Genomic DNA, 57,671 nt, shown 5'->3' with positions numbered 1-57,671 from the left:
CGGCTGGAGGTCCGGCAGGCGGATCTCGGCGAGGCCGGTGCGCGGGCCGGAGCCCATCCAGCGCAGGTCGTTCGCGATCTTGTTGAGGCCGACCGCGATGGTCCGCAACTGTCCGGACAGCTCGACCAGCGCGTCGCGTGCGCCCTGCGCCTCGAAGTGGTCGCGGGCCTCGGTGAACGGCAGGCCGGTGTCCGTCGCGAGCGTCTGGATCACCCGGGCGGAGAACCCGCGCGGGGTGTTGATGCCGGTGCCCACGGCCGTCCCGCCGAGCGGGAGTTCCGCCACCCGGGGAAGGGCCGACTCCAGGCGCTCGACGCCGTACCGGACCTGCGCCGCGTACCCGCCGAATTCCTGGCCCAGGGTGACCGGGGTGGCGTCCATCAGGTGCGTGCGACCGGACTTCACGACGTCGGCGAACTCGGCGGCCTTGCGGCCCAGCGCGCCCGACAGGTGAACCAGCGCGGGGATCAGGTCGCGCGTCACGGCCGCCGTCGCCGCGACGTGGATCGAGGACGGGAACGTGTCGTTGGACGACTGCGACGCGTTCACATGGTCGTTCGGGTGCACGTCGCGGCCGAGGCGTTCGGTGGCGAGAGTGGCCAGCACCTCGTTCATGTTCATGTTGGACGACGTGCCCGACCCGGTCTGGAACACGTCGACCGGGAACTGGTCGTCCCACCGGCCCGCCGCGACCTCGGCGGCGGCCTCCTCGATCGCCGCCGCGACGTCCTCGTCGAGGACCCCCATCTCCGCGTTCACCTTGGCGGCGGCCGACTTGATGCGGGCGAGCGCCGCGATGTGCGCGTGTTCGAGTGTGCCGCCCGAAATCGGGAAGTTCTCGACCGCGCGCTGTGTCTGGGCCCGCCACTTGGCGTGCGCGGGCACGCGTACCTCGCCCATGGAGTCGTGCTCGACCCGGAAGCCCTCGCCCTGACCGGCGTTGTCGGTGCCGTCCGCGCCGACCCCACCGCCCGCACCGTTCCGGTCGCCCTGGCCGTCCCGACCGCCTTGAGCGCCGTGACCGCCGTGACCGTCCTGGCCGTTGCTCATCGTCGTGCCTCCCGTGTGCGGCCCCCGCCGACCCGTTCTCTCCTCGCGGCAACCTCCGGAGGACCGGGGCTGTTCCCGCGCCCCGCTGCCCACCCCACTCCGGCCGTCCCCTCAAGCCAGCAGGAGGACGTGCAGCGTGCGCGGCCCGTGCACGCCCTCGATGCGGTCCAGTTCGATGTCGCTCGTCGCCGACGGCCCGCTGATCCACGTCTGCGGCCGACGCGGGTCGAGCCGCGCGATCGCCTCGGGCACCGTCCCGACGATCTGGTCCGCGCGTACCACGCACAGGTGGTAGTCCGGCAGCAGCGACAGGACGCGCCGGCCCTGGTCGTGTCCGCCGTCCAGCACGATCGTGCCGGTCTCGGCGATCGCCAGCGCGCAGCCGGTGGCCACGCCCGCCTCCGCGGCGAGCTGATCGACCGTCAGCGGCGGCTTGTCGTAGACCAGTTCGGCCCCGGTCGCGGCGAGCCAGCCCAGCCGTTTGCCCGGCGGGACGACGAGACGGTTCACCCCTGCCTCGCGCAGCAGCGAGACCGCGGTGTCGACCAGCGAGTGCGCGTCCGCACGTGCCACCCGCGCCCGGTAGTCCCCGGCGCGTTCGGCGAACAGCCCGACGAGGTCGGTGCCTTCGTCGCGCGTGCGGCGGTACGTGCGGTCCACGGTCACGCGCGGCGGTCGCGCGTCCCCCGACAGCGACCCGCGGATCCGCGCCAGGATCTCCGCCTTGGCCTCGGACGGCAGGCCCGGATACGTGTGCGGCAGCCCCGGGTGTGCCAGGTCGGTCCGCGGCAGTCCCGGCGGGTCGGTGAGGTCCACGTGCTGGAACCCGGTGTGCGACGGGTACGCCGCGGAGTCGGTCCGCGCGGGATCGGTGGGCGCCGTCATTGCTCCTCCAGCTCCGCCGACGACTCCCCCGACAGTTTCCTCGGCAATCTCCTCGGCAATTTCCTCGGCAATTTCCTCGGCAATTTCCTCGGCAATTCCTCCGGCAGTGCCTCGGGCGGCCCCGCCCCGGCCGGGTCCCCCTCGGACAGCCCGCCGTCCGTGCGCTTGAACCACGCGCGGAACGACTCCGGCGGCGCGGCCGGGGCGTCGCGGGTCTGCGTCCACCCGGCGAGCGGTCCGGCCAGCAGCCGGGGCACCTTGCCGATGTGGCCCTTGCGGCCGATGAAGTGCCTGCTGAAGGCGGCCGCGTGCTGGGCCAGTCCGAGCCGCCAGGGTTCCGCGAGCGTCCATTCGGCCGCCTTCATCGCGGCCTTCTCGCCGAACTCCGCCGGGCCGCGCCCGAGGTCGGTGAGCTGCGCTCGCTGCCGGGTCAGGATCGCCGGGATGTCGATGCGTACCGGGCAGGCGTCGAAGCACGCGCCGCACAGCGTCGAGGCGTACGGCAGCGACGCGGTCTGCGCGTCGACCTCGTGCTGGTTGATCCCGCGCAACTGCGGCGTCAGGATCGCGCCGATCGGGCCCGGGTAGACGGAGCCGTACGCGTGCCCGCCCACCCGCTCGTACACGGGGCACACGTTGAGGCACGCCGAGCAGCGGATGCAGCGCAGCGCCTGCCGCCCTTCGGGGTCGGCCAGCACGTCCGTGCGCCCGTTGTCGAGGAGGATCAGGTGGAACGCCCGCGGCCCGTCGTCGTCGGTGACGCCGGTCCACATCGACGTGTACGGGTTCATCCGCTCGCCGGTCGAGGAGCGCGGCAGCAGTTGGAGGAAGACCTCCATGTCCCGCCATGTCGGCAGCAGCTTCTCGATGCCCATGACGGTCACCAGCACGTCGGGCAGCGTCAGGCACATGCGGCCGTTGCCCTCCGACTCGACCACGCACACCGTTCCGGTCTCGGCGATCGCGAAGTTGGCTCCGCTGACCGCGACCTTGGCGCGCAGGAATTTCTCGCGCAGGTGCCGCCGCGAGGCCTCGGCGAGGTCGGCGGGCCGGTCGGACAGGTTCTCGGGTGCCGGGCGGCCCGCGTTCCCCATCTCGGCGCGGAAGATGTCGCGGATCTCGCGGCGGTTGCGGTGGATGGCCGGGACCAGGATGTGCGACGGCAGGTCGTGCCCCAACTGCACGATCAGCTCCGCGAGATCGGTCTCCCAGGCGTGGATCCCGGCGGCCGCGAGGGCGTTGTTGAGGCCGATCTCCTGGGTGGCCATCGACTTGACCTTGACGACCTCGTCGGCGGCGTGGCCGCGGGCGATGTCGACGACGATCGCGTTCGCCTCGGCGGCGTCGCGCGCCCAGTGCACGGTGCCGCCCGCGGTGGTGACGGCCTGCTCCAACTGCTCCAGGTAGCGCGGCAGATGGGCCAGCACGTCGTCCTTGATCGCGGCACCGGCGCGGCGCAGTTTCTCCCAGTCGGGGACCTCGTCGACGACGGCGGCGCGGCGGGCCCGGATGGTGTGCGTGGCGTTGCGCATGTTCGCGCGCAACTGCGGGTTGCCGAGGGCGATGTGCGCGGCCTCGGGGAAGGGCGGCATGCCGAGGAAGGTCGGCTCGGGGCGTACGGTCGTCATCGCGCGGCACCTTCCGGGCGTGCACCTTCGGGACGGGCACCTTCCGGATGTGCGCCGGCCGGGGCGGGGCGGGCGTCCGGGTGCACGGGGTCGAGGGACGGCAGCGGCGGGTACGCCAGGTCGCCCGACGGGAACGCCTCCAGGTCCGGGTGCGGGCCGGTCGACGCGAGGATGTCCGCGAGGTGCATCACCTTGACCCCCGTGTGCTGACGGGACATCACCCCGCCGATGTGCATGAGGCACGAGTTGTCGCCCGCGCACAGCACCTGCGCCCCGGACTCCATCACCGCGGTCACCTTGTCGCGTCCCATGGCCGTGGACGTCTCGGCGTTCTTCAGCGCGAACGTGCCGCCGAAGCCGCAGCATTCGTCGGCGCGCGGCAGTTCGGCCAGGCGCAGCCCGCGGACCTTGCGCAGCAGCCTCAGCGGCCGGTCGCCGACGCCGATCATGCGGGTCGAGTGGCAGGTCGGGTGGTAGGTGACGCTGTGCGGGAAGTATGCGCCGACGTCCTCGACACCGAGCACGTCGACCAGGAACTCGGTGAACTCGTACACGCGCGGGGCGACCTCGGCGACCCGGGTGCGGAACTCCGCGGCGTCCTTGCCGCGGGCGCCGTCCGCCAGCACGGGGTGGTAGTCGCGCACCATCGCGGCGCACGACCCGGAGGGCGTGACGACCGCGTCGTACGGGGCGAAGGCCTCGGCGAACGAGCGGGCGAGGGCGCGGGCGTCGCGCCGGTAGCCGGAGTTGAAGTGCATCTGGCCGCAACACGTTTGGGCGTACGGGAACTCCACCTCGTGGCCGAGCCGGCGCAGCAGCCGCACGACGGACTTCCCGGTCTCGGGAAAGGCCGTGTCGTTGACGCAGGTGATGAAAAGGGCAATACGCACGAGTCACCTCCTCGATTGACAATAAGGGCGGTCGCGGCGCCTCGCCCGGCCGTCGACGCCCGGTCTCGTCGACACCGGATGCCCGTTCGGCGCCTTTCCACGCCGTAGGGTCTGGCCATGACGTGGAGGACGGCGCTCACCCGCCGCATGCCCGCCACCCGGCGGGCCCGGGTTCTGACCGCCGTGGGACTGGTGCTCGTCGTCCTGGCGCTGGGCACGATCGTGACGACGTCGGGCGACGGCGGAGCCGCGCCGGTGCGTAGCTCGCAGCAGCGGATCGAGGTGGCCGCGGCGCCCGGGGCGGCCGACCGCATCGGCCTGGACACGACCGTGTACTTCCCCGACGCGGACGGGCCCGCCCCGGCCGTCCTGCTGGGGCACGGCTTCGGCGGCAGCAAGTCGACGGTGCGGGCCGAGGCCGAGGGGCTGACGCGGCGCGGCTACGTCGTGATGACGTGGTCCGCCCGGGGCTTCGGCACGTCCGGCGGGCAGATCGCGCTGAACCAGCCGGACTACGAGGTGGCCGACGCGCGGGCGCTGGTCGACTGGCTCGCGGGCCGCCCCGAGGTCCTGCTCGACCGACCGGGTGATCCACGGGTCGGGGCGGCGGGTGTGTCGTACGGGGGAGCGCTGGCGCTGCTGCTCGCCGCGTACGACTCCCGGGTGGACGCGGTCGCACCGCAGTGGACGTGGAACGACCTGGGCGAGTCGCTGCTGCCGAACGCCGCGGGGACGGGTCCGGCGACCGGCGTCTTCAAGAAGATGTGGGCCGGTGTCTTCTTCTCCGCGGGCGCGTCCGCGACGGGCGGGCTCGGGGGCGACCCGGCGGGGCCGCCCGTGCCCGGCGGCCCGGCCGATCCGGCGGTGGCCGCGGCGTCCGTGTGCGGGCGCTTCACCGCCGAGGTGTGCGCGGTGTACGAGGAGATCGCCCGGACCGGGCGTCCCAGCCCGCAGGCCGTCGAGCTGCTGCGTCGGGCCGGTCCTGCGAGCGTGGCCGAACGCCTGCGGGTGCCGACCCTGTTGATCCAGGGCCAGAACGACTCGCTGTTCCCGCTCGCGGAGGCCGACAGGACCGCGCGGGCGGTGTCGGCCAACGGGTTCCCGGTGGAGGTCGTGTGGACCGCGGGCGGCCACGACGGCGGCCCGCAGCAGACCGCGCTGGTGCGGGACAAGACGGTGGCGTGGTTCGACCAGTGGCTGGCGTCCGACGAGGGCGCGCGGGCCACCGAGGCGCGGCGGCAGGGCGGGGGAGGGCCGGTCCCGGCCGGACCGTTCTCGGTGACGCGGCTGGGCGGCGTCGACACCTCGACGCGTGAGCAGGTCATCCGGGTGGCGGAGGGGCCGCGCTACCCCGGGATCGACGGCAGCACCTCGCGGTCGCTGCCGCTGCTCGGCCCGGAGCAGACCGTCGTCAACCCGCCCGGCGGGTCGCCGCCTTCGATGTCGACGCTGCCCGGCCTCGGATTGCTGGGCGCGCTGGGCCGGGCGGGTGACGCGTCCGTGCTCGGGCAGCTCTCCCTGGACATGCCGGGGCAGAGCGCGTTCTTCCTGACCGAGCCGCTGGACCGAACGCTGCGGATCACCGGTGGGTCGACGGTGCGGGTGCGGGTCTCGGGTGCCGCCGACATGGTGCTGTTCGCCAAGCTGTACGACGTGGATCCGGGCGGCGGCGCGGTATTGCCGTACCAACTCGCGGCGCCGGTGCGAGTGGTCGGGGCCGCGGAGGGGCGCGAGGTGGAGATCCGGCTGCCGGAGGTCGACCGCGAGATCGACGCGGGGCACCGGCTGCGGCTGGTGCTCACCACCACCGACCTCGGGTACGCGACCCCCGCCGAGCCCGCCGCCTACCGGGTCGCCGTCGCCGGGCCGCTGAACGTCCCCTCGGTGCCCGGCATCAGGCTTCCGCCGCCCGGCTACCCGTGGTGGACGTGGGGCCTGCCGGCGATCGCCGCGCTGGCCGCGATCGTGCTGGTGGTGACCGGGAAGCGCCGCCTCAAGGCCCGCGCGCCGATCGCCGAACTGGCCGAAGTGCCGTTGCGGATACAGGGTCTGACGAAGCGTTACAAGGGCGGCAAGCTCGCCGTCGACGGCCTGTCGTGCACCGTCGAGCGCGGCCAGGTGCTGGGGCTGCTCGGGCCCAACGGGGCCGGGAAGACCACGGCGCTGCGCATGCTGATGGGGCTGATCCACCCCGACGACGGCGAGATCCGCATCTTCGGGCACATCGTGACGCCGGGCGCGCCGGTGCTGTCCCGGCTCGGGTCGTTCGTCGAGGGGCCGGGCTTCCTGCCGCACCTGTCCGGACGCGACAACCTGTCGCTGTACTGGAAGGCGACCGGACGCCCCACGGAGGACGCGCACTTCGCGGAGGCCCTGGAGATCGCGGGACTGGGCGAGGCGCTGGACCGCAAGGTGCGCACGTACTCGCAGGGCATGCGGCAGCGCCTGGCGATCGCGCAGGCGATGCTCGGCCTGCCGGACCTGCTGGTGCTCGACGAGCCGACCAACGGGCTCGACCCGCCGCAGATCCGCGCGATGCGGGACGTGCTGATCAGGTACGCGTCGCACGGTCGCACGGTCGTGGTGTCCAGCCACCTGCTGGCCGAGGTCGAGCAGACCTGCACGCACGTGGTGGTGATGCACCGCGGCCGCCTCGTCGCGGCGGGGCCGGTGGCGGACATCACCGGGGACGGGAACACGCTCGCGATCGGCACGCCCGTGCCGGACCGCGCGGTCGAGGTGCTGGCGGGCACGGCCGGGGTGGCGTCCGCGGTGCCGGAGGGCGAAGGGGTGCTGGTGCACCTCGCGGGCGCCGAGCCGTCGGCGGTCGTCGCCGAACTGGTGGGCGCCGGGGTCGCGGTGGACCGGGTGACCGCCAAGCGCCGCCTGGAGGACGCGTTCCTCACGCTGATCGGAGAGCAGCAGTGACCGCCGAGACGACGCCCGTCCCGTCCGCCCCCTCGGGTTCCGAGGGGGCCGCGCCGTCCCGGGCGCACGGCTACCGGCCGCGGCACACGCTGCCGTTCCGGGTCGAGGCGCTGCGGCAGTTGCGGCGGCGGCGCACGCTCGTGATGCTCGGCCTGCTCGCGCTGCTGCCGTGGATCCTGGTCGTCGCCTTCAAGGTCGGCGGCGATCCGGAGCGGGACGCGGTGCCGACGCTGGTCGACGTCGCGACGCGCAGCGCGCTCAACCTGACCGCGTTCGCGCTGTTCGTGTCGACGGGCTTCCTGCTGGTCGTGGCGGTCGCGCTGTTCTGCGGGGACACCGTGGCCAGCGAGGCGAGTTGGTCGTCACTGCGCTACCTGCTGGCTGCGCCGGTGCCGCGGGCGCGGCTGCTGCGGGTGAAGCTCGCGGTGTCGCTGGCGTACAGCGGGCTGGCGCTGTTGCTGCTGCCGGCGATGTCGCTGCTGGCCGGTGTGGTGGCGTTCGGGTGGGGGCCGCTGGAGATCCCGATCGGCGGGTCGCTGTCGGGCGGCGACGCGATGCGGCGCATGGCGGTGGTCGTGGCGTACGGCATGGTCTCGCAACTCGTGGTGGCCGCTGTCGCGTTCTGGCTGTCGACGGTCACCGACGCGCCGCTGGGCGCGGTGGGCGGCGCGGTCGGCCTCGTGGTCGTGTCGAACATCGTGGACGCCGTCACGGCGCTCGGTGCGTGGCGCGAAGTCCTGCCTACGCACTGGCAGTTCGCGTGGGTGGATGCGCTCCAGGCGGACCTGGAGTGGGAGGGCATGATCAAGGGATCGGCGGTGTCGGTGGCGTACGCCCTGGTCTTCATCGCGCTGGCCTTCCGCCACTTCGAGCGCAAGGACGTTGTCTCCTAGGGCACTTGGCGGGTCCTGGTGGGCTCGTGGTCGGGATTCGCCGGGTTCGCACCTGTTCAGATCTTGCCTGCCAACAGGCAGGTTTCCTCCGCGCGTGTTCCTGTTGCCTCTGGTACATCCCGCAAGGTGTGATGAAGGCAAGGGAACATGTATTTGTTCGGGCAATCCAGGCGTAGATCCCTCGGCCGCGCGGCCGTCGGCGCCGTCACCGCGATGCTCGTCGCGGTCGGCGACAGCGAGATCTCCGGGAGGGCGTCGGGACGTACGAGGAGCCGGCCGACGGGCCGACGAACTGCAACAACAACCTGCGGTTCGACTCCGCGTCCGGTCAACTCGCCAGCCGCGTCCCCGGCTTGCGCGTCACCGCCCCCGCCGACGGCAGCGGCCCCGCGACCCAGACACCGGGGAACGGCTCCCCGGCCCGGAACTGGATCCCGGGCACGTCGGCCGTGCTCCCGTACAGCCCGATCCCTACGACGCCTACTGACCGAGACGAGTGGAACACCCGTGGCCGGGCGGTCCACTTCGGACTGCCCGGCCACGGATTGGCTTCTCCCGCCCCACGCCGCCGTGAGGACCGGCCGACGGGGATGGTGGTGATGGCGAGGCGGTGACGTCGGCGTTGCGATCCTCGGCCGCGGGAGCGACCGCCACGTGCGAACGTTACGACTGGCGCACCGGGATGTCCCGGATGAGGGTCTGGGCCGGTTCCAGCTGGTTGAAGAAGTCGTTGCCCTTGTCGTCCACGACGATGAACGCGGGGAAGTCCTCGACCTCGATCTTCCACACGGCTTCCATGCCCAACTCCGGGTACTCGATGACCTCGACGGACTTGATGCAGTCCTGGGCGAGGCGGGCGGCCGGGCCGCCGATCGAGCCGAGGTAGAAGCCGCCGTGCTTGTCGCATGCGTCGGTGACCTGCTGCGAGCGGTTGCCCTTGGCCAGCATGACGAACGAGCCGCCCGCGGCCTGGAACTGCTCGACGTACGAGTCCATGCGGCCCGCGGTCGTCGGACCGAAGGAGCCGGACGCGTAGCCCTCCGGGGTCTTCGCGGGGCCCGCGTAGTAGACGGCGTGGTCGCGCAGGTACTGCGGCATCGGCTCGCCGGCGTCCAGGCGCTCCTTGATCTTCGCGTGCGCGATGTCGCGCGCCACGACCACCGGGCCGGACAGCGAAAGGCGGGTCTTGACCGGGTACTTCGACAGCTCCGCGCGGATCTCGCTCATCGGCCGGTTGAGGTCGACGCGGACGACGTCGTCGGAGAGGTCGTCGTGCGTGGTCTCCGGCAGGTACTTGGCCGGGTCGGTCTCCAACTGCTCCAGGAACACGCCCTCGGCGGTGATCTTGGCGAGCGCCTGGCGGTCGGCGCTGCACGAGACGGCGATCGCGACCGGCAGCGAGGCGCCGTGCCGCGGCAGTCGGACGACGCGCACGTCGTGGCAGAAGTACTTGCCGCCGAACTGCGCGCCGATGCCCATGTCCTGGGTCAGCTTCAGGATCTCGGCCTCCAGTTCGACGTCCCGGAACCCGTTGCCGAGCGGGGAGCCGGTGGTCGGCAGGGTGTCGAGGTAGCGCGCCGACGCGTACTTCGCGGTCTTCAGCGCGAACTCGGCGCTGGTGCCGCCGATGACCACGGCGAGGTGGTAGGGCGGGCAGGCGGCGGTGCCGAGCGAGCGGATCTTGGCGTCCAGGAACTTCAGCATCGCGGCCGGGTTCAGGATGGCCTTGGTCTCCTGGTACAGGTACGACTTGTTGGCGCTGCCGCCGCCCTTGGCCATGAACAGGAACTTGTACGCCTCGCCCGCGGTCGCGTACAGCTCCACCTGCGCCGGAAGGTTGTTGCCGGTGTTCTTCTCGTCCCACATCGTCAGCGGGGCCATCTGCGAGTAGCGCAGGTTGAGGTCGGTGTACGCGTTGCGGATGCCGAGCGACAGGTGCTCCTCGTCCCGCCCGTCCGTCAGCACGTGCTGGCCGCGCTTGCCCATCACGATCGCGGTGCCGGTGTCCTGGCACATCGGCAGGACGCCGCCCGCGGCGATGTTGGCGTTCTTGAGCAGGTCGAGGGCCACGAAGCGGTCGTTGGGGGACGCCTCGGGGTCGTCGAGGATCCGCGCGACCTGCGCGAGGTGCCCCGGCCGCAGCAGGTGGGCGATGTCCCGCATGGCCTCGCGCGCCAGCAGCGTCATCGCCTCCGGCTCGACCTGGAGGAATCGGCGCCCGCCGGCCTCGAACGTCGAGACGCCGTCGCTGGTCACCAGCCGGTAGGGCGTCGTGTCCTCGCCCAACGGGAGCAGGTCCGTGTACTCGTTACTGTCGGCGGGGGGCATGGCCATCCTCGGTCGGCGGTGTCGGGGCGCCCTCCAGCGTAGAACGCCACGGGTGCGAGGACGGATGTGAGGTCGCGCTCACTGCGGTCGGGCCCGGCCGGCCTACGCGCGGCTGGGGGGAAGCACGGTTATGCGGATCGTGGCACTCGCGTAGCGGCCCTGGTCGTCCCGCACCGTGTAGTGGAAGACGTCGGTGCCGGTGAGGAGTGGGGTCCAGGTCTGGTACGTGCATGCTCCGGTTCGGCGGTCGCACGAGATGCGGCCGTACAGGCCCCATGCGACGGACGAACCGACGATGCGCAGCCCTTCGCCCCGGTCGTTGGCCAGGAGGTTGAGCGAGACGCTGCCGCCTGCGGGGGCTGTTGCGCTGTCGTCCACGGCCATGGCGGCGACTGGGGGTGTCGGCGACGTCGGTGCGGTCGTCGGGCTCGGGGGTGGTGTCGTGGCCGGTTCGGACGGTGTCGCCGCGGTGGTCGGTGGGGTGTTCGGTGGGGCGGCGGGTGTGGGTGTGGGTGAACCGGTCGCCGCGGGCGCGGGCGGGGTCGCGGAGGCGACGGTGTCGGCGGGCGGCGGCATGGCGGGCGAGCCGCCGGGGACGGTCGGGGTCGACTCGGGGCGGATCGGCGCGCGGGTGTTCGGCGGGGTGCGCGGGGGAGTGGACGGCACCGCCGTGGGACTTGGCGGCTGCGTCGGCGTCGCAGGCTGTCCGGGGCCGGGCGGTCGTACCGGCGGTACGACCGGTTCGGTGATCGGGTCCGCCTGCTTCTCGGCCGCCGCGGTGGGCTTGGCGTCGCCGGGCAGCACCACAGCGAGGGCTAACGCCGCGGCTGTGGCCGCGGCGACCGTTCCGGCCAGGACCGCCTTCCGCACCGCGGACTGCGCCACCTTGCCGAGCGCGTTGGGCAGGCCCGTCCCGGCCGGAGCGGCGCCGGGAGCGGGGCCGGCGGGCGCCGGGCCGAGTCCGGAGTCGGCCGAGGTGCCGGTGGAAGGCCCGGCCGAGGACCCCGCCGGGGCGGTCGAGGCCGGTCCCGCGCCGGTCGGTCCGGCGCCCGTACCGACAGATCCCGTACCGACAGATGCAGTGCCGACAGACCCGGTGCCGGCCGCCGCGGCGCCGCCCGCGAGGGCCTCCGCCGTCAGCGCCGCCGTCGCCGTCCCGCCGAGGATCGCCGGCAGCAGCAGGACCCTCAGGTGCGCGTTGGTGGCGGCCAGTTCGGCGCACAGCCGGGCGCACGTCGGGCAGTCGGCGAGGTGGTCGTCGACCGCGCGGCGGTCGCGGATGCGCAGCGTGCCCCGCACATATCCGCCGAGTTGTTCGCCGCGGCTGCGGCACCGCTCCGGCAGGCGCCCTATGTGCGCGGTCAGGAACGCCTCGCGCAGCCCCTCGCGCGCCCGTACGGCGAGCTGCGACACCGCGTTGGGCGTCATGCCGAGCAGCCTGGCTATGTGCCGCGGCTTCTCGCCCTCGACCTCGGTGTGCCACAGCACGGCCTGCCAGCGGTCCGGCAGCGAGCCGAACGCCTGCTTGACCATGAGCAGGTCGGGGAGCGCGTCGGCGGCCTGCGGGGCCGTCCCGCCGAGGGCGTCGAGCGTCGCCCCGTCGGTCGGCACCACCGTGCGCCGGGTCTGGGCGCGCTCGGCGTGGCTGTGGCGCATCGTCGTGCACAGATACGCCCGGAACGACTCGCGGGGTCCGCCGCCGCGCCGCAACTGTGCCAGCACCTCGACGAACGCGTCCGAGACCAGGTCCTCCGCGGCGTCCGCGTCCGGTTCGAGCCGCCGCGCGTGCCGCAGGGCCGCCCCGTGGTGGCGGTTGTGCAGGACCGCGAACGCGGCGTCCGCCTCGGGCCCGGCGCCGCGCGCGCGTTCCGCCAGTTCGGCGTCGGACGCCGGGTTCTCGGCCGCCGTGCGGTTCGTGTCCCGGTCCATGGCGTGACAGCTTGCCATGGACGCGAACGGCCGTACTACGGTACGGCGGTTCCCGCCTTCAGCATCGGCGCGGCCTCCGCCGCGCGCCCCGCGTCCGGGGCGATCTCCCTTGCCGCGGACGGCTGTTCGCGCGTCATCCGCATGCCGAGCACGACACCCGCGCCGACCAGCGCGCTTCCCGCCAACTGCGCCGAGCGCACCTCGCCGGTGCCGAGCACCAGGGCCGACGCCGCCGCCGAGACCGGCACCAGGCCGGAGAACAGTCCGGCCCGTTCCGCACCGAGCGTGCCGAGCGCGGTGTACCAGAGGAGGAACGCCGCGACGGTGGCGATCAGCCCGATGAAGACCAGGGCCGCGGCCTCGGAGAGGGTCGGCACGCGCAGCATTCCGGTGCCGTCCGTCACCCAGCCGATCGCGAAGGACTGCGGCACCGCGAGCGCCGTCGAGTACGCCGCCACCCGCAGCGCGCCCAGCCGCGGCAGCAGCGGGACGGCCAGCAGCGAGAAGGCGATCTCGCACACCAGCACGCCGAGCGCCAGGAGCAGCCCGGTGGCCGAGGCGTTGCCGAAGCCCTCGACGGCGACCGCGCCCGCGACCACCAGGACCGAGCCGGCGACGATGCGCCCGCCCGGGCGGCGCCGGGCCATGAGCGGGGCGATCACCGCCAGGGCGATCGGGGAGCAGCCGAGGATGCTGCCGACCGTCGCGGGGTCGGCGTGCTCCAGCGCGCCGATGAGCAATTGGTTGAACAGGGTCTGGCCGAGCAGGGCGAGCAGGAAGAGGAGGAGCCACGCGCGCGCCCCGACGCGTACGCGTGGCGGCTTGCGGAGCCGCAGGACGGCGTACATCGCGACGGCGGCCAGGGCGTACCGCAGGCCCTGCCCGCCCCCGACGGGGTAGGCGACCAGGGCGGCCGAGACTCCGGCCGCCGTGCCGACGAGGATCTGGGAGAGCGCTGCGTACGTTGCGCCGACGGACGGCGCCTGAGCCGATGGCCTCATGGACCGATACGTTAGGAACCAGGTGGATCGGAATACAGAACCACCCATGCGCCCTGCGAGAGGACCACTTGGCACGCCTGGGTGAAAACAGCCGGGGACCACCTGCGACGATCAGGAAGCACGAGACGGCCCGAGCCCGGAGGGGACACGTTCATGGGAGACCTGCTGGTCGGGATCGACCGCGCCCGCGGCGCCGTCGGCGCGCAGATCACCGCGGGCCTGCGCGACGCGGTCCGCACCGGGCGCCTGGCCCCCGGCGACCGCCTGCCGTCGAGCCGGGCGCTGGCCGCCGACCTCGGAGTGTCGCGCGGCATGGTCGTCGAGGCGTACGAACAGCTCGTCGCCGAGGGTTATCTGACGAGCCGTCACGGATCCGGGACGCGCGTCGCCGACATCCCGGAGAGCCGCGCCCCGGGCGGCCCCGACGAACCGCGCGACGCCAACGACATCTCCGCGCTGCCGTACGACCTCAAGCCCGGCACCTCGGACATGTCCGCCTTCCCGCGCGCCGCCTGGCTCGCCGCGACCCGGCACGCGCTCGCCACCGTGCCGCACCGGAGGCTGTCGTACGGCGACCCCGGCGGCGTCCCCGAGCTGCGCACCGCGCTCGCCGCGTACCTCGGCCGCGTGCGCGCCGCCAACGCGTCGCCGGACCGCATCGTCGTCGTGGGCGGGGTCGCGCAGGGCATCGCGCTCATGGTCCAGGCCCTCGCCGCGCGCGGGCACACCCTGCTCGCCGTCGAGGACCCGTCCAGCGCCACCCAGCGCGGTTTGCTGCGCAGCAACGGACTGCCCATCGTCGGCGTGCCGGTGGACGCCGAGGGCATCGACGTGGCGGTGCTGGCCCGCACCGACGCCCGGGCGGTGCTCGTCACGCCGGCCCACCAGTACCCGACCGGCGTGGTGCTCTCCCCGGAGCGCCGCGCGCAGCTCACCAACTGGGCGCGCGACGTCGACGGCCTCATCATCGAGGACGACTACGACGCGGAGTTCCGTTACGACCGCGACCCGGTCGGCTGCCTCCAGGGCCTCGACCCCGACCGCGTGGTGCACCTCGGATCGACCAGCAAGGCCCTCGCTCCGGGCATGCGCCTCGGCTGGGCGGTGGTCCCGCACACGTGGCTGGAACAGATGCGCGAGCTCAAGCAGTACGCCGACCTCGGCTCCGCGGTGATCAACCAGTTCGCCTTCGTGCGCCTGCTGGAGAGCGGCGGCTACGACCGGCACCTGCGCGCGATGCGGCTGCGCTACCGCGGACGCCGCGACGCGGTGGCCGACGCGTTCGCCGAGTTCCTGCCGAAGGCGCAGGTCAACGGCATTCGGGCGGGCCTGCACCTGTACGTCGAACTGCCGCCCGGCTGCCGGGAGGACGCGGTGGTCGCCGCCGCGGCGGCCCGCGGCGTGCGCGTGGAGCCGGTCGCCCCGATGCGCGAACCCGGCCCCGAGGCGCCGCCCGCGCTGGTCCTCGGCTACGCGTCGCTCGGCGAAGATCGTCTGCGCGAGGCGGTGTCACGGCTCGCGGACGTCTGCGCGGAGGCGTCGGGCGGCTGACCGAGGGCCCGCCCGGGGCCCACCGGGGGCCCACCGGGGGCGTGCCAGGGGCGGTTTCCGCGGCTATGGTCGTGCCGTGGATCAGCCTCCGGAGAACGCCGCGCCCGCCGTACCCCCGCAGCCGGCGCAGCCCGCGCCGCCTGCGCCCTCCGCTCCTCCCGCGCCCAGGGCGCCGTCGTCGCTGCCCACCGGGCCGGTGTCGGCGGCCGACATGCGCGCCTCGGACGCCGACCGCGACCGGGTCGCGCAGGTGCTGCGGACCGCCTTCGAGGAAGGCCGCCTCACCATCGAGGAGCACTCCGAGCGCATCGAGGCCCTCTACAGCGCCCGGACGATGGGCGAGTTGGAGCCGCTGACCTTCGACCTGCCGACCGGGGCCGCGCGTCCGAACCTCGCCAAGGGAACCGGGTCGGTGGCGCGCCCGGCGCAGGTCTACCGGCCCGCGCAGGTGGGTGCGGTGCCTGCCGAATCACCGTCGCTGGCCGCGGTGTTCGGCAGCGCGGAGCGGCGCGGGCCGGGGCGCATCGGACCCCGGCTGCGGGCCGCGGCGATCTTCGGCGGCGTCGAGATCGACCTGTCCGACGCGACGTTCGAGACACCGGTGCTGGTGATCAACGTGGCCGCGGTGTTCGGCGGGATCGAGGTACGCGTCCCCGAGGGCGTCACGGTGCGCGGGCACGGGGCCGGGGTCTTCGGCGGGTTCTCGGTGCAGCAGCAGGTGGCCGAGGACCCGGACGCGCCGGTCGTCGTGGTGCGCGGCGCGGCGATCTTCGGTGGGGTCGACGTGCGGCCGAAGAAGGCGAAGCGGCGCATGCTTGACCGGAAACGTCACGAGGACGACGACTGACGTCGGAATCCCGCCATTTCGTGGGCGTTTCAAGGGTGTTGCTTTCCCGTCAGTTGTCGTGATGCGCGGCATGTACCGGGATTTGGACGGGTACTCGCATGGTGGGACGTACGACACGCCTACCCTGTGAGGAGATCAAACGTGCCCGATCCGAGCGATCTGCCCTCCACCCTCCAGGACGTCGCCGAAACGGCTCTACGCTCGTCCGCCTGGATCCCCCCGGCGACCGGTGCCTGCCGGTCGGAGCTGCGCCTGTTCCTCGACATACCCGAAGAGCCCGCCGTCGCACGGATCGGCCGTGAGGAGGACGCCAAGCGCATATGCGCGCGCTGCGCCGTCCTCGTCGAGTGCCGGGACGAGGCCCTGGCCGCCACCGACGCCGAAGGCGAAGCCGCGGGCGTGCGGGGCGGATTGACCCTGGAGGAACGCCGGGCGATCGCCCGCCGCCGACGCCGCCGCGGCGGGCGTCGGGCCGCCGGCCGCTGACCTCCGCGCGCTGCCCCCTCGCGCACTCCGCGCCCGGCTCGCCGGTTTCCGCGCACCCCCGCGCACCGCTTGCGCACACCGCAGCGCACGTGGCCGCGCGCCGCCCGTCAGGCACTGCGCCGCCCGTCAGGCACCGCGCCGCGCGGCCTCCCGCTTCGCCGCCTCGCCCACCAGATGGTCGTGCGGGGTGTCCGTCGTCAGCCGGGCCAATCGCTGCAACAGCTCGGTCAGTTCCGCGTTCTGCTCGGGGGACAGGTCCGCGATCACGTCGCCGAGCAGTTCGCGGCGCGCCTCCACGAGCCGCTCGACCACCGCGGCGCCGGCCGGGGTGAGCGCGAGGCGGCCCTGGTCGTCGGTACGGACCTGCCCGGCGGCCACCAGCTCCGCGCCGTATTTGCGCACCGAGTCGAGCGGTTCGTGGATCTTCCGGGCCAGTTCCGCGTCCGCCACCGGCCCGAAGCGGTCGAGCTGCACGAGGCCGAACGCGCAGGGCACGGAGATGGCCAGGCCCGCGCGGTCGATCATGCGCTCGTACCGCGTCCAGCCGTTCTCGCGGTGCACCAACTGCGTCATGGCGCGCTCGACTTCCTCCACCGACGTGCGGGCCGTCGGACGGTAGGGGTCGAGCGCGTCGGACGCCTCGGTGGTCCGGCGCAGCGGGATCTCCTTGAGCAGGAGGCTGAGCAGGAACGCCAGGATCACCACGACGGAGGCGATGAGGAACACGTCCTGGAGGGCGTTCGCGTACGCGTGCACGAACCCCTGGCGGGTGTCCGGGGGCAGGGCCCTCAGCGCGTCCGGGCTGGACCCGACCGACTCGGGGTCGACGCCCGGCGGGAGTTGCGGGCCGGTCGCGTTGTCGAGGTTGTCGGTGAGCCGCGAGTTGAAGACCGAGCCGAAGATCGCCACGCCGAACGAGCCGCCGATGGACCGGAAGAACGTCGCGCCGGAGGTGGCGACGCCGAGGTCCTTGTAGTCCACCGAGTTCTGCACGGCGAGCACGATCACCTGCATGACCAGCCCGAGGCCCATGCCGAACACCAGCATGTAGAGGCTGGACGCGGCCGTGGTGGTGTACTCGTCCATGCGCGACAGCAGGAACATGCCGACGGCCATCACCGCGGTGCCCACGATGGGGAAGATCTTGTAGTGCCCCCAGCGGGTGATCAGTTGGCCGCTGCCGATCGAGGTGATGAGCAGGCCGACCATCATGGGCAGCAGGCGCAGTCCCGACTCGGTGGCGGACGTGCCGTTCACCACCTGCATGAACAGCGGCAGGAAGCTGAGCGCGCCCATCATCGCGAAGCCGACCACGAAGCCGATCGCCGACGTGGTGCTGAAGATCGGCTGCCGGAAGAGGTGCAGCGGCAACACCGGTTCGGCGGCCTTGAGTTCCACCATGATGAACGCCCCGACCAGCACCACGGCGGCGGCCCCGAGCCCGAGGATCTCCGCCGAGAGCCACGGGTACATCGACCCGCCGAACGTGCTGAGCAGCACCAGGCAGGTCGTCGCGGAGGCGAGCAGCGCGATGCCCCAGTAGTCGATCGTGGGTCGCTTGCGCACCTCGTGGGTGTGCAGCGCGAAGGCGATGACCACCAGCGCGATCGCGCCGATCGGGAGGTTGATGTAGAAGACCCAGCGCCACGTCAGGTTGTCCACAAAGAATCCGCCGAGCAGCGGCCCGGCGACACTCGTCACACCGAAGACGGCGCCGAACAGCCCGGTGTAGCGCCCGCGTTCACGCGGCGGGACGACGTCGCCGATGATCGCCTGGGACAGCACCATGAGCCCGCCGCCACCGAGGCCTTGCAGACCGCGGAACGCGATCAGCTCGGGCATGTTCTGCGCGATCCCGCACAGCGCCGAGCCGATCAGGAAGATCACGATGGACGCCTGGAACAGCCGTTTCCGGCCGACCAGGTCGCCGAGCTTCCCCCACAGCGGGGTGCTCACGGTGGACGCCAGGAGGTACGCGGTCACCACCCACGACAGGTGGTCGAGCCCGCCGAGGTCCCCGACGATGGTCGGCAGCGCGGTCGACACGATCGTCTGGTCCAGCGCCGCGACGAGCATGCCGAGCATGAGCCCGGTGAAGATCAGCCAGAGCTTCTGCTCCTGCGGCGCGGACGCGGGAGCGTCAGCAGCCTTCACGGGCGCGCTCATCCGCGGCTCCTGGGGTGGTCGACGACGCTGCCGCAGACCTATACCCGGAAAAGCAGGAAAATCCGATAAATCCCCGGGATTCCTTTGCGTGATCGGCGGCCGTGGGGACGGGCCTCCGGCTGTGGGGACGGGCCTCCGGCTGCGGGGTGTCGCAGGGGCGAACCACGCGGGGCGGCGGCGAGCGGGTCCGGTGGGGGCAGCCGACGTGGGGCTCGGTGGGGTCCGCGGGGCGGGCGTCGCCGGCGGTGATGGACGCGGGGCCGCGGTGAGAGGTGGGGGCGTGGGTGAAGCGACCGGCAAGGCCGCCTGCGGATGCCACCGGCGGCGGGCGCGGGGCGGCGGCAGGGTGGGGCGTGGCCGCCGCCGGAAAAGCGATCGGTCCGCCCCCCGAGGGTGGGGGACGGACCGGATCGGAGTCTTGCCAGGGGTCAGCGGGCGCGGTCGAAGTCGATTGCGCTGTAGGCGCGGAGCTTGGCGAGGCGGTGCTGGCTGTCGATGTTGCGGATGGTGCCGCTCTTGGAGCGCATGACCAGGGACGAGGTCAGTGCGGTGCTCGACCGGTAGCGGACGCCGCGCAGGAGTTCGCCGTCGGTGATTCCGGTCGCGACGAAGAAGACGTTGTCGCCGGAGACCAGGTCGTCCGTCAGCAGCACGCGGCTCAGGTCGTGTCCGGCGTCCAGCGCCTTCTGGCGCTCGGCCTCGTCCTTCGGCCACAGGCGGCCCTGGATCACGCCGCCCATGCACTTTATGGCCGCCGCGGCGATGATGCCCTCGGGCGTTCCGCCGATGCCGAGCAGCAGGTCAACGCCGGTGCCGTCCTTCGCCGCCATGATGGCGCCGGCCACGTCGCCGTCGGTGATGAACTTGATGCGCGCGCCCGCCTCGCGGATCTCCTTGACGATCGACTCGTGGCGCGGCCGGTCGAGGATGCAGACCGTGACGTCCTCGGGCGCCGAGTTCTTCGCCTGGGCCACCCGGCGGATGTTCTCGCCAACCGGCGCGGTGAGGTCGACGACGTCCGCCGCCTCCGGCCCGGTGACCAGCTTCTCCATGTAGAAGACGGCCGACGGGTCGTACATCGAGCCGCGTTCGGCGACCGCCATGACGGCGACCGCGTTGTTCATGCCCTTGGCGGTGAGGGTCGTGCCGTCGACCGGGTCGACGGCGACGTCGCACTCGGGGCCGGAGCCGTCGCCGACCCGCTCCCCGTTGAAGAGCATCGGCGCGTCGTCCTTCTCGCCCTCGCCGATCACCACGACGCCGTTCATCGACACCGTGCCGATGAGCGTGCGCATGGCCTTGACCGCCGCGCCGTCGGCGCCGTTCTTGTCACCTCGTCCCACCCAGCGCCCGGCGGCCATCGCGGCGGCCTCGGTGACGCGGACGAGTTCGAGCGCGAGGTTCCGGTCGGGAGCCTCCGGGTCGACCACGAGCTGCGGCGGTACGGACTGGTCCGTCATAGTGGCGGGCCTTTCCAGTCGGGGAATCTCGCTCCGAGACCACGAGGGGTGCCCTGATCCCCGGTGGCCGTGCTCGTCCTCCTCGGTGCGGGCTGCAACTGCAACAAGGAAGACGCGGCCCCGGGCCCGGACGGATTCCAACGGGATTGCCCCGATGTTATCGGCCCGACCCCGTATCGGTGCAGGTAGGCCGGACAACGCGGTCGCGGAACGGCGTTCGGAGCCCCGTGCTCACCGCTCCGCGTTCACAGCTCCGTCATGGCGACGCCGGTGGCCTTCACCCCGACCCACACCGACAGGCCCTCGCCCACCCCCAGTTCGGCGGCGGCGCGCGCGGTCACCTCGGCGACCACGTCCGGCCCGTCCGTACCGCGCACCGCGACGCGCAACCGCGTCCCCGTGCCGGTGACTTCCGCGACGACGCCGTGCCAGCGGTTGCGCGCGCTGCCGCCCGGAGGGTCCCGGTACAGCGTCACGTGGTCGGGGTGCACCGTCACCAGGACCGGCCCGTGCGGCACCGGGTCGGCGCCGACGAGGGTGTGCCCGCCGGGAAGGCGGACGCCCTCGGGGCCGCCGTCGCCCTCGTACGCGTTCAGCCCCAGCATCCGCGCGACCCACGCGGACCGCGGGGCGCGGGTCACCGCCACCGCGGGCGCGTCCTGCACGATGTGCCCGGCCTCGATCACGAGCATGCGGTCGGCCAGGCTCAGGGCGTCGACCGGATCGTGCGTCACGATGAGGCAGGCACCGTCGTATGGCCCCAAGTGGCCGCGCAGCGTGTGCCGTACGGACGCCCGCGTCTCGACGTCCAGCGCGGCCAGCGGCTCGTCGAGCAGCAGCAGGCGCGGCTCGGGGGCGAGCGCGCGGGCCAGGGCGACGCGCTGCTGCTGGCCGCCGGACATCTGGCCGGGGCGTCGTGACGCGAGGTCGCCCAGGCCCAGTCGTGTGAGCCAGTCGTGCGCGGTGTCGCGCATCTGATGGCGGCTCAGGCCGCGTCCGCGCAGGCCGTACGCCACGTTGCGGGCCGCGTTCAGGTGCGGGAACAGGGCGCCGTCCTGCGGCACATAGCCGATGCGGCGGCGGTGCGGGGGGAGGGCGCCGACGTCCGTGCCGTCGATCGCGACCGCGGCGCGCGCCGGACCGGGCAGCCCGGCGAGGGCGCGCAGCAGGGTGGACTTCCCGGCGCCGTTCGGCCCGACGACCGCGACGACCTCGCCCGCGCCGACGGTGAGTTCGGCGGTGATCAGGCCCTCGGTGCGGGCGGTCAGCGCGGTCGGGACCGCGGTGGTGCCCGGCTTGTCGCCGTCGCTCCCGCCGGGCTTCTCGTGCTCGCTCCCGCCGGGCTTCTTGCGCTCGCTCACACCCGGCTCGTCGTGCTCGCTCACGCCCCGCCCCCCTTCCGTCCCCGGGCCGGTGACAGCCACCGGCCGCGCAGCGCGACGAGCACCACGACCGACACCACCAGCAACAGCAGGCTGACCGCGACCGCGGTGTCCGGGTCGTCCTGGAGCATCAGGTAGACCGCCAGCGGGAGCGTCTGGGTCTCGCCGGGGAGGTTGCCCGCGAAGGTGATCGTGGCACCGAACTCCCCGAGCGCGCGCGCCCAGGCGAGGGCCGCGCCCGCGGCGAGCCCGGGGGCGATCAGCGGCAGCGTCACGGTCGCGAAGACGCGCAGCGGACCCGCGCCGAGGGTCGCCGCGGTCTCCTCGTACCGCCGGTCGAGCCCGGCGATCGCGCCCTCGACCGACAGCACGAGGAACGGCAGCGCGACGAACGCGCCCGCGAGCATCGCGCCGGTCATCGAGAACGTGAGTCGTACGCCCATCGACTCCAGCCACGGGCCGAGCAGCCCCCTGCGCCCGAACGCCAGCAGCAGAGCGACACCGCCGACGACCGGCGGCAGCACCAGCGGCAGCAGCACCAGCGCCCGCAGCAGCGACTTGCCGGGGAAGTCGACGCGCGCGAACAGCCAGGCCAGCGGTACGCCGAGGACCAGGCTGATGGCCAGTGCGCCGAACGAGCACTGCAACGACAGGCGCAGCGCGGTGCGTACCGCGGGGTCGCCGAGCCGGTCCGGGACGGACTGCCACGGAGCCCGCCACAGCAAACCGATCAGCGGCAGCACCACGAACGCGAGCCCCGCCGCCGCGGGGACCCACAGCAGCAGGGGAACCCGCGTGCGTGGTGCGCGCGGCACCGGGCGTCCCGCGAGCGGTGCGGTCGCACCCGCGGGCAGGCCGCTTCCGGCCGTGCCCGCAGGGCCGGCGGCCTGCCCGGTGCTCCGGCGTCCGCGGCTCACGGGGCTGCGAAGCCGTACTTCTTCAGGATCTCCTGGGCCTCCGGCGTCAGCAGCCACTGCGTGAACGCCGCGGCGGGGCCCTGCTGCCTGCTGTCCTTGATCACAGCCACAGGGTAGGACGCGACCACGTTGAACTCGTCCGGAATGTCCACCGACGCGACCGCGTCGCCCGCGGACTTCGCGTCGGTCGTGTAGACGATGCCGGCGTCGGCCTCGCCCATCCGCACCCGGGTCAGGACCGCCTTGACGTCCGTCTCCTCGGACTTCGGCTCGATGTCGACCCCGGCCTTGGCCAGCGAGTCGCGCGCGTACCGCCCGACCGGCACGGTCGGTCCGGCCAGCACCACCGTGAGATCGCCGCGCGCGAGGTCGGCGAGCGTCCTGACGTTCCTCGGGTTGCCCGGCGCGACCACGATCGTCAGCTTGTTCCTCGCGAACAGTTTCGGGCTGTTCACCTCGGCGGCGAGGCCGTCCATGGTCTTGGTGTCCGCGGTCGCGACGACGTCCGCGGGGGCGCCCTGCCTCACTTGGGCGGCGAGTTCCTGCGACCCGGCGAACGAGAACTTGACGTCCTGGTCCTTGTTCGCCTTGGTGTACGCCTCCTTCGCCTCGTTGAAGGCGCCGGTCAGCGACGCCGCGGCCAGCACGGTGATGCTCGACGGCGACTTGGCGGAGCCGGCGCCGCCGGACGCCTGCGGGACGCCGGAGGCACCGCTCCCGTTGCCGCCGTCCTCGTCGCCGCCGCCGCAGCCCGCGAGCAGCAGCACCGTGGTGGTCGCGACGGCTATCGGTGCCGATGCGCGACGAAGCGTTCTCACGTCGTCAACTCCACGGTCACGTTGGTCGACTTGACCGAGGCGACCGCCTCCACGCCGGGCGCGAGGCCCAGCTCTTCGACGGCTTCCCGGGTCAGCAGGGACACCACTCGGTGCGGCCCCGCCTGGATCTCCACCTGTGCCGCGACGTCGCCCAGGATGACCTTGGTGACGATGCCGGGGAAGGAATTGCGGGCCGAGGAGGCACGCGGGTGCTCGACGGCACCCGCGGACGCGTCCTCGGCGAGGGCGACCGCGAACGCGGCGAGCGCCGCGCCTTCGACCACCCGGTGGCCGTGCTCGTCGCGGGACGTCGTCAGGCGCCCCGAGTCGGCCCAGCGGCGGGCGGTGTCCGGGCTCACGCCGAGAAGCTGCGCGACCCGGCCCATGCGGTAGGTGGGCATGAGCGGGACACTACTCCATTCATGGTTTGCATATGCAAGGTTCAGTGTCTTATTGCCTTGCATATGCGAAGGTCAAGGGGGTCGGTGCCAAGCACGGCGCGTCATGGGGGACCATGGTGTCGTGGCGAAGAAGCGCGGCTTTGAAACCGTTCGGGACATGGTGCTCTCCCTGGGAGTCGTCGGCATCGTGGTGGTCGCCCTGCTGATCTTCGGGCGGCACAGCGAGCGCGACCCGGTCCGGCCGATCGACTACTCGCTCCAGTTCCAGCAGGCGAGCCAGGTGGCCCCGTACCCGCTGCTCGCGCCGCAGGGGCTGCCCGACCGCTGGCGCCCGACCTCCGCGGACTACGACAGCCGCAACCCGACACGGGTCACCTGGCACATCGGGTTCATCAACCCGAACGAGCAGTACGCCGCCGTCGAGCAGGGCAACGGCCCGGCCGCCGCGTTCGTCAAGGACAAGGGGAAGAACGGCAAGCCGGTCGGCGTGTACGACGTCGCGGGCGTGCCGTGGAAGTCGTACGACGGGCCCAAGTACCGCTCGCTCGTCCACGAGCAGGGCGGGGTCACGACCATGGTCACCGGCACCGCGACCTTCGAGGATCTCGCGCAGCTCGCCGCGGCGCTGCGGCCCGCGGCAGTGCGCTGACGGGCAGTCAGGGTTGGGCGGTCCGGCATCGAGAGTTCATCACGGAGTCGCCCAAATGTCGTGATCGCGATGTCAGCCTTCGCCGGTGGACGTCTCGTACTTCTGCGGAACACTCGCCGAGCTGAGCGCCGAGCGGCTCTACCGCCTGCTCGCGCTGCGCAGCCAGGTCTTCGTGGTCGCCCGACAGCGCGCGCGCCACGAACCCGACGGGCTCGACATCGAGCCCGAGACCCTGCACGTGTGGGGCGAGCGCGATGGCGTGCCGGTCGCGACGCTCCGCCTGACCGAGGAACCGGACGGCATCCTGCGGCTCGGCCGCCTCTGCACCGCGACCTCCGACCGCCGCAAGGGATACGCCACCACCCTGGTCGAGCACGCCGTGGTCCTGGCCGAGGGGCGGCCGATCGTCGCGGACGTGTTCGTCCGCGTCGCGCCGTGGTTCCTGCAACGCGGCTTCACCGCCATGGGCGGCCGGTCGGTCGTCGACGGGGAGCCGCACCTGCACCTGTGCTTCACGCCCGGCCGGCAGGTCCCGCCGCAGCAGTCCGAGTCGAGCGGCACGTCGGGGCGGCAGGGGTCGGAACGGCAGCCGGTGGACGCCAACGGGCGGCCGTACGTCCCGGCGTGGGTCGCCCTGTGAGCCTCGCACGGGTCCGCGCCCGCGGCGCGCGCCGGTGGCGGCCGGTGGACGCGCGCCCCGGCGAGGGCTGGGAGGTGCTGCCGCGCCTGCGCTGGGTCGTCCTGGGCGGCGCGGTGGCCCTGGTCACGCTGGTGGCGACCATCGTCGTCGCGGTGCACGGCTGAGGGGTCGAGGGGCGAGGGGGATCCGCGGGCCGGGGGCACGGGGAGCGTTCCCGCGTCCTGGGACCCGACCGGTCGCCGACCCCCGAGCGACCCGCTCAGCCCTCGACGCCGCCCTCGTCCTCGGCCTGCGCCTTCATCACCGCGTCGAGGCGCGCCCGGGCGCCGTCGAGCCACTGCTGGCAGACGTTCGCCAGCTTCTCGCCTCGCTCCCACAGCGCAAGCGACTCCTCCAACGAGATGCCGCCGGTCTCCAGCCGCCGGACGACCTCGACCAACTCGTCGCGGGCCTGCTCGTACCCCAGGGACTCCTCGCCGGAGTCGACCGCGGCGTCCACACTCTTCTTGGCCATGGCAGCAGCCTATGCGCCGTCACCGACGCGCCGGAGTGACGGCGATCAGCGCGCCGCGGTTCGCGTCGAAGGGGTGCAGGACGCGTACCCCGACCCCGTACGCCCGCTCCGGCCCCGGGTCGCCCGTGCCCAGCACCGAGCCGCCGAAGGGCACGCCGTAGTGGACCGGGTCCGGCGAGCCGTCCGGCTTGACGACCCGCGTCGAGTAGGGCTCGCGCGCGGGCACCACCGTGCCGCCGTCCCGGAAGCGGTCGACCGGGCGTCCGTCCAGGTACTCGGCGCCCGCGGCCCAGCCCTGGGCGTCGGTGAACTCGGCGCGCCCGTCCAGCGCCGGGAAGTCCTGGCACCACTTGCCCTGCGTGTGGCAGGCGGTGAAGGGCTTGGTGGCCGTGGGGGCGAAGGCCGCGTTGGACGACTGCGCGCGGTTCTCGATGTTCTTCAGCGGGTTCCGGGCGATGGAGTAGTTGGCACCTGCCTCGCCGGTCCAGCGCAGCGGGTCCACGTGCGCGTCGACCAGCAGCACCTGGCCCTTGGGCCCGTGGCTCGGCGGCGCGTCCAGATTGAACCGCACGCCGTTGTTCTGGTACTCCGCGTCGCGCAGCCACACCAGCAGCCCCGGCACGTTGTACGGCACGCGCGCGATCTGCGTGCCCGCGGCCGGGTCTCCGCTCGCGACCCCGCTCCTGACGGTCGTGTACGCGTAGTTCAGCCCTTCGTCGAAGCCGACCGGGGCCCGCCACTCCAGCAGGTAGTACTGCTCGCGCTCGACCGAGCCCGTGGTACGCGCCCAGCCCGACCCGCGCGTGATGGTCGACGTGCCCAGGACCGGGTGCCAGCCCGCGTCGCCGTTCTCGACGTCGTCGGACCAGATCGTCGCGCCGTCCGCGACGAGGGCGAAGTCGTCGGCGAACCAGCCGCGTTCGGTGAAGGCGGCGTCCGTCATCGTGGCCAGGCGCACCTGCACCGTCCGGCCCGCGTACGCCGTCAGGTCCACGCGGTCGTGCCGCCAGCCGCCGCTGCTGCCGGTCAGCGCGTCGGTCTTGCGGAACTCGGCGAGGTTGCGGTTGGGGTCGGGGTAGCCCGGTGGGGTCGAGACCAGGTTGCCGGCCTCGTCGTGCACCGCGAGCTGCGTCCAGGTGGCGCCGCCGTCGTCGGACACCTCGACGAAGCCGTAGTCCCAGTCCTCTTCGATGACGTAGTCGTTCCACATCCACAGCGCCGCGTCGCGGGCTCCCGCCGGGACGGACAGCTCGCGGACGATCGACGTGTCCGCCCACTCCTGGTCGCGCCCGGAGTACCACATGTTCGCGCCGGAGTGCGGCGTGCCGATGCGAACCGTCTCCGGCGGCAGGTCGACGCGTACCGAATCACGGGTGCCGGGAAGGGGTTTCGCGGCCGCGCCGACGGTCAGGAAGCGCCGCGCGTCGCCGACCGGCACGACCTCGGGATCGGTCCAGCCGAGCACGTACTTCGACCACGCGCCCATGTGCGCGGGCATCGCCTGGAACAGCGGCCCGGAGTGCGAGCCGGACGACATCAGGTCCCAGAAGTCGACGTCCGTCTCGCCGCCGCTGAAGTTGTCGTACAGGTCCGGTAGTCCGAGGTCGTGGCCGAACTCGTGGGCGAAGACGCCGACTCCGGAGTCCTCCGGCTGCACGATGTAGTTCGCCACCCGGAGGTCCGTGCCCGGTACGGGGTGCCCGCGCAGCACGTTGCCGGCGTGCGCCCAGATCGCGTACGTCCCCTCCGCCCCGCCGCCCGCCGACTTGTCGCGGCCCGCGTGCACCAGGACGAGGTGGTCGACCACGCCGTCCGGCTCGCGCAGGTTGCCGTCGTGGTCGGCGTCGCCCAGGTCCTCGCGGTCGTAGTCGGCCCACGGGAAGTCGGGGCGCGACGCGGCCAGGGCGTCGACCGCGTCGGTGACGAACTGGCGTACGCCGCGCGGGTTGTCGGGGTGCCCGCTGTTGTCCTGCATGATCGCGCCGCACTTCCCGGCGGCGTACCAGGCCTCGGAGTGCGGCACCGTCACCCAGCCCGCGGCCTCGCCGCCGACGCTGTACGCGCCCTTCGACATCTCGCGGTACATGTTGCGCATGGTCAGCCCGGCCAGGTCGACGCCGGGGCGGCCGTCGGGGCCGGTGAGATCGGGGCGCACGCGCTCGGTGAGACCGCGCTCGGTGTAGAGCATCGCGTTGTAGTGCGCCGGCGAGAAGTCGGGCACCCACAGGGTGTTGTTGTCCTGCGTGCCCGCGGGGTCGGGCAGCCGGTTGTGCCGGGGGCCGTTCATGACGGTGCCCGGTGGCTCGGTGACGCAGGTCGGGTCCGCGACGCTCCTGGGCCTGCGGAAACCGGCGAAGTCGTCGTTCGCCCGGTCGTTGAACTCGACCAGGATGGTGAGCAGTTGGGCCTCGTGGGTGGACGGACGGCCGGCGCGCCGGTCCCGCTCCTCGCGCAGCGCACGCGGACTGCGGCCGGTCGCGGACGCCTCGGCCTCTGCGGCGGCGAGCCCGCGGGCCGCGACAGGGTTGCCGTCCGCGAACTTCCGGTCCACGTCACGGGTTTGCTGGGTGTGCCCGCCGGACGGGGTGGATCCGGTGCGTTCGTCGGCCGTTTCCGGCCGCGCGTCGAGCGGCAGATCGTCGCGCGGGGCAACGTAGTTGACGTAGTCGTCGGCGGCCGAGGGCTGCCAGACAGCACGGCTCCGGTCGGCCGCGGCGGTGTCCCCGGGGGCGGGCGCGGGGGCCGCGGCGGCGACAGCGGCCACCGCGATCAGCGGCAGCGCGGCGCGTACGACGGCTCGGCGGACGGTGAACAGCCCGGCACGGCGCATGGCAGCCCCTATGGATCGGAGTCCGGAGCCCGAACGTAAGCGCGCTTGGGGGCCGACGGGCGCACCGCGCCGGGAATCCGTCCGCGATCCACCCGAACGGACGACAGGTTGTCCGACAAACTCGCTCGACCTGGGGAAACCGGTCGGGGGCGGGCGCCGCCGCACGTGCTGCGACCCCAGTCGCGGGGGCCGCGGAATCGGTGCGATTATCCGGCAACTCCCTTGTCTGTGAAGGGAAATGGCGACGGTTCGCCCGATCGGGTGGGTGTCCTGTCCCGCGCTACCCAACCCTGTCGGCGGTGCCGCATGCTCGGCCTCAAGCCGGTGTCCGACCGACGCGCGCGGTCGGACCCGGCGTCCGCGACGAGGCGCCCTGGAGGCCGGCTTGCCGAACATCCCGGAAGACCGCACGTACACGAAGGACCACGAGTGGGCGCAGGAAGTCCCCGGCGGACGCTGGCGCGTCGGTCTCACCGATTACGCGCAGCGCCAGCTCGGCGACGTCGTCTACGTCGAACTCCCGGAGCAGGGAGCCAAGTTGGATGCGAGTGAGCCGCTGGGGACGGTCGAGTCCGTCAAAGCGGTCTCGGAGATCTACATGCCGCTCGCCGGGACCGTCGCCGCGGTGAACGACACGCTCGCGGACGGCCCGGAGCAGCTCAACGACGACTCGTACGGCGACGGCTGGCTCATCGAGATCGCCCCGTCCGGCACGGTCGACACCGAAGACCTGCTGAGCGCGGCGGACTACGCGGAGTACGTCCGCGAGGAGTCCGAGGAGTAGGCGGAGGCCGACGGGACCGGGCCGTCGGGTAGGCCACGGAGCGGGCCGGGAGCAGTCGTGGGGGCGAGGCTGCGGAGCATGCCGCGGTCGTCCGGCCCGCCGGGGTGCCGAGCACCGGGTCCAGTGGCGTGCCCGTGCGCGACCGGTCAGACCCGGGTCGGCCCCCGGACAGGCTCCGGTCAGTCCCCGGCCACCACGATGTCCAGGCGGCCCGACGCGAGCCGGGCGGTCAGCTTCTCGCCCGGCTCGACCTCGCCCGGGCTGCGGACCGCCTGGCCGTTCTCCTTCTGGAGGACGGCGTACCCGCGCTCCAGCGTGGCCGCCGGGGACAGCGCCACCACCCGCGCCCGGGTGTGCTCCAGGTCCGTCGCCGCGTGATCGAGGCGGTGCCGCAGCGTCCGGCGCGAGCGGTCGACCAAGGCATCGACCTCCTCCTCGCGCACCCCGACCATGCCGTACGGATCGGCGAGCACCGGGCGGCTGCGCACCGACGCGAGCCCGTGCTCCTCGCGTTCGACGCGCATCGCGATGGTGTGCCGTGCTCGGTCGCGCAACTGGTGGATGCGGGCCATCTCCTCGCCCACATCCGGGACGATCTTCTTCGCGGCGTCGGTCGGCGTCGACGCGCGCAGGTCGGCGACCAGGTCGAGCAGCGGGGTGTCGGGCTCATGGCCGATCGCGCTGACCACGGGGGTGGCGCAGCCGAAGACGGTGCGCACCAACTCCTCGTCGGAGAACGGCAGAAGGTCCTCGACGCTGCCGCCGCCGCGCGCCACGACGATGACGTCCACCGACGGGTCCGCGTCAAGTTCGCGGACCGCCTGGACGACCTGCGGCACCGCGTGCACACCCTGGACCGCCACGTTGCGCACCGCGAAGCGCACGGCCGGCCAGCGCCGCCGCGCGTTCTCCAGGACGTCGCGCTCGGCCGCGCTCGCCCGGCCGCAGACCAGCCCGATGCGGTGCGGCAGGAAGGGCAGCGGCTTCTTGTGGCGCGGGTCGAAGAGCCCCTCGGTGGTGAGCGCCCGCTTGAGCTGCTCGACGCGCGCGAGCAGTTCGCCGATGCCGACCGGACGGATCTCGGTGGCACGCAGGGAGAGGGTGCCGCGCGCCTTGTACCACTCGGGCTTCGCGTACACGACCACGCGCGCGCCCTCGGACACCACCTCGCTCACCGCGTCGAACACGCGGCGGAAGCAGGTGACCGAGATCGACACCTCGGCGGACGGATCGCGGAGCGTGAGGAACACGACGCCGGCGCCGGGACGGCGGCTCAACTGGGTGATCTGGCCCTCGACCCAGACGGATCCGAGCCGGTCGATCCAGCCCCCGATGAGGCGCGAGATCTCCGATACGGGGATGGGGGATTCCGCAGAGGTGGTCAGCGCCATGCCGCCACATTACGGGTCGGGACCGACACTTTGGGTGTACGGCGCCGCGCGACCGCCGACCGGAGCGGAGGCGCCCCCGTACCATGGACGGCATGACTGAGGTCGCTCCGCAAACCCGCCGCGTCCTGCTCGCCGCCCCCCGTGGGTACTGCGCGGGCGTGGACCGGGCCATCGTCACCGTCGAGAAGGCCCTGGAGCTGTACGGGCCGCCGGTCTACGTCCGCCACGAGATCGTGCACAACAAGTACGTCGTCGAGACGCTCCGCAAGCGCGGCGCGGTCTTCGTCGACGAGGCGTACGAGGTGCCCGAGGGCGCGACGGTGATCTTCTCCGCCCACGGGGTGGCCCCGGTCGTGCACGAGCAGGCCGCCGAACGCAGCCTCAAGACCATCGACGCCACCTGCCCGCTGGTGACCAAGGTGCACAAGGAGGCCGTGCGCTACGCCGAGGACGGCTACAACATCCTCCTCATCGGCCACGAGGGCCACGAAGAGGTCGTCGGCACGATGGGCGAGGCGCCGGAGAGCATCACACTGGTCGACGGCCCGAAGGACGTCGCGAACATCGAGGTGAGCGACCCCTCCAAGGTGGTGTGGCTGTCGCAGACCACGCTGTCGGTGGACGAGGCCATGGCCACGGTCGGCGCGTTGAAGGAGAAGTTCCCGCTCCTCGAAAGCCCGCCGAGTGACGACATCTGCTACGCGACGCAGAACCGCCAGGTCGCGGTGAAGCAGATCGCCGCCGAGGCCGACCTGATCATCGTCGTCGGGTCCAAGAACTCGTCCAACTCGGTGCGGCTGGTCGAGGTCGCGTTGGAGGCGGGCGCGGGTGCGTCGTACCTGGTCGACGGGGCCGACGAGATCGACGAGGCGTGGTTGGCCGGGGTCGCCACGGTCGGCGTGACGAGCGGCGCGTCGGTGCCCGAGGTGCTGGTCGACGGCGTGTTGGAGTGGCTGGCCGGGCACGGCTTCGACGACGTGCGGGTGCACACCGCGATGGAGGAGCGCCTGGCGTTCTCACTGCCGCAGGAGCTGCGCCGCGACCTCAAGGCGGCCGGGCAACAGGCCTGACGTACGTTCGCCCCTCGGATCCCGGGAGGGTCCGAGGGGCTTTGCGTGCCCGGGGGCGGGTGCCTGCTTCGGCCCGGCTTCTTCGCCCGGTCTTGTGCGGCTCGGCTGTCCGCGCCGGCTCGCCCCGGTCGCGCGCACCTTGGGTGTGGCCGTCGCCGCTCGGCTGTCCGCTCCGGCTCGCCCGGCTCGGCGTCAGCGGTCGCGTGGCCCTGGGGCGGGGCCGCCACGGTCGCGGTCGCGGCCCTCGCGTACCGCCGCCCGCCGCCGGGTCGCCTCGCGGTCCGCGCGCAACCGGACGAAGACGACCGCCGCCGCGAGCACCGCGCCGCCCCACAGCACCCCGGCCTTGAAGGTCAGCGCCGTGAACATGTCGAGCACGGTCCGGAGGACGAAGCCTTCGCCGTTGTCGCTGGGGAAGAACAGGCTGAGCGCCAGTATCGTCAGCGCGAACGCGAGCGGCGGCGCGATCACCGCCGCGGCCAGGTCGCGGATCCGGGTCTTGACCGCGACCAGCACGCATGTGGCCAGGAAGACCGTGCCGAACAGCGCGCCCAGCGTGTCGGTGACCATGTGGTCGAGCACCCCGCCGAGCAGGGTGGCGCCGGACGCCACGACGAAGGCGCCGGGGGCGGTGAGCCCGGTGGCGGAGGCCGGACGGCGGCGCTGCGCGGGGCGGCCGTGGGGGTCGGCGCCGCGGCCGGGGCTTCTGCCGTCGCCGCGCCCGCTGCCCTGACCGTTCCCGTTCCCGCCGCCCTGGCCGTTTCCGGGCCCGCTCCCGTGGCCGCCGCCGGGGCCCGGCCTGCCGCCGGGTCCGCCGGGACTCTGCCGTCCGCGCGGCCCTGCGGTGCCGCCGGTCACCGACGGCGCGGAGGGCGGGGGTGGCGGAGGCGAGGGGCGACCGTGCGGGAGCGCGGAACCGCCGGGGTACGACCTGTCGGGGGCGTCCGGTCCGTCGGCTCCGCCCCAGCCGGGCTCGCCGGGGTCGGGTGCGGGGAAGGCCCGTTCGGCCGCTGCACCGGGAGGGGCGCCGGGAGACGCACCGGCACTCGGCGGGGCCGCCGCCTCCGGGCGTCCGGGGGGCTTGGGCGGTACGGGACGTGGTGCCCCCGTCCCCGGGGTCACGGGCTCGGGCGGTTCCGCGCGCGGCGATCGGCGACGACGCACCGGCTCACCCCGCCCGGGCGCCGGCACGGGACGCCGCCCCTGCGGGGGCCGTCCGGCCGCCGACGGGCGGGCTGCTCGGCTGCGCTGTTCCACAAACCCACGGTATGTGGTGAACCACGGACAAAGGGGTGAGGAACACGCGCTTCCTTGGTTGATCCGACTTGGTTGTCCGGCCTCGTTGATCTGACCTCGTTGATCCGACCTGGGTGATCCGACCTGGGTGATCCGACCTTCATGGTCCGACCCTCATGATCCGATCCGGCACTGCGGCCGGGAGAGCCTGTCCCTTCCTCGTCCTCGGTGCCGTGCATCGCCGAGCGCGGGCCCGAAGCTCCCGCTCACTCGCGCGAGGACGCCGACGGCGCGCCGTGCGTCCCGTCCAGCGGCGGCAGCGAGCGCAGCCGGTTCCCCTCCTCCGCCGACGCCACCAGTTCCGGAGCGGACAGCGACCGGGCCGTCTGCTCGACCTGCGACGGTACCGCCAAGTCGTCCTCGACCAGGCGCAGATCGCGCATGCGCCGCGCGCTGACCAGCACGCGCGCCTCCAGCGAACCAATCGTGCGGTTGTAGGCGCCGACCGCGCCGGTCAGCGAACGGCCCAGCCGGTCCAGGTGCTCGCCGAGGTTGCCGAGCCGGTCGTACAGCTCGCGGCCCAGCTCGAACACCTCGCGGGCGCCGTCGGCCAGCGCGTCCTGGCTCCACGCGTACGCGACCGTGCGCAGCAGCGCGATCAGCGTGGTCGGCGTCGCCAGCACGACCTTGCGCGCGGCGGCGTACTCCATCAGGCCCGGCTCCTGCTCCAGAGCCTGCGCGAGGAACGCCTCGCCCGGCACGAAGAGGACCACGAACTCCGGAGTGGTCTGGATCTTCTGCCAGTACGCCTTGCCGCCCAACTGGTCCACGTGCGTGCGGAGCTGCCGCGCGTGCGCGACCATGCGCTCGGCCCGCACCGCCTCGTCGTCGCTTTCCGCGGCGTCGAGGAACGCGGCGAGCGGCACCTTGGAGTCGACCACCACGTGCTTGCCGCCTGCCAGGTGCACCACCATGTCCGGGCGGTAGAGCCCGTCGTCGGTGCTCACCGACGTCTGCGTGTCAAAGTCGCACCGCTCGACCATGCCGGCCAACTCGACCGCACGGCGCAGGTGCATCTCGCCCCAGCGTCCCCGTACGTCCGGCTTGCGCAGCGCGGTGACCAGCGACGCCGTCTCGCGGCGCAACTGCTCGCCGGCCAGCCGCACATCGTCGATCTGGCGGCTGAGCGCGGCGGACGCGGCGGCCCGGGTGCGCTCCAACTCGCCGAGCCGCCCGTCCAGTTTGTCGAGGGTCTCGCGGATCGGGTCACCCGCGATTCGGAAACGGTGGTCCGCCAGCTCCAGGAACTGCGCGTTGCTGCGCGCGAGCGCGTCGGCGGACAGCGCCCGGAAGCGCTCGCTCATCTGCTCCTGCGCGCGCTCGGCGATGGTGACGGCGTCGAGGGCGGCGTTGTGCTCGGCCTCCAGGCGGGCGATCCGGGCGCTCGACTGCGTCCGCGTCCACAGCACGCCCAGGGCGGCGCCCAGCGCGAGGCCGATGAGCAGCAGCAACACAGCGGTGACGTCCATACGTTCATCCTTGCGGCTCAGCGCCGCCCGCACCGCCGCGGCACGCCGACGGCGCCCGGCCCGTCGGGCCCTGCCCGTCGGGCCCTGCCCGTCGCCCGTGGCCGACGCCCCAACGTCCCAACGTCCCAACGCGCCTCGGCCCGTCGCGCTCAGTTGTCCGGCAGTTCCGGGATCGGTCCGGGCGGCGGCGCGATGCGCGGGTTGCCCGCGCGCTGCCGGATCTCGGCCGCGATGATGTCGGGGCTCTCGACGATGAAGGTGATGCCTCGCGTGTGGAGCGGCGTGAAGAGGTCGTGGGCGAGGGTGCGGAACAGCCTTGTCTCGACGTACCGGATGCGCAGTTCCTCGGTGGCGGCGAGCGTGTGCGTGCCGACCGACAGGTGCGCCTGCCCATACAGGCTGTTCCCGGTCATGCGGAGGGTGACGTGGCGGATGTCCTCCCAGGCCAAGTGCTTCGGCCCGGAGGTGTCGTACAGCACGAGGTGGCTGCCCGTGATCGCGAGCCTGCGTTTCGCGTACGCCCACACGCAGGCCGGGCCGATTGCCGCCAGGGCCACGCCGACCACGGAGAACAGCGCCGCGGTGCCGCCGAGGACAAGCAGGAGTCCCGCGAGCATGACGCCCGGCGCCGAACGCCGCAGCTCCCAGATGTGTCTGGTGCCCTCCCAGCGCACGGCGTCCGGCCCGGCCACGCGGTTCAGTGTTGCCACGGTCGGCCCCCGGTCCCCGTAGATGCGTGTGTGGTCGCCATGTCTCCCGTCCAAGCTAGGAGGTACGCGGGGCACGGGGGAGAGGAAAGCCCCCCAACCTGCACTGCCCAGGCAGAGGCGGTGCGCGGCGCCGATAGAATGGCAGCGGCGTACCCTGCTCCGGCGCACCCGGGCGGGTCCCGCACCCACCCCACCAGCCGCCCCCACCACTTCTAGGGAAGCCACGTTGTCGCTCACCATCGGAATCGTCGGTCTGCCCAACGTCGGCAAGTCCACCCTGTTCAACGCCCTGACCAAGAACAACGTGCTCGCCGCGAACTACCCCTTCGCGACGATCGAGCCCAATGTGGGCGTGGTGGGCGTCCCCGACGAGCGGCTTGGCAAGCTCGCCGAGATCTTCGGCTCGCAGAAGGTGCTCCCGGCCACGGTCGACTTCGTCGACATCGCGGGCATCGTGCGCGGCGCCTCCGAGGGTGAGGGCCTGGGCAACAAGTTCCTCGCCAACATCCGCGAGTCGGACGCGATCTGCCAGGTCATTCGGGTGTTCACCGACCCGGACGTGGTCCACGTCGACGGCAAGGTCTCGCCGAAGGACGACATGGAGACCATCAACACCGAGCTGATCCTGGCCGACCTCCAGACCATCGAGAAGGTCCTGCCGCGCCTCCAGAAGGAGTCGCGCCTGAAGAAAGAGTCGGCGGTCGCCGCCCAGGCGGTCGAGGAGGCGCAGAAGGTCCTGGAGAGCGGGCAGACGGTGTTCGCCGCCGGGCTCGACTCCGCCCCGCTGCGCGAGCTGCACCTGCTGACCGCCAAGCCGTTCCTCTATGTCTTCAACGTCGACGAGGAAGAGCTGACGAACGAGGAGCTGAAGGCCGAGATGCGCGCACTCGTCGCCCCGGCCGAGGCGATCTTCCTGGACGCCAAGATCGAGTCCGAGCTGATCGAACTGCCCGACGACGAGGCCCTCGAACTCCTCCAGAGCCTCGGCCAGGACGAGTCCGGCCTGTCCCTGCTCGCCCGCGTCGGCTTCGTCACCCTCGGCCTCCAGACCTACCTCACGGCCGGTCCCAAGGAGGCCCGCGCCTGGACGATCAAGAAGGGCGCCACCGCCCCCGAGGCCGCCGGTGTGATCCACACCGACTTCCAGCGCGGCTTCATCAAGGCCGAGGTGATCGCCTTCGACGACCTCGTCGAGACCGGCTCGCGCGCCGAGGCACGCGCCAAGGGCAAGGCCCGCATGGAGGGCAAGGACTACGTCATGCAGGACGGCGACGTCGTGGAGTTCCGCTTCAACGTCTGATCCGGGGCGGCCGGTGCCGGGCGGCCGGTCCCGGGCGGCTCGTTCGGACGGCTCCCCCGGGCGCTTCGTCCCGGGCGTCCGAGTGCCGCCGTCCGGTCGGTTGTCGACCGGAGGATGATCACTGCGAGTCAGGCGATTTGCGGCTTTGGCGGCAGATGCGGATGGTGGCTGTCGGTTACCGGACCGGAACGTCGTATTACCGTTTCGCGCGGGACCGATGGTGTTCGTCTCTTGGGAAAATCCGATCCTGCTAGCATCTCGCCGCATGGTGACGGAGAACCGGCCGAGCGGCTGGTACAAGGATCCTTCGGGGCAGCCGAACACGCTGCGTTGGTGGAACGGTTCGTCGTGGACGGACGACTTCCGCCTCCAGTCGGACTTCCTTCAGTCTTCGAGCGCGGGGGACCAGGCACAAGCGAACGCGCAGGACTCCGGGGCGCCGGCGCCGCCCTCCGGACCGCAGCCGCCGTACACGGTGCGTGACGAAGCGGCGGCCTCGCAGCCGACCGTGGCCGCACCCGCGTCGGGGGCCGGTTCGGCGTCCTCCTCGTCCTCCTCGCCGTCGTCGTCACCGCCGTGGCCGGGAGCGGACCGTCCCATCCCGCAGCCGATCACACCCGTGCAGTTCGAGGCCGTCGAGCCGAACCGGCGCAAACGGTTCGTCATCATGGCCGTCGTGGCGGCCGTCATCGCGGTCGGCACCGGTGTCGGCGGCTACTTCCTCGGCCAGGGTGACGACGACAAGACCACCACGACCTCCGCGCCCTCGTCGACGCCGCCGCCCACCGTCGCGCTGCCCACGGACGTCGCCAGCCCCGACGGCTTCGCGGGTACGCCGCTGGCCGGGGGCAAGCCGATCGCGGGCGCGCAGTCCGTCACCGGCCCGAAGGAGATCGTGGTCTTCTCCGTCCCGACCGGGTGGACCCCGCAGGTCGACCCCAAGGCGACGAGCGAGGAGAACCGGTTCGTGCTCGCGCCGTACGAGTGCACGGGACGCGCGGGCGGAAGCTGCTCCCGGGGCACCGTCGTGCACAACCTCCGCCTGCTGAGCGGCGGTTGGTCCGACCTCAAGTCGCTGACCCTGGGCATGGGCGGGGAACTGGTCGCCGTCCAGACCGACGCAGCCGAACCGGCGCCCAAGCCGCTGAAGCAGCAGGCGCTCACCCTCCAGGGGAACGACGCCTACCTCGTCATGTGGGACCTGCCGAACCTGGTCGGGAAGACCGCGCCGAGCAGTTACTGCGGAGTCCTGTCCGTGCGCGTCGGCACAACCACCGAGGTGGCCGTGTTCCAGATGTGCCTGGACCGCACCGCCGAGGCGCCGCCCGTCTCGCTGATGGACGAGATCGCCAACTCGATCCAGGTGAAGACGAGCTGATGCGGACGAAGTAGCGCACGCGCGCCGCGGCCGCGAGCGGCGGCGCGTACCGCGTCCGTGCGTATCGGAACGAAGCAAGAAGCACGAACACCAAGCACCAAAGGGAGGGACACGGTCCGTGTCTGGGACGGGGGACCGCCGTGGCCGTCGAAGGGCTCGCGAGGGACGCGTGCGCCGCGCCAACAAGCGCGAGCGCAGGAACCGAATAGCCCACCGCGCGTATCTGGACTGCGCGACCGTCGCGGGGCCGCTGACCCCGGCGCCGGAAGGCCCCTACACGGTCGGCTTCCGCGCGGTCGCGCGTCCCTGGACCAAGTTCACGCTGCACGTGCTCGTGCTGGTCAACGCCGCCGCGGGCCTGGCCTTCGTGGGCTGGCTGCTGCTCCCCGAGCACGTCCCCGGAGCGGGCGTCACCTGGATCGACGGATGGAAGCTCACGGTCGCGCGCATCGCGTTCTGCGCCGTGATCATCGTGGAACTCACCCGCCTTGTCCAGACCGTCTCGGTGTGGATTTTCGCGTCCCGCGCGCGTGACCCGATACCGGTCGAGGCGCAGTCGGGCCTGCGCGTCGCGGTGCTCACGACGATCGTCCCGGCCAAGGAGCCGATCGAGATCGTGGAGCGCACGCTCGTCGCGATGAAGGAGATCGAGTACGACGGCGAGGTGGACGTCTGGATCCTCGACGAGGGCGACGACCCCGAGGTGAAGGCGATGGCCGCGCGCATCGGCGTGCACCACTTCAGCCGCAAGGGGCGTCCCGAATACAACCGCCTGGAAGGCGAGTTCCGGGCCAAGACCAAGTCGGGCAACCACAACTCGTGGCGTGCCGAGCACGAGCACAAGTACGACGTCGTGGCGCAGATGGACCCCGACCACGTGCCGCTGCCCTGCTTCCTGGAACGCACCCTCGGCTACTTCCGCGACCCCGACGTCGCGTTCGTCGTCGCCCCGCAGGTGTACGGGAACATGTACGACAACTGGGTCGCGCACGGCGCCGGCGTCCAGCAGTTCATGTTCAGCGGCGTCGTGGAGCGCGGCGGCAACGGCCTCGACGCGCCCCTGCTGATCGGCACCAACCACCTCTACCGGCCCACCGCGTGGCGGCAGATCGGCGGCTATCAGGACTCGATCATCGAGGACCACCTGACCAGCATGCGGATCCAGGGCACCGACAACCCGGAGACGGGGAACCGGTGGAAGGGCGTCTACACGCCGGACGTGCTGGCGATCGGCGAGGGGCCGACGTCCTGGACGGACTACTTCAACCAGCAGAAGCGCTGGGCGTACGGCATCTGGGAGATCCTCCTGGACCGCAAGCTGCGCTCCGGGATCCGGCTGAGCCTGCGGCAGCGCATCCTGTACGGCTTCGTGCAGTTCTACTACCCGAGCGTCGCGGTGACGAGCCTGCTCGGCATCGTGGCGACGGCCACGTACCTGCTCTGCGGCATCAGCGCGATGCGCGTCAACGGCGCCCACTGGCTGGCCCTCTGGGGTGCGAGCATGGGCAGTTGGTTCGTGCTGTGGCTGTGGCTGCGGCGGTTCAACCTGGCGGCCCACGAGCGCCGCGAGGTGGGGGCGGCGGGGATCGCGCTGACGCTGTTCGCGGGGCCGGTGTACGTCTCCGCGGCGGTCGCGGCGATCCTGCGCAGGCCGCTCGCGTACGCGGTCACCGCGAAGGGCGAACTGCGCAGCGCCGAGTCGTTGGGCACGTTCCGCCTGCACCTGTTCTGGGCGGCGCTGGCCGGCGGGCTGATCGGCGCGAGCGTCATGCTGTCCAACGACCAGACGGTGCTGCGGGTTTGGGCGGGGCTGGCGCTGTTCACCGGGCTCATGCCGCCGCTGATGTCGCTGTTCACTGGCCGCCGCGCGGCCCGCGACGCCGTCAAGGCCGCGGCGGCTCGCGCCGAGCAGGTGCGGGAGGCGCGCGAGCGGGTGGAGGCGCGGTCGCGGCGGGCGGCGGACGCGGAGGCGCCCGTACCGACGGCGAAGGCCCTCGGCTCGGTGCCGGGGCAGCGTGGGGAACCCGGGGGCGGCGCGGTCGAACTCGGCAAGGGCGCGACCGAACTCGGCGAGCCTGCGGGCGACCTCGGCTCCCACGCAGAACCCGGTGACGCCGGGGCCGAACTCAGTGGCTCTGCGGACGACTTCGACTCCCACTCGGAACTCGGTGACGCGGGAGCCGAACTCAGGGGCTCTGCCGCCGACTTCGACGGCGTCTACTACGACGAGACGGCCGCCGGTGCCCCCGGCCGCCGGGCGGTGGGGTGACGGTCGTGCGTATCACCGTTCCCCGCATGCTGGGTGCCCTCGTGCTGGCCCTGATGGTCACCTACACATTCGTCTGGGCGCCCGACCTCGTCGACTCGCAGGCCGCTTCGGAAGCCCCCGGCATGGGCGGACCCTTGCCCGAGCGCCAGCCGCCGCCCGCGTGGGTCAAGGAGCGCGTCGCCAAGGCGCCGGTCGAGGTGTTCCCGCCGGCCGGCAAGAAGTTCCTCGGCATCATGACCGCGCACGGCTCGTACGACCTCGCACCGCTGGACGACTTCTCCCGCGCGGTCGGACGCGACCCCTCCGTGCTGCAATTCTCCGTCGGCTGGGCCGACTCCCCGTTCGACCGGCGGCTGTTCGACCAGGTGGCCAAACGCGGCCTGATGCCGCTGATGGCCTGGGAGCCCTGGGACTTCACCAAGGAGAGCCCGATCGAGGAAGAGCGCGGCAACCAGCCCGCGTACGCGCTCCGCCACATCATCGCGGGCCAGTTCGACGACTACGTCACCAAGTGGGCGCAGGGCATCAAGGAGCTCGGCTACCCCGTCGCGATCCGCTTCGCTCACGAGATGAACGGCTTCTGGTACCCGTGGGCGGCCCAGGCCAACGGCAACACGACGGACCAGTACATCCAGGCGTGGCGGCACGTCCACGACATCTTCACGCAGGTCGGCGCGAACGACGTGACCTGGGTGTGGAGTCCGAACCGCGACTACGACGGCTCGACGCCGGTGCAGTCGCTCTACCCGGGCGACGAATACGTTGACTGGGTCGGGCTGTCCGGCTACTTCGGCACCAAGGGCGTCGAGAAGTACAAGTCCTTCGACGAGATCTTCCAGCCGACGGTGCAGGAGCTGCGCAAGTTCACCCAGCGGCCCGTCGTCATCACCGAGACGGGTGCGGTGGACTTCGACGGGCGCAAGGCGGAGTGGATCAACGAGATGTTCCGCCAACTCCCCGGCAACCCCGACATCATCGGCGTCATCTGGTACGAGGCGCGCAAGGAGCGCCAGGCCGACTGGCGCATCGCCGTGTCCCCGGCGGCGTCGGCGGCCTACCGTACCGGCATGGGGGACGCGCGGTACGACGTCAAGTGGACGCTGAAGGCCACGCCGCTGCGGGCCGTCGACAGGTCCGCCGAGCCGTCCGGCGCGCCGTCGTCCAGCACACCGTCGGCCGTGCCCTCGACTCCGGCGGCTCCGACGACGAAGGCCCCGCCGAGTTCGTCCCCGCCGCGCCCGACGACGAGACCGCCCACCCGGACCACGACGCGGCCCGCCGGTTCGAAGCCGCCGACGGCGACCCGGACCACACGGGCCGGGGCGGGCTGAGCCGTGTTGACGAGGTCGGGGGAGATCGCGCGGCTGCGGTCCACCGCCCGCAGCCACCCGGTGCTGACCGCGGGCGTCGCACTGCTGCTGGTGGCCGGGCTGCTGGGTGCCTGGATGCTCCTGCCACCGCGCTTCATGGGCGACCTCCAGCGGTCCGCCAAGGCGCACGAGCGGCCGCCCGCGCCGATCGCGCAAGTGGTGCCGCAGGCGGGCGAGTTGTGCTCCGACGAGATCAACCGGCACCCGGCGCGCGAGGTCGACGGCGGGCGCTACCAGGTGAATCCGAACGAGTGGAACGCGGTCGGCGGGCTGTGCGTCCGTACGGACGGCGGCTCGGACTTCCGCATCAGCCAGAGCGGGGTGAACGAGCGGACGGTGGTCGACCCGGACCGCGGGCCGGGGGCGTACGCGCACATCACCACCCCGCTGCACGGCGGCGTCCTGCCGATCCGCGTCGACAACCTGCGGTACGCGGTGAGCAGTTGGACCACGTCGACGATCGACTCCGGTACCTGGAACGCTTCGTACGACCTGTGGTTCAGCCCGGTGCACGGCGAGTGCTCGTTCACCGAGAGCGCCGAGCTGATGATCTGGATCGACAGCCGCGGCAAGAAGCCGTCGGGGGAGAAGGCCGACGACCCGGTGCGGATCGGGGGCCTGTCGTACACGGTGTACCAACTGCCCAAGAAGAGCAGTCACACCGTGATCGTCTACCTGCTGGAGGACCCCGCCTCGTCGGTCCGCGACCTCGACCTGCGCGCGTTCGCGCTGGACGCGGCCCAGCGGGGGTACGTCCCCAGGGACTCCGAACTGTGCTCGGTGCAGGCCGGTTTCGAGGTCTGGGAGGGCGGAGTGGGGCTGCGCACCGACTCGTTCTCCTTCGACGCCGCGGTCGGCCTGCCGCGCGGCGCGGTCACGTCGGGCGTGCCGGGCATGTGCCTGGCCGCCCCGTCGGACGGCCGGACGCCGGGCGTGGCCACGTGCGACGCGTCGCCCGCGCAGGAGTGGACCAAGGGCGACGCGAACACGCTGGTCCAGGACGGGAGATGCCTGGAGGCGGGGCGCGGCGGCACGGTGTACCTCGCGCCGTGTACGGGTGCCGTCGCCCAGAAGTGGCAGCCGGGGCCGTCCGATGCGCTCGTCAGCCCCGCCTCGGGGAAGTGCCTCGCGGCCGGGGACCCGGCTCCGGGCCGGTGGTCGGTGCCGCGCCTCCAACCGTGCGAGCGCGGGCCCGCGCAGACGTGGTACCCGCCAACCTGAGTCCGCCGTCTACGACGCGAGCGGCCCGTACCCCGCGTAGTAGCTCCGCGCCGCCAGCACCGGCACCCACAGTGTGGCCTCGCCCTCACGCGCGAACGTGAACGTCACGCGCCGCGTGTCGCCCGAACGGACCAGGTCCGCGGCATTCGGCACGACCGCGGTCGTATTTCCCGGCCCGCCGAGCTGCAACGTCTGCTGCGGCAGCACCCGCAGCTCCGGGTGACTCGCCGCCGGGGTGATCTCGGCCGGCAGCGGCAGCTCGTTGACCGAGATCCGCTGGATCTGATCCGGCGCCCCGCCCCCGTTGTAGATCGACCCGGTCACCGCCAACGGCCCGCCCCCACCGAGCGGCCCGGTCAGCAGCACCACGTTCTGGATCAGCAACGACCCCACCGAGGTCGCCGGCGTATCCGGCTTGATCCTCAAGGTCTCGGCCTTCTTGCCCGCCCCGCACCCCGCCAGGGCAAGCGACACGACAACCGGCAGCACAACAGCAAGGCCCCGGCGAAAGCGACGACAGTGCGACACGACGGCGTCTCCCCATCACACTCGGAAAGTCATTTTCACCCCATTTAACCCATTAACCCCAAAAGTATGTGTGGCCCCCGCCGCCCACCCCCACAACCACCCGCCGAGTGGCAGAGCCCGCCCCGGAAGCACCCCGCCGCGCACCAGTGGCACCGGGCTGAGTCAGCTTGCGAGCGGGTCCGCCCATTGCCTTGCACGGCAGTCCGTCGGCGCCGCGCTCCCGCCTCCGGGCAACTCGCCGGGGGTCGAGTCGCGAGCGGGGTGGGGTGCGCCTATTGCCTTGCACGGCAGTCTGTCGGCGCCGCGCTCCCGCCTTCGCTCAACTCGCCGGGGGTCGAGTCGCGAGCGGGGTGGCGTCGGAGTCGTCGGCAGGGCCGCACAACCCGCTGTGGACGGCTCCGCGTCGCCTTGCGCCCCGAGAAGCCCACCCGCGTGCGGCCCGCCACCCGCCACCCGCCGCTCAAGCGCGTCCGACCAGCGCGCCATGCGTGCCGGGTGGGCTCGGCTGCGGGCGTCGACCGCTTCGCGCGGCGGTTGGGCCCATCCCTCGGGGCCGCCCTCCGCGTCGTACGCCTCAGGATCGGACCCGCGCGGGATCCGCACCGGCCCGGCCCGTTCGTCCGGCGAGGGCGGCCGCCACGGCCGGGGCTCGGGCGCGCGGGGCTACTTCGCGTTGTGGTCGCGGGCGATGGCGTCGATGTTGGCGGCCAGTTGGATGTCGAGGGGGGTCACGCCGCCGGCGTCGTGGGTGCTGAGGGTGATGTGGAGGGTGCGCCAGCGGATGTCGATGTCGGGGTGGTGGTTCATGTCCTCGGCGGCGACGGCGATGACGTCGACGATGCGGATGGCGGTGGGGAAGTCGGGGGCGGTGAGGGTACGGCGGATCTGTTTGAAATCGCCGGTCCAGTTGTCGAGGCCCGCGAGGGCGGCCAATACGGCGGATTCGTCCATGATTTGCGGCATGCTTCGGAGGCTGCTCCCCGCATCGGCGCGCGTCAAGGGCCGACACGGCCGTGGCGGCCGAGCGGACGGCGTCTTCCCTCGTACGCCCGTACCGCCCCTCAAACGCCGTAAAGTGGTCCGCCATGGACCGGCCGGAGGCGACCCCGCACCCCGAAGGCGATCTCGTCATCGTCGTCGGGGCCGCGATCCTGCACGCCGGGCGCGTGCTCGCCGCACGGCGCTCCGCGCCGCCGCACCTGGCGGGCGGGTGGGAGTTCCCCGGCGGCAAGCTGGAGCCCGGCGAGGCCGAGGCCGACGCGCTGGTCCGCGAGTGCCGCGAGGAGTTGGGCGTCGCGGTGCGCGCCGTACGGCGGCTGTCCGGTGCCTGGCCCCTCACGCCGGGCTACGTCCTGCACCTGTGGCAGGCCGAGCTGCTGGAGGGCGAGCCCCAGCCCCTGGAGGACCATTCCGAGCTGCGCTGGCTCTCCCCCCACGAGCTGGGGGACGTGGACTGGCTGCCGCAGGACCGGGACGCGGTCGCGGTCGTCGCGCGCCTCATGGCCGCGAGGGAGGCAGAACGCCCGACAGGGCGCCCGGCGGGCTGATCGGCGCCACGCCGACCGGTTCGACAACTTCACAGCCTCACAGGCCCACAACTTCACAGCCTCACAACTTCACAGGCTGACAATTTCACAGGCCCGCAGCGCCAAGGGCCACAGCGGCACACCTCCCGGCCGGCACCGCGCGACCCGCGATAATCCGGTCATTCGGCAGTAGTCGGGAGCAGCCGGGAACAAAGGTCAAAGGCTTGAAAAAGTAGTGAATCGGGGAAACGGCACCTAATAGCAGCGACGTGAAGGATCCGCGGTCCATGGAGCAGGGTCAGAGCGCCGGGCGGCCACCGGGGGGCACCACCCCCAACTCCGTGGCGCCCGGAACCCTGTACGACCTCGTCCCCAGCGCCACCTGGGTGCTCGACGCGCAGGGCCTCATCACCATGTGGAGCCGGTCCGCCGAAAAACTGTTCGGGTACCGCCGCGACGAGATCCTGGGCCGCTGGGCCGGGGAGCTCCTCGTCCCACCGCTCACCGAGGACGACCGCGAGCGCATCGAACAGGAGATCGCCGACGCCGAGCTGGCCGGCGGCACGTACCGGATTCGACGCGCCGACGGGAGCGTCGGCGAGTTCGAGTCCCGCTCGGCCTTCGTCACGGATGCGGCCGGCAACCGGTCGATCCTGATCACCTCGGTCGAGGCCGACGCGCTGCACCGGGTCGAGGCCGACCTCGCGATGCGCGAGGCGCTCTTCGACCAGTCGCCGATCGGCGTCGGCATCTTCGACACCGACCTGCGCTACGTCGCCGCCAACGATGCGCTGGCCGCCATGGACGGGGTGCCCGTCGCGGACCACCTGGGCCGCACGATCGACGACATCATGCCCGGCATCGACACCGCCCGGGTGCGGACCATCCAGCAGCGCGTCCTCGACACCGGCGAGCCCGTCGTCGACTCCCGCATCTTCGGGCCCATCCCGCTGGACGGCGGCCCCCGTACGGTCTGGTCGATGTCGTACAACCGCCTCCAGGCGCAGGGCGGCAAGATCCTCGGCATCAGCTGCTCGCTCATCGACGTCACCGAGCGGCACTACGCCATGGTCAAGGTCGACGCCGCGCGCAAGCGGCTCGCGCTGCTCAACGAGGCCGGCACGCGCATCGGCGCGACGCTCGACATCCCCCGCATCGCCGAGGAGCTGGCCGCCTCGGTCGTCCCCGGCTTCGCCGACCTCGCCGCCGTCGACCTGCTGGAGGCGGTCATGGTCGGCGACGAGATCCCGCCCGGCGCGCACGGCGACAGCACGGTGATGTACCGCGTCGCCTCGCGCGGCGCCCGCCCCGGCCGGTACACCGACGAACTGCTGGAGCAGGGTTCGCGGCTGGTCTACTCGGCCGACTCGACGTTCGGGCGCTGTCTACGCAGCGGCGGCTCCTACCTGGTGCAGAACATCCAGGACGAGATGTACGAGGAGCTCATCCGCGACACCGGCCGCGCCGAGTCCGCCCGGGTCCTCGGCCTGCACACGCTGATGGTCGTGCCGCTCAGCGCCCGGGGCATCGTGCTCGGGACGCTGCTGCTCGGCCGCGGCGAGGGCCGTCCCGCGTTCGACCCCGACGACCTCACGCTCGCCACCGAGTTGGGTGCCCGCGCGGCCGTGTCGGTGGACAACGCCCGGCTCTACCACCGGCAGCGCGAGACCGCCGTCATGCTGCAACGCAGCCTGCTGCCGCAGGACCTGCCCGAGATCCCGGGCATCGAGGTCGCGCACCGCTACCTCCCGGGCAGCCTGGTGACCGAGGTCGGCGGCGACTGGTTCGACGTACTCCCGCTCTCCGGCGGCCGCATCGGGCTGGTGGTCGGCGACGTGATGGGTCACGGCGTCCACGCGGCAGCGGTGATGGGGCAGTTGCGCACGGCGGTACGCACACTCGCGGGACTCGATCTGCCGCCCTCCGAAGTCATGGGCCACCTCGACGACATCGTCGCCAGCCTCGGCGAACTGCACTACGCCACCTGCGTGTACGTCGTGTACGACCCGGTCGCACGTACCTGCGAGTTCGCCAGCGCCGGGCACCTGCCGCCGGTGCTGGTGCCTCCGGGCGGACGTCCCGTGCCGGTCGACCCGCCGTCCGGCGCGGTGCTGGGCGTCGGCGGAGTGCCGTTCGAGCAGAAGGAGTTGCAGGTCGAGCCCGGCAGTCTGCTGGTGCTCTACACCGACGGCCTCGTGGAGACGCGCGAACGCGACCTCGACACCGGCATCGGCCTGCTGTGCGACGCGATCGCGGAGCACCGGGGCCCGCTGGAGGAGGCGTCCGACGCGGTCATCTCCTCGCTGCACAAGGAACTCGGCTTCGACGACGTGGCGTTGCTCATGGCCCGCCTCGACGCGCTGCCCCAGGACGCGGTCGCCTCGTGGTGGCTCCCGGCCGAACCGCCTGTGGTGGCAAGGGCGCGCGAGCTGACCCGTAAGACGCTGCACGACTGGGACCTGGAGGTCCTGGTCGACATCGCCGAGCTGCTGGTGAGCGAACTGGTGACGAACGCGCTGCGGTACGGCGCCGGTCCGATCCGCCTGCGGCTGCTGCGCGGGCGGAACCTGCTGTGCGAGGTTGCGGACGCCGTACCGAGCCTGCCGCGGCTGCGCGAGGCCCGCGACACCGACGAGGGGGGCCGCGGCATGCAGCTGGTCACCACGCTCGCCGAGCGGTGGGGGAGCCGGAGGGCGGGCCACGGAAAGATCGTGTGGTTCGAACTCCAGCTCCCCACCGGGGAGTAGACCTGACCTGGTGGTGCGTCAGTTGCCGCGGCGGCGGATCTTGTTGCCGAGCCACACCAGCGGGTCGTACTTACGGTCCGCGACGCGCTCCTTCATCGGGATCAGCGCGTTGTCGGTGATCTTGATGTGCTCCGGGCAGACGTCCGTGCAGCACTTGGTGATGTTGCAGTAGCCGAGCCCGTGTTCCTCCTGCGCCGCCTTCTGGCGGTCCGCGACGTCGAGCGGGTGCATGTCCAGCTCGGCGATCCGCATGAGGTAACGGGGGCCGGAGAACGCCGGCTTGTTGTCCTCGAAGTCACGGATGACGTGGCAGGTGTTCTGGCACAGGTAGCACTCGATGCACTTGCGGAACTCCTGCGAGCGCTCGACGTCCACCTGCTGCATGCGGTACTCGCCCGCCTTCAGCTCGGGCGGGGGCGTGAAGGACGGCACCTGCCGCGCCTTGGTGTAGTTGAACGACACGTCCGTCACCAGGTCGCGGATGACCGGGAAGGTGCGCATCGGGGTCACGGTGATGGTCTCGTCCTCGGAGAACGTGCTCATGCGCGTCATGCACAGCAGGCGCGGCCGCCCGTTGATCTCCGCGCTGCACGAACCGCACTTGCCCGCCTTGCAGTTCCACCGCACCGCGAGGTCCGGGGTCTGGGTGGCCTGGAGGCGGTGGATGATGTCGAGGACGACCTCGCCCTCGTTCACCTCGACCGTGTAGTCGCGCAGCTCGCCGCTGTCCACGTCACCGCGCCATACGCGGAAGTTGGCCTTGTACGACATCAGTCCTTCTCCTCGTCCGAGGCGGCGTCGGTGCCCGGGTCGGCTGCCTCCGCCTCCGCAGTCCCGCCCTCCGAGGGCGCGTCGGCCGCGTCGCGCTCGTCGGCCGCGTCGTCTCCGGCGGGCGCCCCCGGCAGTTCCGCGTCGGTCAGGTACTTCTTCAACTCGTCCAGCTCGAACAGCGCGAGCAGGTCGCCGCGCATCGGCTCCGGGGTGCGGCGCACCAGGTCCACGTGCCCGCCGTCGGCCGCGAGGGTGCAGGCCAGCACGACCTTGCGCCATTCCGCCGACATCCCGGGGTGGTCCTCGCGGGTGTGCCCGCCGCGGCTCTCCTGCCGCTCCAGCGCGGCCTTGGCGATGCACTCGGAGACCAGCAGCATGTTGCGCAGGTCGATGGCGAGGTGCCAGCCCGGGTTGTACTGCCGGTGGCCCTCGACCCCGGCCTTGTCCGCGCGCGCCTTCAACTCCTCCAGGCGGCCCAGCGCTTCGGCCATCTCGCCCTCGCGCCGGATGATGCCGACGAGGTCGTTCATGGTCTGCTGGAGCTCCTGGTGCACCGAGTACGGGTTCTCGGCACCTTCGTTGCTGAACGGCGCCACCGCCTCCGCGGCCGCGGCGTCGATCTGCTCCTGGTCCAAGTCCAGGCGCGCGTCCCCGAGTTCGGCGACGTAGTCGGCCGCGTGCAGTCCGGCGCGGCGGCCGAACACCAGCAGGTCCGACAGGGAGTTGCCGCCGAGCCGGTTGCTGCCGTGCATGCCGCCGGCGACCTCGCCGGCCGCGTACAGCCCGAGGACGCCCGGCGTCGCCGCGGTGTCCGGATCGACCTCGATGCCGCCCATGACGTAGTGGCAGGTCGGGCCGACCTCCATCGGTTCGGCGGTGATGTCGACGTCCGCCAGTTCCTTGAACTGGTGGTGCATGGACGGCAGTCGGCGGCGGATCTCCTCGGCGGGCAGGCGCGTCGAGACGTCCAGGAAGACACCGCCGTGCGGCGTGCCGCGGCCCGCCTTGACCTCGGAGTTGATGGCGCGGGCGACTTCGTCGCGCGGCAGCAGCTCGGGCGGGCGGCGGTTGTTGTCCGGGTCCTCGTACCAGCGGTCGCCTTCCGCCTCGGACTGCGCGTACTTCTCCTTGAACACGTCCGGGATGTAGTCGAACATGAACCGCTTGCCCTCGGAGTTGCGCAGCACCCCGCCGTCGCCGCGCACCGACTCGGTGACCAGGATGCCCTTCACGCTGGGCGGCCAGACCATGCCGGTCGGGTGGAACTGCACGAACTCCATGTTGATGAGGGACGCCCCGGCCAGCAGCGCGAGAGCCTGCCCGTCGCCGGTGTACTCCCACGAATTCGACGTCACCTTGAAGGACTTGCCGATGCCGCCGGTGGCCAGCACGATCGCCGGTGCGTCGAACACCACGAACCGGCCGGACTCGCGCCAGTAGCCGAACGCGCCGGTGACCCGGTTGCCCTCGTCGCCGCCGGCGTCCGGCACGGTGAGCAGCCGCGTGACGGTGACCTCCTGGAAGACCTTGAGCCGGGCCTCCGGGTCGCCGAACTCCGCCTCGTCCTCCTGCTGGAGCGCGACGATCTTCTGCTGAAGCGTGCGGATCAGCTCCAGTCCGGTACGGTCGCCGACGTGCGCCAGCCGGGGGTACTCGTGGCCGCCGAAGTTGCGCTGGCTGATGCGGCCGTCCTTGGTGCGGTCGAACAGCGCGCCCCAGGTCTCCAGTTCCCACACCCGGTCCGGGGCCTCCTGCGCGTGCAGTTCGGCCATCCGCCAGTGGTTCAGGAACTTGCCGCCGCGCATGGTGTCGCGGAAGTGCACCTGCCAGTTGTCGTTGCTGTTCACGTTGCCCATCGACGCGGCGATGCCGCCCTCGGCCATGACCGTGTGGGCCTTGCCGAACAGCGACTTGCACACCACGGCGGTGCGCATTCCCCGCATGCGCGCCTCGATGGCCGCGCGAAGCCCGGCGCCGCCCGCCCCGATGACGACGACGTCGTAGCTGTGCCGTTCCACTTCGGACATGAAGCTCGGTGCCTTTCCTGGGACTTGAGCGTGGGACCGTAACCCGCGGCTAGAAGAAGCGCGGGTCGTCGAACGCGCCGGAAGCGACGAGGTACACGTACAGGTCGGCGAGCGCGACGCTGAACAGCGAGGCCCAGGCGAGCTGCATGTGCTTGGTGTTCAGTCGGCTGACGATCTGCCAGTAGCGGTAGCGGACCGGGTGCTTGGAGAAGTGCTTGAGGCGCCCGCCGAGGATGTGCCGGCACGAGTGGCAGGACAGCGTGTACGCCCAGATCAGCAGCACGTTGGCGAGCAGCACCAGCGTCCCGAGGCCCATGTGCCCCCAGGCGCCGTGCTCGTCCCGGAAGGCGATGATGACGTCCCAGGTCAGGATGCCGGCGACGACGACCGCGAAGTACAGGAAGTAGCGGTGCGAGTTCTGGATGATCAGCGGGAACTTCGTCTCGCCGCTGTACTTCGAGCGCGGTTCCGGGACGGCGCACGCCGACGGCGACGCCCAGAAGCCCCGGTAGTACGCCTTGCGGTAGTAGTAGCAGGTCATCCGGAAGCCGAGCGGGAAGATCAGGATGATCAGCGCGGGGGAGAGCGACCACCAGTCGCCGAAGAGCGGCGCGTTCGCGCTCAGCGGCATGCTTTCGCAGTTGGTCGACAGGCAGGGCGAGTAGAACGGCGAGACGTACGGTTCCGCGAAGTAGTCGTCGTTGGCGAACGCGCGCCAGGTCGAGTACACGATGAACGCGACCAGGATCGTGACCGTGATGGCCGAGCCCAGCCACCAGCGGTCCGTGCGGAGATGCCGTTCCTCGATCTGCGCCCTGCCGGGCGCGGCGGTGCCGGTGGCCATGCGTGAGTGCCCTTCTCGGCTGCGTGTTCCCTGGGTACGGGTGGTGCGCGTGCGGTTAGCGCCGCTGCGGCCGCATCCCGCCGATCCCTTCGTCGTCCGCGTCGGCGAACAGCGAGGGGTCGTACGGTACTTCCGTGAGCGGTTCGAGTTCGGCGCGCGGGTTCGGCGGCGCGGAGTGCGGTTCACCCGGGGCGTGTTCGCACAGCAGCGCGAGCGAATCTCGCAGCCGCTCGACGTCGCCGCAGACCCGGCGTATGTCCAGCGTGTTCCCCAACCGGCCGCGCACCGACCGCAGCACGCGGTCCAGTTCGTCGAGCTTGCGCTGTGCGCGGGTCAGGTCGTAGTCCACGGTCGTCGTCATGTCGCGCGCTCACCCCCTGGTCGCCGGCCCCGCGCCGTCGGGGGACCGGTTGGTCGGTGTTGCGGACGTGCTGGTCGTACCGCCCGTACGCGCGCAGCCGAAAGCCGCGATCGGCCGCACGCGGTGCGAACCTCGGAAGTGTGGCGCGATCCGGGAAAGAATGGAAAGTGCTATCGCGATCTTTTTCCCACCCACCCCCGGATTTCCCCCGCACGGGGGACCCGGCAACCATCCCGTAGCGATCAAGAATTCAAGATCACCAATTCCCCCGGCCAATTCCAAGATCATCAAAGCCCCGCCGAGCCGGCGCTATTCGAAGCCGCGACGCCCGTGCCGGAAAGCCGCCCCGGCCTCGCCGAGGGACGCGGCGAACTGGAGAAGATCGAGTCCGCAGCCGAGCACCAGGCCACCCCCGACTGACGAATGCCGCCGGCATGACCGCCGAGCCGACTCCCGCCCTGCCGACCACGACGTGCTCTGCCCGCACGCATACGGCCACCAACCCCATGAGCCCCCTGGGCCACGCCCGACCGCGCGGCGACCCGCCACACAGACGCCCATCCACACCGCGCACGCACAGCCACCGGTTTCGCGCTCCCCCGCGGCGGCTCGCCCTGCTCGGGGGGAGCGGGCTTGGGGGGTGGCGCTACCGGGAGCGGTGATGCGGTCGCTTGACTCTGCCGGGGGTAAGGCGCGAAGGCCATGCCGCCCCAGCGCCGGGCCCCCGTGCACGCCCGACAAGCCGCCGTCGCCGCCCGCCCCTTGGCCGCGTACCTCGCCCTCGGGTCGGTCCCGCTCCGCCCGGCGTCGACGTGACCTGAACGCATGCCCGTGGCGGAGCCCCCGGGGCCACGCCCGACCGCGCGGCGACCCGCCTCCACGCACACGCTCGTCCACACCGCCGCCAAGCGCCGGAGCGTTTGCGGCGGATCTCCGTTGCTCGCCGCCCTGGTCGCTCGTCCAGTCGGGCGACGTCCTTGCGCGTGCCCGTCCCTGCCCGCCTGGGCGGCGGGTGGGGGTTACTCGGAGTGGAGGGTGGCGGCGGGGCTGGATTCGATTCGGGTTCGGGTGGCGGTGATGCGGGGGCGGGCCGGGAGGATCTGTTCGGCTTGGGCCAGGGCCTGGCGGGCGGTGGTGATGTCGCCGGCGGCGGTGAGTGCCAGGGCCAGGACGCAGAGGGCGTCCGCGTGGCCGGCCGGGGTGCCCTTCTTCTCGGCGCGGACCGCCTGCTCCGCGCTGCGCACCGCCTTGCGCGCCTCGCCGTGCAGGACGAGCAGCAGCGGGTGCGTCTCCTCCTCCTCGGCGAACTTCAGCAGCATGCCGGACGGGTGCATGTAGTACCCGGTCGGCGCCGCCAGCGCCTGTTCCGCGGCGGTGAGGTTGCCGGCCAGCGGCACCGTGCCCATGACCAGTGCCTGCACCATGACCTCGCCGAAGAGGCTGCGCGCGGTCTCCCAGTCCGGGTGCCCCGAGTGCAGGCGGTTCAGGTACGTCCGGGCCAGGTCCGCGGCCCGCGCGTCGTCGGCCTGCGCCTCGGCGGCCAGGACCTGGGCGAAGGTGCGGTACGGCTCGGCCTCCGGCCCCTCCGGCATCAGGTCGGCGATCTGCGCGACCGTCCTGATGTCGCCGATGCCGTACGCCTCCGTCAGCCGCTCGTGCATCATCCGCGCCCGGGCCGTGGCCGGGCTCTCCGGCGCCGGAGCGGGAGAGGCGTCGGAGTCGGGCGAGTCGAAGCCGGAAAAGTCGGAGGAGTCGGAGCCCGGGGCCGAGGCCGGTCCCGGGGCGTCCGGGCCGCCGTGGCCGCCTGCGAAGGGGTTCCCGGGCCCGCCGCGCCGCCCGTCACCCGCTGTGCCGCCACCGGCCGTACCGCCGGGGCCCCACGGGTCGCCCGCACCGTCGCCCCGCCGTGCCGACCAGCGCCGCCGCATCCGCTCGCTGAAGGATTCGCTCACACAGCCGATTGTGCCTCGCCCCGCCCCAACCCCGCCGACCCCATGCCCCGCGCTCCGCCGCCGCCGACCCCGTACCCCAGGCTCTGCCCCCGCCGACCCCGTGCCCCACGCTCCGCCCACGCACCCCGCTCCACACGCCCCGGCCGCGCCCGACCCCGCGCCCTGACCGCCCCGGCCCGCGCGTCTCGCGCGCCCTCGAACCCCGCCCCCGCGTGCCCCCACCTCCCGAAGCCCTGGTCCGCGAGCCGGACGTGACCCGAGGCGATCGGTGTTGCCCCGTACCATGGAGGGGCCGCGGCGGACCGGCCCGGCTTGCATCCCGGCATATCCGGCGGAACCGGACGTAGACATGCTGACCGGATGCGACGTCCCGAGCCCAACGGAAGCGCATACCCGCATGCCCACGCGCAACGACATCCGCAACGTCGCCATCGTCGCCCACGTCGACCACGGCAAGACCACCCTCGTCGACGCCATGCTCAAGCAGGCCGGTGCCTTCAGCTCGCACCAACAGATGGACGACCGGGTCATGGACTCCAACGACCTGGAGCGCGAGAAGGGCATCACCATCCTCGCGAAGAACACCGCCGTCAAGTACCACCCCAAGGACGGCGGGGACCCCATCACCATCAACATCATCGACACCCCCGGCCACGCCGACTTCGGCGGCGAGGTCGAGCGCGGCCTGTCGATGGTGGACGGCGTGGTGCTGCTGGTCGACGCGTCCGAGGGCCCGCTGCCGCAGACCCGCTTCGTGCTGCGCAAGGCGCTGTCCGCGAAGATGCCGGTCATCCTCTGCATCAACAAGGTCGACCGCCCCGACTCGCGCATCTCCGAGGTCGTCGACGAGACGTACGAGCTGTTCATGGACCTCGACGCGACCGAGGACCAGATCGAGTTCCCGATCGTCTACGCCTGCGCGCGCGACGGCATGGCCTCGCTGAACCGCCCGGAGAACGGCGTCACGCCGGACAACGACGACCTCCAGCCGTTCTTCCAGACCATCCTGGACACCATCCCGGCCCCCACGTACGAGGAGGGCCACCCGCTCCAGGCCCACGTCACCAACCTCGACGCGTCGAACTTCCTGGGCCGCATCGCCCTGTGCCGGGTGCACAACGGCACGATCCGCAAGGGCCAGACGACGTCCTGGTGCCGCCACGACGGCTCGATCGAGAAGGTCCGCATCACCGAGCTGCTGATGACGGACGCCCTGGAGCGCAAGCCCGCCGAGGAGGCCGGCCCCGGCGACATCATCGCCATCGCCGGCATCCCGGAGATCATGATCGGCGACACCATCGCGGACGCCGAGGACCCGCGCCCGCTGCCCCTCATCACGGTCGACGAGCCCGCGATCTCGATGACGATCGGCACCAACACCTCGCCGCTGGTCGGCAAGGGCGGCAAGGGCCACAAGGTCACCGCGCGCCTGGTGAAGGACCGTCTCGACAAGGAGCTGGTCGGCAACGTGTCGATGCGCGTGCTGCCCACCGAGCGCCCGGACGCCTGGGAGGTGCAGGGCCGCGGCGAACTCGCGCTGGCGATCCTGGTCGAGCAGATGCGCCGCGAGGGCTTCGAGCTGACGGTCGGCAAGCCGCAGGTGGTCACCAAGGAGATCGGCGGCAAGGTGCACGAGCCGTTCGAGCGCCTGACGATCGACTCGCCCGAGGAGTACCTGGGCGCGATCACCCAGCTCCTGGCCACCCGCAAGGGCCGCATGGAGACGATGACCAACCACGGGACCGGCTGGATCCGCATGGAGTTCGTCGTGCCCGCGCGCGGACTCATCGGCTTCCGCACGGAGTTCCTCACCGAGACCCGCGGCACCGGCATCGCGCACAGCATCCACGAGGGCTACGAGCCGTGGGTCGGCGAGCTGCGCACCCGCAACAACGGCTCGCTGGTGGCGGACCGCTCGGGCGTCGTGACGGCGTTCGCGATGACCAACCTCCAGGAGCGCGGCACGCTGTTCGTCGAGCCGACCATCGAGGTGTACGAGGGCATGATCGTCGGTGAGAACAGCCGCTCCGACGACATGGACGTCAACATCACCAAGGAGAAGAAGCTCACCAACATGCGCTCGTCCACCGCGGACGAGACCGAGAAGCTGATCCCGCCGCGCAGACTGTCGCTGGAGCAGGCGCTGGAGTTCTGCCGCGAGGACGAGTGCGTCGAGGTGACGCCGGAGACGGTGCGCATCCGCAAGGTGGTGCTGAACCAGCAGGAGCGCGCCCGCGCCGCCTCGCGCGCCAAGCGCTCCTGACCGAGGTCTCGCGCGGAGTTCTGGATCGCCTTTCTCCGTGAGGAGTCCTTGATCGCGTTCGCCGCGCGGCGTTCTTGATCGAATTCCCGCCGACCGCGTTCTCCGATGGCCCACAGTCTGGACTGTGGGCCATCGCCTTTTTATCGGGCAATCGCGGCGAACTGCGCAGTCCACGCGCATAGTTGATCAATCCAGAGCGCGCTGATCGAACACCCGGATCCGTTGAGCGGGAGACCGTTCCGTTTGGTTGGCGGGTATTTCGTCCCGGTCAATGGCCATTTCATCGGAATATCGCGCGCAGGCTTAACTGAAATGCAACAGTCCAAGCCTGGATGTAGATCATTGGGCGTCGGATAGTTGCGCTTGCGCCCGAGTCCCAATTCGCTGTCGCATTCCCGCACGACGCTCGGGCGTCAGCATGATCATTTCCTGCCCACACCGGGAAATCGATCTTGTTGGTCCGCACTGTGCAATCTCCCTCCCCCCTTCCTGTCCGAAGAACTTCGAGGAGGCAGACCGTGCGTGGATCTACGCGCGTGAAAATCGGAGCCGCGGTGGCCGTTCTGGCCCTGGCGGCAACGGCGTGCAGTACCGACGACGACGACCCCACGACCCCGCCGGGCAGCCCCGGGGCGTCCCAGTCGGGGGGCGGCAAGAAAGGCGGGTCGATCACGGTCCAGCTCGGCGAGCCGCAGCACGGCCTGGTGCCGACGAACACCGCGGAGAGCGAGGGTGCGGAGGTCCTCAATGCGCTCTTCGCCGGGCTCGTCGACTACGACATCGAGACCAACGTCCCGCAGAACCGCGTGGCCCAGTCGATCGAGAGCACCGACAACAAGGTCTGGACGATCAAGATCCATCCGGACTACACGTTCCACAACGGCGAGAAGGTGACCGCGAGTTCGTTCGTGGACTCGTGGAACTACGGTGCCAACCAGAAGAACGCGCAAGAGGCGATCCCGTTCTTCGACAAGATCGAGGGCTCGGAGGAACTGGCGCCCGGCCCGGACAAGGAGCCGACGGGCGACAAGCTGAAGGGACTTGAGGTCGTCGACGAGACGACGTTCAAGGTCACCCTCAAGGTGCCGTTCGCGCAGTTCCCGACGATGCTCGGGTACAACGCGTACTACCCGATGCCCAAGGCGTTCTTCGCCGACCCGAAGAAGTTCGACGAAGAGCCCATCGGCAACGGGCCGTTCATGATGGACGGCAAGTGGGAGCACAACCAGCACATCAAGGTGAAGCGCTTCGACGCCTTCCCGGACCGCGACGGCGACGCCCTCCTCGACGCGGTGACCTTCAAGATCTACGACGAGCTGGACACCGCGTACAACGACCTGCGGGCCAAGGCCATCGAGATCACCGACAAGCTGCCACCCTCCGCGATGGGCACGGTCGAGAAGGACTTCCCGGGGCGCACCTCCAACAAGGCCGAGTCGGCGGTCGGCTACATCGGCTTCCCGCTGGCCACGAACCCCGCCTTCGCCAACCCCGACCTGCGCAAGGCCATTTCGATGGCCATCGACCGCGAGTCGCTGAACAAGGCGATCTTCAGCGGCACCCGCCCGCCCGCGGACGACTTCGTCAGCCCGATCATCCCGGGCTACCGCAAGGGTGCCTGCGGTGAGGCGTGCACGTTCAACCCGACCAAGGCCAAGGAACTGTTCACCGCGGCCGGCGGGCTGCCCGGCAACAAGCTGGAGCTCGGCTACAACGTCGACGGCGGCCACAAGGCCTGGATCGAGGCCATCGGCAACATGCTCAAGGAGCACCTGGGCATCGAGGTGACGCCGAAGCCGTTCGAGAAGTTCCAGGCGATCCTGGACTCGCTCGACGCCAAGGAGTACTCGGGCGCGTTCCGCATGGCCTGGTCGATGGACTACCCGTCGATCGAGAACTACCTGCGGCCGATCTTCAGCAAGATCGCGATCGACAACGGCTCGAACCACGCGGGTTACGTCAACGAGCAGTTCGAGGCGGCGCTCGCGGCGGCCGACGTCAAGCAGGGCGCCGAGGGCATCGCCGCCTACCAGGCCGCGAACGACATCCTGCTGAAGGAACTCCCGTACATCCCGGTGTTCTTCTACCAGGGCTCGAACGCCTGGACCGAAAAGGTCACCAACGTGAAGATCGACGCGCAGAACCGCATGCGCCTCGACCTGGTGTCCCTGGCATAACCACAGCCGACGTCGCATCGGCGG

Annotated in this window: 43 protein-coding genes and 1 pseudogene (1 of these 44 running past the window's edge); 19 read left to right on the top strand and 25 right to left on the bottom strand. The window is 72.0% G+C overall.

Translation table 11 applies throughout. The annotated features are described in order from the left end of the window. From ACRX5S_RS28665 to ACRX5S_RS28650, 4 genes are all read right to left on the bottom strand, one after another. On the bottom strand, positions 1 to 1,050 hold the 5' portion of the coding sequence (locus ACRX5S_RS28665; protein WP_436776029.1) for a class II fumarate hydratase. It extends 456 nt beyond the left edge of the window; the window shows 1,050 of its 1,506 coding nt (coding positions 1-1,050); it begins with the start codon at positions 1,048 to 1,050; its stop codon lies beyond the left edge, outside the window. 111 nt (positions 1,051 to 1,161) lie between these two features. After that, the gene (locus ACRX5S_RS28660; RefSeq protein ID WP_436776028.1) at positions 1,162 to 1,935 is read right to left on the bottom strand and encodes a LutC/YkgG family protein; all 774 of its coding nucleotides are present in this window, start codon (positions 1,933 to 1,935) and stop codon (positions 1,162 to 1,164) included. Further along, positions 1,932 to 3,563: a LutB/LldF family L-lactate oxidation iron-sulfur protein gene (locus ACRX5S_RS28655; protein ID WP_436776027.1), complete on the bottom strand. Its 1,632-nt coding sequence runs from the start codon at positions 3,561 to 3,563 to the stop codon at positions 1,932 to 1,934. Before ACRX5S_RS28655 ends, ACRX5S_RS28660 begins: the two co-directional genes overlap by 4 nt. Continuing rightward, positions 3,560 to 4,453: a (Fe-S)-binding protein gene (locus ACRX5S_RS28650; protein ID WP_436776026.1), complete on the bottom strand. Its 894-nt coding sequence runs from the start codon at positions 4,451 to 4,453 to the stop codon at positions 3,560 to 3,562. The genes ACRX5S_RS28655 and ACRX5S_RS28650 overlap by 4 nt, the downstream gene beginning before the upstream one ends. Before the next feature lie 117 nt (positions 4,454 to 4,570). On the opposite strand from ACRX5S_RS28650, the gene ACRX5S_RS28645 reads away from it, so the two are divergent. Both ACRX5S_RS28645 and ACRX5S_RS28640 read left to right on the top strand, forming a co-directional pair. After that, the gene (locus ACRX5S_RS28645; RefSeq protein ID WP_436776025.1) at positions 4,571 to 7,381 is read left to right on the top strand and encodes an alpha/beta fold hydrolase; all 2,811 of its coding nucleotides are present in this window, start codon (positions 4,571 to 4,573) and stop codon (positions 7,379 to 7,381) included. An 89-nt stretch (positions 7,382 to 7,470) separates the two neighbouring features. Continuing rightward, complete coding sequence (locus tag ACRX5S_RS28640; RefSeq protein ID WP_436776158.1) at positions 7,471 to 8,274, top strand: ABC transporter permease subunit; 804 nt, start codon at positions 7,471 to 7,473, stop codon at positions 8,272 to 8,274. Positions 8,275 to 8,937: 663 nt separating this feature from the next. Here ACRX5S_RS28640 and ACRX5S_RS28635 read toward each other — a convergent pair. The 3 genes from ACRX5S_RS28635 to ACRX5S_RS28625 all read right to left on the bottom strand — a co-directional run bounded on the left by ACRX5S_RS28635 (position 8,938) and on the right by ACRX5S_RS28625 (position 13,532). Beyond that, the gene (locus ACRX5S_RS28635; protein WP_436776024.1) at positions 8,938 to 10,608 is read right to left on the bottom strand and encodes a fumarate hydratase; all 1,671 of its coding nucleotides are present in this window, start codon (positions 10,606 to 10,608) and stop codon (positions 8,938 to 8,940) included. A gap of 96 nt (positions 10,609 to 10,704) precedes the next feature. Continuing rightward, entirely contained in the window at positions 10,705 to 12,531 is a 1,827-nt protein-coding gene (locus ACRX5S_RS28630) for a sigma-70 family RNA polymerase sigma factor (RefSeq protein WP_436776023.1), read from the bottom strand. 35 nt (positions 12,532 to 12,566) lie between these two features. After that, complete coding sequence (locus ACRX5S_RS28625; RefSeq protein ID WP_436776022.1) at positions 12,567 to 13,532, bottom strand: DMT family transporter; 966 nt, start codon at positions 13,530 to 13,532, stop codon at positions 12,567 to 12,569. Positions 13,533 to 13,685: 153 nt separating this feature from the next. On the opposite strand from ACRX5S_RS28625, the gene ACRX5S_RS28620 reads away from it, so the two are divergent. The 3 genes from ACRX5S_RS28620 (at position 13,686) to ACRX5S_RS28610 (ending at position 16,416) form a co-directional block, all read left to right on the top strand. Continuing rightward, on the top strand, positions 13,686 to 15,083 hold the full coding sequence (locus tag ACRX5S_RS28620) for a PLP-dependent aminotransferase family protein (RefSeq protein WP_436776021.1): 1,398 nt from the start codon (positions 13,686 to 13,688) through the stop codon (positions 15,081 to 15,083). Between the two features lie 76 nt (positions 15,084 to 15,159). Next, complete coding sequence (locus tag ACRX5S_RS28615; RefSeq protein WP_436776020.1) at positions 15,160 to 15,930, top strand: DUF1707 SHOCT-like domain-containing protein; 771 nt, start codon at positions 15,160 to 15,162, stop codon at positions 15,928 to 15,930. A 141-nt stretch (positions 15,931 to 16,071) separates the two neighbouring features. Then, a complete protein-coding gene (locus tag ACRX5S_RS28610) occupies positions 16,072 to 16,416 on the top strand; it encodes a WhiB family transcriptional regulator (RefSeq protein WP_436776019.1) in 345 nt (114 codons plus the stop codon). A gap of 126 nt (positions 16,417 to 16,542) precedes the next feature. On the opposite strand, the gene ACRX5S_RS28605 is transcribed toward ACRX5S_RS28610, so the two are convergent. The 5 genes and pseudogenes from ACRX5S_RS28605 to ACRX5S_RS28585 form a co-directional block, all read right to left on the bottom strand. Continuing rightward, on the bottom strand, positions 16,543 to 18,582 hold the full coding sequence (locus ACRX5S_RS28605) for a DHA2 family efflux MFS transporter permease subunit (RefSeq protein WP_436776018.1): 2,040 nt from the start codon (positions 18,580 to 18,582) through the stop codon (positions 16,543 to 16,545). Positions 18,583 to 19,010: 428 nt separating this feature from the next. Further along, positions 19,011 to 20,042: a class II fructose-bisphosphatase gene (gene glpX, locus ACRX5S_RS28600; RefSeq protein ID WP_436776017.1), complete on the bottom strand. Its 1,032-nt coding sequence runs from the start codon at positions 20,040 to 20,042 to the stop codon at positions 19,011 to 19,013. A gap of 245 nt (positions 20,043 to 20,287) precedes the next feature. After that, positions 20,288 to 22,239: pseudogene (locus ACRX5S_RS28595) on the bottom strand (ABC transporter permease). Between the two features lie 98 nt (positions 22,240 to 22,337). Then, positions 22,338 to 23,159 carry a molybdate ABC transporter substrate-binding protein gene (gene modA, locus ACRX5S_RS28590; protein ID WP_436776016.1) on the bottom strand — a complete coding sequence of 274 codons (822 nt, stop codon included), beginning with the start codon at positions 23,157 to 23,159 and terminating at the stop codon, positions 22,338 to 22,340. Beyond that, on the bottom strand, positions 23,156 to 23,560 hold the full coding sequence (locus tag ACRX5S_RS28585; RefSeq protein ID WP_436776015.1) for a TOBE domain-containing protein: 405 nt from the start codon (positions 23,558 to 23,560) through the stop codon (positions 23,156 to 23,158). The genes modA and ACRX5S_RS28585 overlap by 4 nt, the downstream gene beginning before the upstream one ends. A gap of 121 nt (positions 23,561 to 23,681) precedes the next feature. Here ACRX5S_RS28585 and ACRX5S_RS28580 point away from each other — a divergent pair, with 121 nt between their 5' ends. The 3 genes from ACRX5S_RS28580 (at position 23,682) to ACRX5S_RS28570 (ending at position 25,013) form a co-directional block, all read left to right on the top strand. Further along, positions 23,682 to 24,209, top strand: coding sequence for a DUF4245 domain-containing protein (locus ACRX5S_RS28580; RefSeq protein WP_436776014.1), 528 nt, complete (start codon positions 23,682 to 23,684; stop codon positions 24,207 to 24,209). Between the two features lie 85 nt (positions 24,210 to 24,294). Further along, positions 24,295 to 24,849: a GNAT family N-acetyltransferase gene (locus ACRX5S_RS28575; RefSeq protein ID WP_436776013.1), complete on the top strand. Its 555-nt coding sequence runs from the start codon at positions 24,295 to 24,297 to the stop codon at positions 24,847 to 24,849. Further along, positions 24,846 to 25,013 carry a hypothetical protein gene (locus ACRX5S_RS28570; RefSeq protein ID WP_436776012.1) on the top strand — a complete coding sequence of 56 codons (168 nt, stop codon included), beginning with the start codon at positions 24,846 to 24,848 and terminating at the stop codon, positions 25,011 to 25,013. Before ACRX5S_RS28575 ends, ACRX5S_RS28570 begins: the two co-directional genes overlap by 4 nt. A gap of 95 nt (positions 25,014 to 25,108) precedes the next feature. Here the strand turns inward: ACRX5S_RS28570 and ACRX5S_RS28565 are convergent, their stop codons facing one another. Next, a complete protein-coding gene (locus ACRX5S_RS28565) occupies positions 25,109 to 25,363 on the bottom strand; it encodes an exodeoxyribonuclease VII small subunit (protein WP_436776011.1) in 255 nt (84 codons plus the stop codon). A 19-nt stretch (positions 25,364 to 25,382) separates the two neighbouring features. Then, complete coding sequence (locus ACRX5S_RS28560) at positions 25,383 to 28,193, bottom strand: immune inhibitor A domain-containing protein (RefSeq protein ID WP_436776010.1); 2,811 nt, start codon at positions 28,191 to 28,193, stop codon at positions 25,383 to 25,385. Positions 28,194 to 28,578: 385 nt separating this feature from the next. Between ACRX5S_RS28560 and gcvH the strand changes: the two genes are divergently transcribed. After that, complete coding sequence (gene gcvH / locus ACRX5S_RS28555; protein WP_436776009.1) at positions 28,579 to 28,977, top strand: glycine cleavage system protein GcvH; 399 nt, start codon at positions 28,579 to 28,581, stop codon at positions 28,975 to 28,977. A 179-nt stretch (positions 28,978 to 29,156) separates the two neighbouring features. On the opposite strand, the gene xseA is transcribed toward gcvH, so the two are convergent. After that, positions 29,157 to 30,368, bottom strand: a complete 1,212-nt coding sequence (gene xseA, locus ACRX5S_RS28550) for an exodeoxyribonuclease VII large subunit (protein ID WP_436776008.1) — start codon at positions 30,366 to 30,368, stop codon at positions 29,157 to 29,159. An 83-nt stretch (positions 30,369 to 30,451) separates the two neighbouring features. Between xseA and ACRX5S_RS28545 the strand changes: the two genes are divergently transcribed. Next, positions 30,452 to 31,438, top strand: coding sequence for a 4-hydroxy-3-methylbut-2-enyl diphosphate reductase (locus tag ACRX5S_RS28545; protein ID WP_436776007.1), 987 nt, complete (start codon positions 30,452 to 30,454; stop codon positions 31,436 to 31,438). A gap of 192 nt (positions 31,439 to 31,630) precedes the next feature. Here the strand turns inward: ACRX5S_RS28545 and ACRX5S_RS28540 are convergent, their stop codons facing one another. From ACRX5S_RS28540 to ACRX5S_RS28530, 3 genes are all read right to left on the bottom strand, one after another. After that, positions 31,631 to 32,296 (bottom strand): DUF6542 domain-containing protein, encoded by a 666-nt coding sequence (locus tag ACRX5S_RS28540; protein WP_436776006.1) that lies wholly within the window; start codon positions 32,294 to 32,296, stop codon positions 31,631 to 31,633. 644 nt (positions 32,297 to 32,940) lie between these two features. Next, positions 32,941 to 34,203 (bottom strand): DNA recombination protein RmuC, encoded by a 1,263-nt coding sequence (locus ACRX5S_RS28535; RefSeq protein WP_436776005.1) that lies wholly within the window; start codon positions 34,201 to 34,203, stop codon positions 32,941 to 32,943. A 149-nt stretch (positions 34,204 to 34,352) separates the two neighbouring features. Beyond that, positions 34,353 to 34,913, bottom strand: coding sequence for a hypothetical protein (locus ACRX5S_RS28530; RefSeq protein WP_436776004.1), 561 nt, complete (start codon positions 34,911 to 34,913; stop codon positions 34,353 to 34,355). 226 nt (positions 34,914 to 35,139) lie between these two features. On the opposite strand from ACRX5S_RS28530, the gene ychF reads away from it, so the two are divergent. The 5 genes from ychF to ACRX5S_RS28505 all read left to right on the top strand — a co-directional run bounded on the left by ychF (position 35,140) and on the right by ACRX5S_RS28505 (position 42,451). Beyond that, entirely contained in the window at positions 35,140 to 36,213 is a 1,074-nt protein-coding gene (gene ychF, locus ACRX5S_RS28525) for a redox-regulated ATPase YchF (protein WP_436776003.1), read from the top strand. 265 nt (positions 36,214 to 36,478) lie between these two features. Then, a complete protein-coding gene (locus tag ACRX5S_RS28520) occupies positions 36,479 to 37,591 on the top strand; it encodes a DUF2510 domain-containing protein (protein WP_436776002.1) in 1,113 nt (370 codons plus the stop codon). Positions 37,592 to 37,760: 169 nt separating this feature from the next. Continuing rightward, on the top strand, positions 37,761 to 39,860 hold the full coding sequence (locus ACRX5S_RS28515; protein ID WP_436776001.1) for a glycosyltransferase family 2 protein: 2,100 nt from the start codon (positions 37,761 to 37,763) through the stop codon (positions 39,858 to 39,860). A 5-nt stretch (positions 39,861 to 39,865) separates the two neighbouring features. Beyond that, positions 39,866 to 41,191: a glycoside hydrolase family 26 protein gene (locus ACRX5S_RS28510; protein ID WP_436776000.1), complete on the top strand. Its 1,326-nt coding sequence runs from the start codon at positions 39,866 to 39,868 to the stop codon at positions 41,189 to 41,191. 3 nt (positions 41,192 to 41,194) lie between these two features. Then, positions 41,195 to 42,451, top strand: a complete 1,257-nt coding sequence (locus ACRX5S_RS28505) for a GH12 family glycosyl hydrolase domain-containing protein (RefSeq protein ID WP_436775999.1) — start codon at positions 41,195 to 41,197, stop codon at positions 42,449 to 42,451. Between the two features lie 9 nt (positions 42,452 to 42,460). Here the strand turns inward: ACRX5S_RS28505 and ACRX5S_RS28500 are convergent, their stop codons facing one another. Both ACRX5S_RS28500 and ACRX5S_RS28495 read right to left on the bottom strand, forming a co-directional pair. Further along, the gene (locus ACRX5S_RS28500) at positions 42,461 to 42,940 is read right to left on the bottom strand and encodes a hypothetical protein (protein ID WP_436775998.1); all 480 of its coding nucleotides are present in this window, start codon (positions 42,938 to 42,940) and stop codon (positions 42,461 to 42,463) included. 702 nt (positions 42,941 to 43,642) lie between these two features. Continuing rightward, the gene (locus ACRX5S_RS28495) at positions 43,643 to 43,942 is read right to left on the bottom strand and encodes a 4a-hydroxytetrahydrobiopterin dehydratase (RefSeq protein ID WP_436775997.1); all 300 of its coding nucleotides are present in this window, start codon (positions 43,940 to 43,942) and stop codon (positions 43,643 to 43,645) included. 122 nt (positions 43,943 to 44,064) lie between these two features. Between ACRX5S_RS28495 and ACRX5S_RS28490 the strand changes: the two genes are divergently transcribed. Continuing rightward, positions 44,065 to 44,526: a (deoxy)nucleoside triphosphate pyrophosphohydrolase gene (locus ACRX5S_RS28490; protein WP_436775996.1), complete on the top strand. Its 462-nt coding sequence runs from the start codon at positions 44,065 to 44,067 to the stop codon at positions 44,524 to 44,526. 266 nt (positions 44,527 to 44,792) lie between these two features. Then, positions 44,793 to 47,252, top strand: coding sequence for a SpoIIE family protein phosphatase (locus ACRX5S_RS28485; protein ID WP_436775995.1), 2,460 nt, complete (start codon positions 44,793 to 44,795; stop codon positions 47,250 to 47,252). A gap of 18 nt (positions 47,253 to 47,270) precedes the next feature. Here ACRX5S_RS28485 and ACRX5S_RS28480 read toward each other — a convergent pair whose 3' ends face one another. The 5 genes from ACRX5S_RS28480 to ACRX5S_RS28460 form a co-directional block, all read right to left on the bottom strand. Further along, positions 47,271 to 48,023 (bottom strand): succinate dehydrogenase/fumarate reductase iron-sulfur subunit, encoded by a 753-nt coding sequence (locus ACRX5S_RS28480; RefSeq protein ID WP_436775994.1) that lies wholly within the window; start codon positions 48,021 to 48,023, stop codon positions 47,271 to 47,273. Next, the gene (locus tag ACRX5S_RS28475; RefSeq protein ID WP_436775993.1) at positions 48,023 to 50,050 is read right to left on the bottom strand and encodes a fumarate reductase/succinate dehydrogenase flavoprotein subunit; all 2,028 of its coding nucleotides are present in this window, start codon (positions 50,048 to 50,050) and stop codon (positions 48,023 to 48,025) included. The genes ACRX5S_RS28480 and ACRX5S_RS28475 overlap by 1 nt, the downstream gene beginning before the upstream one ends. Before the next feature lie 49 nt (positions 50,051 to 50,099). Continuing rightward, positions 50,100 to 50,894: a hypothetical protein gene (locus tag ACRX5S_RS28470; RefSeq protein WP_436775992.1), complete on the bottom strand. Its 795-nt coding sequence runs from the start codon at positions 50,892 to 50,894 to the stop codon at positions 50,100 to 50,102. Positions 50,895 to 50,949: 55 nt separating this feature from the next. Continuing rightward, entirely contained in the window at positions 50,950 to 51,255 is a 306-nt protein-coding gene (locus tag ACRX5S_RS28465) for a hypothetical protein (protein ID WP_436775991.1), read from the bottom strand. A gap of 1,019 nt (positions 51,256 to 52,274) precedes the next feature. After that, positions 52,275 to 53,207: a tetratricopeptide repeat protein gene (locus tag ACRX5S_RS28460; RefSeq protein ID WP_436775990.1), complete on the bottom strand. Its 933-nt coding sequence runs from the start codon at positions 53,205 to 53,207 to the stop codon at positions 52,275 to 52,277. A gap of 397 nt (positions 53,208 to 53,604) precedes the next feature. Between ACRX5S_RS28460 and typA the strand changes: the two genes are divergently transcribed. After that, positions 53,605 to 55,470, top strand: coding sequence for a translational GTPase TypA (gene typA / locus ACRX5S_RS28455; RefSeq protein WP_436775989.1), 1,866 nt, complete (start codon positions 53,605 to 53,607; stop codon positions 55,468 to 55,470). A 536-nt stretch (positions 55,471 to 56,006) separates the two neighbouring features. Then, a complete protein-coding gene (locus tag ACRX5S_RS28450; RefSeq protein ID WP_436775988.1) occupies positions 56,007 to 57,647 on the top strand; it encodes a peptide ABC transporter substrate-binding protein in 1,641 nt (546 codons plus the stop codon). Positions 57,648 to 57,671: the final 24 nt, after the last annotated feature.

The sequence above is a fragment of the Yinghuangia sp. YIM S09857 genome (assembly GCF_051388915.1).
In the GTDB taxonomy this organism is placed as follows: Bacteria; Actinomycetota; Actinomycetes; order Streptomycetales; family Streptomycetaceae; genus Yinghuangia.
Note: the sequence above shows the minus strand (reverse complement) of the source record. Positions and strands in the feature narration are given on the sequence as shown.

What these genes read in the sequence shown, in the direction of transcription:
- ACRX5S_RS28480 (WP_436775994.1), bottom strand. Translation starts at nt 48,023, where the DNA reads ATGTCGTACAAGGCCAACTTCCGCGTATGGCGCGGTGACGTGGACAGC.
- ACRX5S_RS28655 (WP_436776027.1), bottom strand. Translation starts at nt 3,563, where the DNA reads ATGACGACCGTACGCCCCGAGCCGACCTTCCTCGGCATGCCGCCCTTC.
- ACRX5S_RS28635 (WP_436776024.1), bottom strand. Translation starts at nt 10,608, where the DNA reads ATGGCCATGCCCCCCGCCGACAGTAACGAGTACACGGACCTGCTCCCG.
- ACRX5S_RS28545 (WP_436776007.1), top strand. Translation starts at nt 30,452, where the DNA reads ATGGACGGCATGACTGAGGTCGCTCCGCAAACCCGCCGCGTCCTGCTC.
- ACRX5S_RS28485 (WP_436775995.1), top strand. Translation starts at nt 44,793, where the DNA reads ATGGAGCAGGGTCAGAGCGCCGGGCGGCCACCGGGGGGCACCACCCCC.
- ACRX5S_RS28630 (WP_436776023.1), bottom strand. Translation starts at nt 12,531, where the DNA reads ATGGACCGGGACACGAACCGCACGGCGGCCGAGAACCCGGCGTCCGAC.
- ACRX5S_RS28495 (WP_436775997.1), bottom strand. Translation starts at nt 43,942, where the DNA reads ATGCCGCAAATCATGGACGAATCCGCCGTATTGGCCGCCCTCGCGGGC.
- ACRX5S_RS28520 (WP_436776002.1), top strand. Translation starts at nt 36,479, where the DNA reads ATGGTGACGGAGAACCGGCCGAGCGGCTGGTACAAGGATCCTTCGGGG.
- ACRX5S_RS28660 (WP_436776028.1), bottom strand. Translation starts at nt 1,935, where the DNA reads ATGACGGCGCCCACCGATCCCGCGCGGACCGACTCCGCGGCGTACCCG.
- typA (WP_436775989.1), top strand. Translation starts at nt 53,605, where the DNA reads ATGCCCACGCGCAACGACATCCGCAACGTCGCCATCGTCGCCCACGTC.
- ACRX5S_RS28490 (WP_436775996.1), top strand. Translation starts at nt 44,065, where the DNA reads ATGGACCGGCCGGAGGCGACCCCGCACCCCGAAGGCGATCTCGTCATC.
- ACRX5S_RS28605 (WP_436776018.1), bottom strand. Translation starts at nt 18,582, where the DNA reads ATGAGCGCGCCCGTGAAGGCTGCTGACGCTCCCGCGTCCGCGCCGCAG.
- ACRX5S_RS28475 (WP_436775993.1), bottom strand. Translation starts at nt 50,050, where the DNA reads ATGTCCGAAGTGGAACGGCACAGCTACGACGTCGTCGTCATCGGGGCG.
- ACRX5S_RS28560 (WP_436776010.1), bottom strand. Translation starts at nt 28,193, where the DNA reads ATGCGCCGTGCCGGGCTGTTCACCGTCCGCCGAGCCGTCGTACGCGCC.
- ACRX5S_RS28645 (WP_436776025.1), top strand. Translation starts at nt 4,571, where the DNA reads ATGACGTGGAGGACGGCGCTCACCCGCCGCATGCCCGCCACCCGGCGG.
- xseA (WP_436776008.1), bottom strand. Translation starts at nt 30,368, where the DNA reads ATGGCGCTGACCACCTCTGCGGAATCCCCCATCCCCGTATCGGAGATC.
- ACRX5S_RS28620 (WP_436776021.1), top strand. Translation starts at nt 13,686, where the DNA reads ATGGGAGACCTGCTGGTCGGGATCGACCGCGCCCGCGGCGCCGTCGGC.
- ACRX5S_RS28535 (WP_436776005.1), bottom strand. Translation starts at nt 34,203, where the DNA reads ATGGACGTCACCGCTGTGTTGCTGCTGCTCATCGGCCTCGCGCTGGGC.
- ACRX5S_RS28585 (WP_436776015.1), bottom strand. Translation starts at nt 23,560, where the DNA reads ATGCCCACCTACCGCATGGGCCGGGTCGCGCAGCTTCTCGGCGTGAGC.
- glpX (WP_436776017.1), bottom strand. Translation starts at nt 20,042, where the DNA reads ATGACGGACCAGTCCGTACCGCCGCAGCTCGTGGTCGACCCGGAGGCT.
- ACRX5S_RS28470 (WP_436775992.1), bottom strand. Translation starts at nt 50,894, where the DNA reads ATGGCCACCGGCACCGCCGCGCCCGGCAGGGCGCAGATCGAGGAACGG.
- ACRX5S_RS28565 (WP_436776011.1), bottom strand. Translation starts at nt 25,363, where the DNA reads ATGGCCAAGAAGAGTGTGGACGCCGCGGTCGACTCCGGCGAGGAGTCC.
- ACRX5S_RS28465 (WP_436775991.1), bottom strand. Translation starts at nt 51,255, where the DNA reads ATGACGACGACCGTGGACTACGACCTGACCCGCGCACAGCGCAAGCTC.
- ACRX5S_RS28625 (WP_436776022.1), bottom strand. Translation starts at nt 13,532, where the DNA reads ATGAGGCCATCGGCTCAGGCGCCGTCCGTCGGCGCAACGTACGCAGCG.